52 protein-coding genes (1 of these 52 only partly in view) are annotated in these 57261 nt (G+C 61.6%); 22 read left to right on the forward strand and 30 right to left on the reverse strand.

The window, feature by feature from the left end:
- Window positions 1-111: 111 nt before the first annotated feature.
- From N430_RS21465 to N430_RS21495, 7 genes are all read right to left on the reverse strand, one after another.
- Window positions 112-1011, reverse strand: a complete 900-nt coding sequence (locus N430_RS21465; protein WP_110638855.1) for a response regulator — start codon at window positions 1009-1011, stop codon at window positions 112-114.
- 164 nt (window positions 1012-1175) lie between these two features.
- A complete protein-coding gene (gene phoU / locus N430_RS21470) occupies window positions 1176-1943 on the reverse strand; it encodes a phosphate signaling complex protein PhoU (protein ID WP_110638856.1) in 768 nt (255 codons plus the stop codon).
- A gap of 154 nt (window positions 1944-2097) precedes the next feature.
- Complete coding sequence (gene pstB, locus N430_RS21475; protein WP_110638940.1) at window positions 2098-2931, reverse strand: phosphate ABC transporter ATP-binding protein PstB; 834 nt, start codon at window positions 2929-2931, stop codon at window positions 2098-2100.
- Between the two features lie 73 nt (window positions 2932-3004).
- A complete protein-coding gene (gene pstA / locus N430_RS21480; protein WP_110638857.1) occupies window positions 3005-4675 on the reverse strand; it encodes a phosphate ABC transporter permease PstA in 1671 nt (556 codons plus the stop codon).
- Window positions 4676-4692: 17 nt separating this feature from the next.
- Entirely contained in the window at window positions 4693-6981 is a 2289-nt protein-coding gene (locus tag N430_RS21485) for an ABC transporter permease subunit (protein ID WP_110638858.1), read from the reverse strand.
- Window positions 6982-7120: 139 nt separating this feature from the next.
- A complete protein-coding gene (locus N430_RS21490; protein ID WP_110638859.1) occupies window positions 7121-8119 on the reverse strand; it encodes a phosphate ABC transporter substrate-binding protein PstS in 999 nt (332 codons plus the stop codon).
- Between the two features lie 235 nt (window positions 8120-8354).
- The gene (locus N430_RS21495; protein WP_110638860.1) at window positions 8355-9644 is read right to left on the reverse strand and encodes an MFS transporter; all 1290 of its coding nucleotides are present in this window, start codon (window positions 9642-9644) and stop codon (window positions 8355-8357) included.
- Window positions 9645-10002: 358 nt separating this feature from the next.
- On the opposite strand from N430_RS21495, the gene N430_RS21500 reads away from it, so the two are divergent.
- Both N430_RS21500 and N430_RS21505 read left to right on the forward strand, forming a co-directional pair.
- A complete protein-coding gene (locus N430_RS21500; RefSeq protein WP_027917060.1) occupies window positions 10003-10401 on the forward strand; it encodes an acyl-CoA thioesterase in 399 nt (132 codons plus the stop codon).
- A gap of 72 nt (window positions 10402-10473) precedes the next feature.
- Complete coding sequence (locus N430_RS21505; protein ID WP_110638861.1) at window positions 10474-11370, forward strand: D-hexose-6-phosphate mutarotase; 897 nt, start codon at window positions 10474-10476, stop codon at window positions 11368-11370.
- A gap of 120 nt (window positions 11371-11490) precedes the next feature.
- Here the strand turns inward: N430_RS21505 and N430_RS21510 are convergent, their stop codons facing one another.
- From N430_RS21510 to purE, 4 genes are all read right to left on the reverse strand, one after another.
- Entirely contained in the window at window positions 11491-12024 is a 534-nt protein-coding gene (locus N430_RS21510; protein WP_165837374.1) for a DUF3299 domain-containing protein, read from the reverse strand.
- A gap of 49 nt (window positions 12025-12073) precedes the next feature.
- Complete coding sequence (locus N430_RS21515; protein ID WP_060507722.1) at window positions 12074-12319, reverse strand: GlsB/YeaQ/YmgE family stress response membrane protein; 246 nt, start codon at window positions 12317-12319, stop codon at window positions 12074-12076.
- Window positions 12320-12416: 97 nt separating this feature from the next.
- On the reverse strand, window positions 12417-13499 hold the full coding sequence (locus N430_RS21520) for a 5-(carboxyamino)imidazole ribonucleotide synthase (protein ID WP_110638863.1): 1083 nt from the start codon (window positions 13497-13499) through the stop codon (window positions 12417-12419).
- Between the two features lie 10 nt (window positions 13500-13509).
- Complete coding sequence (gene purE / locus N430_RS21525; protein WP_003253304.1) at window positions 13510-14001, reverse strand: 5-(carboxyamino)imidazole ribonucleotide mutase; 492 nt, start codon at window positions 13999-14001, stop codon at window positions 13510-13512.
- Between the two features lie 292 nt (window positions 14002-14293).
- Here purE and N430_RS21530 point away from each other — a divergent pair, with 292 nt between their 5' ends.
- Entirely contained in the window at window positions 14294-14935 is a 642-nt protein-coding gene (locus N430_RS21530; protein WP_110638864.1) for a hypothetical protein, read from the forward strand.
- A gap of 3 nt (window positions 14936-14938) precedes the next feature.
- Here the strand turns inward: N430_RS21530 and N430_RS21535 are convergent, their stop codons facing one another.
- Window positions 14939-15850 (reverse strand): LysR substrate-binding domain-containing protein, encoded by a 912-nt coding sequence (locus tag N430_RS21535; RefSeq protein ID WP_110638865.1) that lies wholly within the window; start codon window positions 15848-15850, stop codon window positions 14939-14941.
- 182 nt (window positions 15851-16032) lie between these two features.
- Between N430_RS21535 and aspA the strand changes: the two genes are divergently transcribed.
- From aspA to N430_RS21555, 4 genes are all read left to right on the forward strand, one after another.
- Window positions 16033-17457: an aspartate ammonia-lyase gene (gene aspA, locus N430_RS21540; protein WP_027917067.1), complete on the forward strand. Its 1425-nt coding sequence runs from the start codon at window positions 16033-16035 to the stop codon at window positions 17455-17457.
- A 182-nt stretch (window positions 17458-17639) separates the two neighbouring features.
- Window positions 17640-18632: an AraC family transcriptional regulator gene (locus N430_RS21545; protein WP_110638866.1), complete on the forward strand. Its 993-nt coding sequence runs from the start codon at window positions 17640-17642 to the stop codon at window positions 18630-18632.
- Window positions 18633-18748: 116 nt separating this feature from the next.
- Entirely contained in the window at window positions 18749-19789 is a 1041-nt protein-coding gene (locus tag N430_RS21550; RefSeq protein WP_110638867.1) for a histone deacetylase family protein, read from the forward strand.
- 2 nt (window positions 19790-19791) lie between these two features.
- Window positions 19792-20895 (forward strand): polyamine ABC transporter substrate-binding protein, encoded by a 1104-nt coding sequence (locus tag N430_RS21555; RefSeq protein WP_110638868.1) that lies wholly within the window; start codon window positions 19792-19794, stop codon window positions 20893-20895.
- Between the two features lie 31 nt (window positions 20896-20926).
- Here N430_RS21555 and N430_RS21560 read toward each other — a convergent pair whose 3' ends face one another.
- Entirely contained in the window at window positions 20927-22456 is a 1530-nt protein-coding gene (locus N430_RS21560; RefSeq protein ID WP_110638869.1) for a PLP-dependent aminotransferase family protein, read from the reverse strand.
- Window positions 22457-22546: 90 nt separating this feature from the next.
- On the opposite strand from N430_RS21560, the gene N430_RS21565 reads away from it, so the two are divergent.
- Genes N430_RS21565 through N430_RS21575 form a run of 3 tightly spaced genes read left to right on the forward strand, consistent with a single transcriptional unit; the run spans window position 22547 to window position 24312 of the window.
- Entirely contained in the window at window positions 22547-23176 is a 630-nt protein-coding gene (locus tag N430_RS21565) for an FMN-binding negative transcriptional regulator (protein ID WP_110638870.1), read from the forward strand.
- 12 nt (window positions 23177-23188) lie between these two features.
- Window positions 23189-23635, forward strand: coding sequence for a GNAT family N-acetyltransferase (locus N430_RS21570; protein WP_103448433.1), 447 nt, complete (start codon window positions 23189-23191; stop codon window positions 23633-23635).
- A 5-nt stretch (window positions 23636-23640) separates the two neighbouring features.
- Complete coding sequence (locus N430_RS21575; protein ID WP_110638871.1) at window positions 23641-24312, forward strand: GNAT family N-acetyltransferase; 672 nt, start codon at window positions 23641-23643, stop codon at window positions 24310-24312.
- A 50-nt stretch (window positions 24313-24362) separates the two neighbouring features.
- On the opposite strand, the gene N430_RS21580 is transcribed toward N430_RS21575, so the two are convergent.
- From N430_RS21580 to N430_RS21590, 3 genes are all read right to left on the reverse strand, one after another.
- Window positions 24363-24641 (reverse strand): helix-turn-helix domain-containing protein, encoded by a 279-nt coding sequence (locus tag N430_RS21580; protein WP_110638872.1) that lies wholly within the window; start codon window positions 24639-24641, stop codon window positions 24363-24365.
- Window positions 24642-24975: 334 nt separating this feature from the next.
- Window positions 24976-26784, reverse strand: a complete 1809-nt coding sequence (gene oadA, locus N430_RS21585) for a sodium-extruding oxaloacetate decarboxylase subunit alpha (protein ID WP_110638873.1) — start codon at window positions 26782-26784, stop codon at window positions 24976-24978.
- Window positions 26785-26795: 11 nt separating this feature from the next.
- Window positions 26796-28211, reverse strand: a complete 1416-nt coding sequence (locus N430_RS21590) for an acetyl-CoA carboxylase biotin carboxylase subunit (RefSeq protein ID WP_054884776.1) — start codon at window positions 28209-28211, stop codon at window positions 26796-26798.
- Window positions 28212-28416: 205 nt separating this feature from the next.
- Here N430_RS21590 and N430_RS21595 point away from each other — a divergent pair, with 205 nt between their 5' ends.
- Complete coding sequence (locus N430_RS21595) at window positions 28417-29364, forward strand: LysR family transcriptional regulator (RefSeq protein WP_165837375.1); 948 nt, start codon at window positions 28417-28419, stop codon at window positions 29362-29364.
- Here the strand turns inward: N430_RS21595 and N430_RS21600 are convergent.
- Window positions 29306-29524: a PA3496 family putative envelope integrity protein gene (locus N430_RS21600; RefSeq protein ID WP_110638875.1), complete on the reverse strand. Its 219-nt coding sequence runs from the start codon at window positions 29522-29524 to the stop codon at window positions 29306-29308. The genes N430_RS21595 and N430_RS21600 overlap by 59 nt on opposite strands.
- Before the next feature lie 150 nt (window positions 29525-29674).
- Entirely contained in the window at window positions 29675-30541 is an 867-nt protein-coding gene (gene hexR, locus N430_RS21605; RefSeq protein ID WP_027917078.1) for a transcriptional regulator HexR, read from the reverse strand.
- Window positions 30542-30644: 103 nt separating this feature from the next.
- On the opposite strand from hexR, the gene zwf reads away from it, so the two are divergent.
- Entirely contained in the window at window positions 30645-32087 is a 1443-nt protein-coding gene (zwf, locus tag N430_RS21610; RefSeq protein WP_110638876.1) for a glucose-6-phosphate dehydrogenase, read from the forward strand.
- Between the two features lie 12 nt (window positions 32088-32099).
- Here zwf and N430_RS21615 read toward each other — a convergent pair whose 3' ends face one another.
- Window positions 32100-34328, reverse strand: a complete 2229-nt coding sequence (locus N430_RS21615; protein ID WP_371922789.1) for a putative bifunctional diguanylate cyclase/phosphodiesterase — start codon at window positions 34326-34328, stop codon at window positions 32100-32102.
- A 368-nt stretch (window positions 34329-34696) separates the two neighbouring features.
- On the opposite strand from N430_RS21615, the gene uvrD reads away from it, so the two are divergent.
- From uvrD to N430_RS21630, 3 genes are all read left to right on the forward strand, one after another.
- Window positions 34697-36883 (forward strand): DNA helicase II, encoded by a 2187-nt coding sequence (gene uvrD / locus N430_RS21620; RefSeq protein ID WP_110638878.1) that lies wholly within the window; start codon window positions 34697-34699, stop codon window positions 36881-36883.
- A 111-nt stretch (window positions 36884-36994) separates the two neighbouring features.
- Window positions 36995-37852, forward strand: coding sequence for a Tim44 domain-containing protein (locus tag N430_RS21625; RefSeq protein ID WP_110638879.1), 858 nt, complete (start codon window positions 36995-36997; stop codon window positions 37850-37852).
- Between the two features lie 114 nt (window positions 37853-37966).
- Entirely contained in the window at window positions 37967-38374 is a 408-nt protein-coding gene (locus N430_RS21630) for an SMI1/KNR4 family protein (protein ID WP_103448421.1), read from the forward strand.
- Between the two features lie 130 nt (window positions 38375-38504).
- Here N430_RS21630 and N430_RS21635 read toward each other — a convergent pair whose 3' ends face one another.
- Complete coding sequence (locus N430_RS21635) at window positions 38505-40265, reverse strand: cation:proton antiporter (RefSeq protein WP_110638880.1); 1761 nt, start codon at window positions 40263-40265, stop codon at window positions 38505-38507.
- A 333-nt stretch (window positions 40266-40598) separates the two neighbouring features.
- Here N430_RS21635 and N430_RS21645 point away from each other — a divergent pair, with 333 nt between their 5' ends.
- Complete coding sequence (locus N430_RS21645) at window positions 40599-41084, forward strand: acyl-CoA thioesterase (RefSeq protein WP_110638882.1); 486 nt, start codon at window positions 40599-40601, stop codon at window positions 41082-41084.
- Here the strand turns inward: N430_RS21645 and pdxY are convergent.
- Window positions 41081-41953 (reverse strand): pyridoxal kinase PdxY, encoded by an 873-nt coding sequence (gene pdxY, locus N430_RS21650; RefSeq protein WP_110638883.1) that lies wholly within the window; start codon window positions 41951-41953, stop codon window positions 41081-41083. The two genes, N430_RS21645 and pdxY, sit on opposite strands and share 4 nt — an antisense overlap.
- Window positions 41954-42073: 120 nt before the next feature.
- Between pdxY and N430_RS21655 the strand changes: the two genes are divergently transcribed.
- On the forward strand, window positions 42074-42466 hold the full coding sequence (locus tag N430_RS21655; RefSeq protein ID WP_110638884.1) for a DUF3301 domain-containing protein: 393 nt from the start codon (window positions 42074-42076) through the stop codon (window positions 42464-42466).
- 110 nt (window positions 42467-42576) lie between these two features.
- Here N430_RS21655 and N430_RS21660 read toward each other — a convergent pair whose 3' ends face one another.
- The 3 genes from N430_RS21660 to zigA are packed head-to-tail and all read right to left on the reverse strand — an operon-like array spanning window position 42577 to window position 45419.
- Window positions 42577-43548, reverse strand: coding sequence for a GTP-binding protein (locus tag N430_RS21660; RefSeq protein ID WP_110638885.1), 972 nt, complete (start codon window positions 43546-43548; stop codon window positions 42577-42579).
- A 39-nt stretch (window positions 43549-43587) separates the two neighbouring features.
- Window positions 43588-44214 (reverse strand): DUF1826 domain-containing protein, encoded by a 627-nt coding sequence (locus tag N430_RS21665; RefSeq protein WP_110638886.1) that lies wholly within the window; start codon window positions 44212-44214, stop codon window positions 43588-43590.
- A complete protein-coding gene (zigA, locus tag N430_RS21670) occupies window positions 44211-45419 on the reverse strand; it encodes a zinc metallochaperone GTPase ZigA (protein WP_110638887.1) in 1209 nt (402 codons plus the stop codon). The genes N430_RS21665 and zigA overlap by 4 nt, the downstream gene beginning before the upstream one ends.
- A gap of 112 nt (window positions 45420-45531) precedes the next feature.
- On the opposite strand from zigA, the gene N430_RS21675 reads away from it, so the two are divergent.
- Together N430_RS21675 and folE2 are read left to right on the forward strand one after the other, a co-directional pair.
- On the forward strand, window positions 45532-45912 hold the full coding sequence (locus N430_RS21675) for a glutamine synthetase (protein ID WP_110638888.1): 381 nt from the start codon (window positions 45532-45534) through the stop codon (window positions 45910-45912).
- 20 nt (window positions 45913-45932) lie between these two features.
- Window positions 45933-46820, forward strand: coding sequence for a GTP cyclohydrolase FolE2 (gene folE2, locus N430_RS21680; protein ID WP_110638889.1), 888 nt, complete (start codon window positions 45933-45935; stop codon window positions 46818-46820).
- Window positions 46821-46823: 3 nt separating this feature from the next.
- On the opposite strand, the gene N430_RS21685 is transcribed toward folE2, so the two are convergent.
- Window positions 46824-47351 (reverse strand): DUF3617 domain-containing protein, encoded by a 528-nt coding sequence (locus N430_RS21685; protein WP_060483822.1) that lies wholly within the window; start codon window positions 47349-47351, stop codon window positions 46824-46826.
- Between the two features lie 130 nt (window positions 47352-47481).
- Here N430_RS21685 and cls point away from each other — a divergent pair, with 130 nt between their 5' ends.
- The gene (cls, locus tag N430_RS21690; RefSeq protein ID WP_110638890.1) at window positions 47482-48921 is read left to right on the forward strand and encodes a cardiolipin synthase; all 1440 of its coding nucleotides are present in this window, start codon (window positions 47482-47484) and stop codon (window positions 48919-48921) included.
- Window positions 48922-48968: 47 nt separating this feature from the next.
- Here the strand turns inward: cls and cfaB are convergent, their stop codons facing one another.
- On the reverse strand, window positions 48969-50153 hold the full coding sequence (gene cfaB / locus N430_RS21695) for a C17 cyclopropane fatty acid synthase CfaB (protein ID WP_110638891.1): 1185 nt from the start codon (window positions 50151-50153) through the stop codon (window positions 48969-48971).
- A 208-nt stretch (window positions 50154-50361) separates the two neighbouring features.
- On the opposite strand from cfaB, the gene lpdA reads away from it, so the two are divergent.
- Window positions 50362-51762 (forward strand): dihydrolipoyl dehydrogenase, encoded by a 1401-nt coding sequence (lpdA, locus tag N430_RS21700; RefSeq protein ID WP_110638892.1) that lies wholly within the window; start codon window positions 50362-50364, stop codon window positions 51760-51762.
- A gap of 73 nt (window positions 51763-51835) precedes the next feature.
- On the forward strand, window positions 51836-52744 hold the full coding sequence (locus tag N430_RS21705) for a LysR family transcriptional regulator (protein ID WP_110638941.1): 909 nt from the start codon (window positions 51836-51838) through the stop codon (window positions 52742-52744).
- Here the strand turns inward: N430_RS21705 and N430_RS21710 are convergent.
- The 4 genes from N430_RS21710 to glmS all read right to left on the reverse strand — a co-directional run.
- A complete protein-coding gene (locus N430_RS21710; protein WP_110638893.1) occupies window positions 52730-53500 on the reverse strand; it encodes a substrate-binding domain-containing protein in 771 nt (256 codons plus the stop codon). The two genes, N430_RS21705 and N430_RS21710, sit on opposite strands and share 15 nt — an antisense overlap.
- A complete protein-coding gene (locus tag N430_RS21715; protein WP_110638894.1) occupies window positions 53497-54795 on the reverse strand; it encodes an MFS transporter in 1299 nt (432 codons plus the stop codon). Before N430_RS21715 ends, N430_RS21710 begins: the two co-directional genes overlap by 4 nt.
- 233 nt (window positions 54796-55028) lie before the next feature.
- Window positions 55029-56600 (reverse strand): glycosyltransferase family 39 protein, encoded by a 1572-nt coding sequence (locus N430_RS21720; RefSeq protein ID WP_110638895.1) that lies wholly within the window; start codon window positions 56598-56600, stop codon window positions 55029-55031.
- A gap of 348 nt (window positions 56601-56948) precedes the next feature.
- Window positions 56949-57261, reverse strand: partial view of a glutamine--fructose-6-phosphate transaminase (isomerizing) gene (glmS, locus tag N430_RS21725; RefSeq protein WP_110638896.1) — the final stretch only. Its footprint extends 1523 nt past the window's final position; the window shows 313 of its 1836 coding nt (coding positions 1524-1836); its start codon lies off the right edge, out of view; the stop codon is at window positions 56949-56951.

The raw sequence follows: 57261 nt of genomic DNA on the forward strand, positions 1-57261 counted from the left end.
TGCTTTTTCATGGTCTCGCCCTCGCTGCCGTTGGCTTCTTCGAACGCCACCGTGGCACTGTGATGCCTCGGCGGGGGCGAGTCCATCGATTACAGAAAAGCGAAGGCCTCGTCAGGCGCCGGGGGTGAAGTGCTTCTGCTGGGTACCACGGGCAATCAGGCGCGACAGGTAGTCGAGCTTCTGCGCATCCTGGTCGACGAACTTGAAGGTCAGCTGCAGCCAGTCACTTTCAGGCTTGGGCTCCAGCGCTGCGATGGCGTGCAGGTAGCCGTTCAAGCGCGCCACTTCGGCGTTCTCACCCTGCTCCAGGTCGAGCACTGCACCTTCCAGCACCTGTGGCAGCGCCGCACTGCGGCGCACCACCAGCAACGCTTCCTTGAGGCTCAGCGCCTTGATCACGCAGGGCTGGGTACCGCTGGCCAGGCGCAACTGGCCCTGCCCTCGCCCGGTCTGGGCCGCAGCCGCCGCTGTCTGTGGCTTCGGTGCATTGAGCAAAGGCTTGGCCGGCGCGGCAGCAGGCGCCGCCACTTTGGCCGCTTCAGGCTTGCCACCGGTCAGTGCACTCAGCGAGTCATTGGCGAACGCGGAATTTACCCGCGCCGGTGCACCGGCCATCAGGCTTTCCAGCTTGCCGATCTTGCTCAGGGCTTTTTTCACCTTGGTCAGCAGCTGTTCATTGGTGAACGGCTTGCCGACGAAGTCGGAGACGCCGGCCTGGATGGCCTGAATCACGTTCTCCTTGTCACCACGGCTGGTCACCATGATGAACTGCAAGTCCTTCATTTCGGGCTGTTGACGGCACCAGGTGAGCAGTTCGAGGCCGGACATCTCCGGCATCTCCCAGTCGCACAGCACCAGGTCGAACGGTTCCTTGGCCAGCATGGCCATGGCCTTGCGACCGTTGACCGCGTCTTCGATGACCATGCCCGGGAAGGCATTGCGCAGGCACTTCCTCACCAGATCACGAATGAACGGCGCGTCATCCACGACCAGCACATTGACTTTACTCATCGATACTCCTCTTGAACCCGACTAGCCTACCGCGCAATGGTGGCCACTTGCCAACTCTAGGGTCACGCCGGGACTTCTTCGCATCGTTCGCGGGTGCCTGCTGATTGCTCTGCCACACACGAAAACGCCCGGCACGGGCCGGGCGTCGATGCTCGGGAGCAATCTTATTTATCGTCAGCTTTGCCCGGAACATTAGCGCTTTCGGCGTCGCCCGCAGTGCCTTCGACTTCTGCCTTCATGCGCTTGAGGCCCATGTGACGCACGTCGGTACCGCGCACCAGGTAGATCACCAGCTCCGAGATATTGCGCGCGTGGTCGCCGATGCGCTCCAGCGAACGCAGCACCCAGATCACGCTGAGCACCCGCGAGATCGAACGCGGGTCTTCCATCATGTAGGTGACCAGTTCGCGCAGGGCGGTCTTGTATTCGCGGTCGATGGTCTTGTCGTACTGGGCCACTGCCAGCGCCAGGTCGGCGTCGAAGCGGGCGAAGGCATCGAGGGCGTCGCGCACCATGTTGCGCACCTGGTCGCCGATGTGGCGCACCTCGACGTAGCCACGCGGCGATTCGCCTTCCTCGCACAACTGGATGGCGCGGCGGGCGATCTTGGTTGATTCGTCACCGATACGCTCAAGGTCGATCACCGACTTGGAGATGCTGATGATCAGGCGCAGGTCGGAGGCCGCCGGTTGGCGGCGGGCGAGGATGCGCAGGCACTCCTCGTCGATGTTGCGCTCCATCTGATTGATCTGCTCGTCGACTTCACGCACCTGCTGGGCCAGACCCGAGTCAGCCTCGATCAGCGCGGTAACGGCATCGTTCACCTGCTTCTCGACCAGGCCACCCATGGCCAGCAAGTGGCTGCGCACCTCTTCGAGTTCGGCGTTGAACTGCTGGGAAATATGGTGCGTCAGGCTTTCTTTGTTGATCATGTGTTCGCTCCGCGAAGCTGCAAGCGCAAGCTTCTAGTGGTTCGTGTCATTCCCTGTGGGAGCGGGCGTGCCCGCGAACACCGGCAAAGCCGGTGCCATACACCGCGGCGCCTGCTTCGCGGGCACGCCCGCTCCCACAGGGGCCGCAGGGCTGCTAGCCGTAACGACCGGTGATGTAGTCTTCGGTCTGCTTCTTCGCCGGGTTGGTGAACAGGGTGTCGGTATCCCCGAATTCGACCAGTTTGCCCATGTACATGAACGCGGTGTAGTCCGAAACACGGGCCGCCTGTTGCATGTTGTGGGTCACGATGACGATGGTGTACTTGGATTTCAATTCGTAGATCAGCTCTTCGACCTTCAGCGTCGAGATCGGGTCCAGTGCCGAGCACGGTTCGTCGAGCAACAGTACCTCCGGCTCTACGGCGATGGTCCGGGCAATTACCAGACGCTGCTGCTGGCCGCCAGACAGGCCCAGGGCGGACTCGTGCAGGCGGTCCTTGACCTCATCCCACAGGGCGGCGCCCTTCAGTGCCCACTCCACGGCTTCATCGAGCACGCGCTTCTTGTTGATGCCCTGGATACGCAGGCCGTAGACCACGTTCTCGTAGATGGTCTTGGGGAACGGGTTGGGCTTCTGGAACACCATGCCTACCCGGCGACGCAGCTCGGCCACGTCTTCGCCCTTGCGGTAGATGTTGTTGCCGTACAGGTTGATGGCGCCTTCCACGCGGCAGCCGTCGACCAGGTCGTTCATGCGGTTGAAAGTGCGCAGCAGGGTCGACTTGCCGCAGCCGGACGGGCCGATGAAGGCGGTCACGCGCTGCTTGGGGATGTTCATCTGCACGTCGAACAGGGCTTGCTTGTCGCCGTAGAACAGGCTCAGGCCCGGCACTTCGATGGCCACGGTTTCTTCGGCCAGGCGCAGGCCCTGCTTGTCGCGACCCAGGGCAGACATGTCGATGCCGTGGGTGTGGGATTCGTTCTGCATGGTCAACTCCATACGCTTTCAATTCGTTTCAAAGGGCCGCCCGGCTGGCAGGCGGCGCGCTTGCAATTCAGGCTCAGCTGTCGAGCGCCTTGTACTTCTCGCGCAGGTGGTTCCGGATCCACACCGCCGACAGGTTGAGGGTGGCGATCACCAGCACCAGCAGCAGCGCGGTGGCGTATACCAGCGGTCGCGCCGCTTCGACGTTCGGGCTCTGGAAGCCGACGTCGTAGATGTGGAAGCCCAGGTGCATGATCTTCTGGTCCAGGTGCAGGTACGGGTAGTTGCCGTCCAGCGGCAGCGATGGCGCCAGCTTCACCACACCCACCAGCATCAGTGGCGCTACTTCGCCGGCGGCGCGGGCCACGGCGAGGATCATGCCGGTCATCATGGCCGGGCTGGCCATCGGCAGGACGATCTTCCACAAGGTTTCGGCCTTGGTCGCGCCCAGGGCCAGGGAGCCTTCACGCACGGTCCGCGGGATTCGCGCCAGGCCTTCCTCGGTGGCCACGATCACCACCGGCACGGCCAGCAGCGCCAAGGTCAGCGAAGCCCACAACAGGCCTGGGGTGCCCAGGGTCGGCGCCGGCAGCGCCTCGGGGAAGAACAGGCGGTCGATCGAGCCGCCCAGTACGTAGACGAAGAAGCCCAGGCCGAATACGCCGTAGACGATCGCCGGTACGCCGGCCAGGTTGTTCACCGCGATGCGGATCAGGCGAGTCACCGGACCTTGCCTGGCGTATTCGCGCAGGTAGACCGCTGCCAGCACGCCAAACGGCGTGACGATCACGGCCATGATCAGGGTCATCATCACGGTGCCGAAGATGGCCGGGAAGATACCGCCCTCGGTGTTGGCTTCACGCGGGTCGTCGCTGAGGAATTCCCAGACCTTGGCAAAGTAGGTGCCCATCTTGCTGAAGCCGGACATGCCGTTCGGCTGGATGGCGTGCACCACCTTGCTCAGGTTGATTTCCACTTCACGGCCGTTGCCGTCGCGGGCCACCAGGCTGTCGCGGGCGAAGGCCTGGTGCAGGCCCAGCAGGCGGTCCTCGATGGCCTTGTAGCGGCTGTTCAGTTCGGCGCGTTCGGCGTCCATGTCGGCCTGGGCGGCGGCGTCCAGCTTGCCGTCCAGCTCCAGCTTGCGGCCGTGCAGGCGCAGGCGCTCGAGGCCATGGTTGATGGCACCGATGTCTTTCTTTTCGAGGGTTTGCAGTTCGCTGTTGAGCTGGTTGGCGCGCTTCAGGCGGGTTTGCAGCTCGTTCCAGGCTGCCGGGCCTTGGGCAACCACGCGGCCTTCTTCCTTGACGCTGACCAGGTAGCCGTAGAAGTTGCCCCACTCGCGGCGCTCCAGGGCCATCAGGTCGGCCGGGCGCTGCTCGTCTACCAGCCAGTCGCCGACTACCCAGGTGAAGTCGCTGCCGTTGAGGTCGCGGTTACCCACCTTGATCAGCTCACGGGTCATGAACTCCGGGCCGTCGTCCGGCACCGGCAGGCCGGCGCCCTTGAGCCGAGCGCGCGGGACTTCTTCCTTCTGCACCACTTCGCCGATGACAACGTGATCGGCCTGGCCCGGCACCTTGTAGGTGGCCTGGATCAGGTCGGCTGGCCAGAAGTGGCCCAGGCCGCGCACGGCGATCACCGCCAGCAGGCCAATGGTCATGATCACTGCCATGGCCACCGCGCCACCGCTGATCCAGACGCCTGGGGCGCCGCTCTTGAACCAGCCTTTGAGGGAATCCTTTTTCACGGATCGCTACCTTTCTATCAAAGCGACGAGTATTTCTTGCGCAGACGCTGGCGAATCAGCTCGGCCAAGGTGTTCATGATGAAGGTGAACATCAACAGCACGAGGGCGGCGAGGAACAGCACACGATAATGGCTGCCGCCGACTTCCGATTCAGGCATTTCCACCGCCACGTTGGCGGCCAGGGTGCGCATGCCTTCGAACAGGTTCAGTTCCATCACCGGGGTGTTGCCGGTGGCCATCAGCACGATCATGGTCTCGCCCACCGCACGGCCCATGCCGATCATCAGCGCCGAGAAGATGCCCGGGCTGGCGGTGAGGATGACCACGCGGGTCAGGGTCTGCCACGGCGTCGCCCCCAGGGCCAGGGAGCCCAGGGTCAGGCTGCGCGGCACGCTGAACACGGCGTCTTCGGCGATCGAGTAGATGTTCGGGATAACCGCAAAGCCCATGGCGATACCCACCACCATGGCGTTGCGCTGGTCATAGCGCAGGCCGAGGCTGTGCTCGATCCACAGGCGCATGTCTCCACCAAAGAACCAGCTCTCGAGGTACGGGCTGACAGCCAGGGCAAACCAGCCGATCGCCAGGATCACCGGAATCAGGATCGCCGCTTCCCAGCCATCCGGGATGCGCAGGCGGATCGACTCCGGCAGGCGGCTCCAGGTGTAACCCGTCAGCAGAATACCCAGCGGCATGATCAGGAACAGGCTGAACACGCCCGGCAGGTGGCCTTCCAGGTACGGCGCGAGGAACAGGCCGGCGAAGAAGCCGAGGATCACCGTCGGCATCGCTTCCATCAGCTCGATCACCGGCTTGACCTTACGGCGCATGCCCGGGGCCATGAAATAGGCGGTGTAGATGGCGGCGGCAATGGCCAGCGGAGCGGCCAGGATCATCGCGTAGAACGCGGCCTTGAGGGTACCGAAGGTCAGCGGTGACAGGCTCAGCTTGGGTTCGAAGTCGGTGTTCGAAGCAGTCGATTGCCAGACGTACTTGGGTTCGTCGTAGTTCTCGTACCAGACCTTGCCCCACAACGCGCTGAAGGAGATTTCCGGGTGCGGGTTGCGCAGGCTCAGCGGCAGCAGCTTGCTGCCTTCTTCAATGATGATGCGGTTGGCGCGCGGCGACAGGGCCAGGATGCCTGGGCCCTCGGCAGCCTGTTCGACCAGCAGGGTGCGGTGCGCGGTGCTGTGGAACACGCCGAGCTTGCCGTCGGTATCCAGGGCGATGAAGCCCTTGCGGCGCTCTTCGGTATCGATCTGGGCGATCGGCGCCTTGCCCATCTGGAAGGTACGGATCTGCTTGAAGCGCTGCTCGCCATCCGGGTCACGGGCCATGAACCACTGGGCCAGGCCGCCCTTGGAGTCACCGATGATCAGCGAGATGCCGCCCACCAGCTGGGCGGTGGCGGTGATTTCGGTGTCGGCGCTTTCGGCCAGCTTGTAACGGCCATTGAGGCTCTTGTCGCGCAGGCTGAAGACATCGGCGGTGGCGCGACCGTTGATCACGTACAACCACTGCTGACGCGGGTCGATGAAGATGTTCTTCACCGCTTCGGTCATCTGTGGCAATTCGATGCGGTTCTGTTCGGTGCTGGTCTCGCCGGTCAGCATGTTCTCGCTGCGCGACAGCTCGACCACCTGCAGGTGCGCACCCGTGGAGCCGGCCAGCACCAGGGTGTCGCCATTGACGTTGACGCTCACGTGCTCCAATGCACGACCCTGCTCGTCGAGCACGAACGGCTCCTGGCCGTACGGGTAGTCAATGCCTGGGGTGATGGTCTTCTTGTTGTCCGGATAGGTGACCTTGTAGGTGTGGTGGAACACCAGTGCCTGACCGTTGGACAGGCCGAGCACCACCAGCGGGCTGCCCGGCTGGTCGGCGCTGATCGAAGCGACCTGGGTGCCTGCCGGCAATGGCAGGTCGACGCGGCTGAGCTGGTTACCGCTCTTGGTGTCGAAGAAGATGGCCTGACCCTTGTCCGAAACACGCATGCCGACCAGGTTCTGCTCTTCAAGGGCAATCATCAGTGGCTTGCCGGCATCCTGTTGCAGCCAGGTTGGCTCCAGGGCCTTCTTGCTGGTCAGCTCGGCGCCCTGGAACAGCGGCAGCACCACATAGGCCAGATAGAAGAAGATCAGCGTGATGGCTGCCAATACGGCAAGCCCGCCCACCAGTACATACCAGCGGGTCAGGCGATCCTTGAGGGCGCGCATGCGGCGCTTGCGTTGCAGCTCGGGCGTATTGAAGTCAATCCGCACGGGCGGGGAGTTTGGGGTCATTGTGGAATTGGCCAGATCATTCATGCGCACACCCTAGCGGTCCCGTATGACAAAAACATGACAGTGAGTTGACGCAAAAAAGCCCGCCGCACAGGAACCCTGGCACCGGACTGGAAAGTCGTGGAAGAGGCCGGGCATCAGCACCGGCCTCATCCTCAGTCAGTTACTTCTTTGCAACGTTGTCCGAGTGGGACAGGCCCAGGTCAGCCAGGGTCTTGTCGACCACTTTGGCCGGCAGCGGGATGTAACCATCCTTCACCACGACCTGCTGGCCAGCTTGCGACAGCACCAGCTTGACGAACTCGGCTTCCAGCGGGGCCAGAGGCTTGTTCGGCGCCTTGTTGACGTAGACGTACAGGAAGCGCGACAGCGGGTAGCTGCCGTTCAGGGCGTTGGTTTCGTTGTCTTCAACGAACTCGCCGCCTTCTTTCTTGGCCAAGGCCACGGTCTTGACGCTGGCCGTCTTGTAGCCGATGCCCGAGTAGCCGATGCCGTTCAGCGAGGAGCTGATCGACTGCACGACCGAAGCCGAGCCAGGCTGTTCGTTGACGCTAGGCTTGAAGTCGCCTTTGCACAGGGCTTCTTCCTTGAAGTAGCCGTAGGTGCCCGACACCGAGTTGCGGCCGAACAGCTGAATTGGCTTGTTGGCCAGGTCGCCGGTCACGCCCAGGTCGCCCCAGGTCTTGACTTCGGCTTTGGCGCCGCACAGGCGGGTGGACGAGAAGATCGCATCAACCTGGGCCATGGTCAGGCCTTTGATCGGGTTGTCCTTGTGCACGAACACGGCCAGGGCGTCGACGGCAACCGGGATGGCGGTTGGCTTGTAGCCGTACTTCTGCTCGAAGGCTTGCAGCTCGACGTCCTTCATCTTGCGGCTCATCGGGCCGAGGTTGGCGGTGCCTTCGGTCAGCGCGGGTGGCGCGGTGGAGGAGCCGGCAGCCTGAATCTGGATGTTTACGTTCGGATATTCCTTCTTGTAGGCCTCGGCCCACAGAGTCATCAGGTTCGCGAGGGTGTCGGAACCGACGCTGGAGAGGTTGCCCGAAACACCGGTGGTCTTGGTGTAGGTCGGGATCGCAGGGTCGACAGCGGCTACCGCGTTGGCGGTGGCAACGCCAGCGGCGGCAAAAGTGAGGGCCGCCATCAAACGCTTCAGTTTCATGCCTTGCTCCTAGCAGGAATATTGGGGTGTTGGATGGAACGGGGCCAAGTATCTGCAGGCCGCATGAATACGATATGACTCAATTGTGACAAATGGATGAAAGGCCATCACTAAAACAGGTCTGGCCTCTTCGCGGCTGAAGCCGCTCCCACAGGGTTTTGCAAAGGCCTCAGGGCCTACACCGTACCTGTGGGAGCGGCTTTAGCCGCGAAGAGGCCAGTAGCCTTGGCGCAGATCAGCGCTTGTTGGCGAGCAGGTACAGGCCAACGGCCAGACCGACAGCGCACAGGCCAGCCACATAGTAGGCAGGCGCCATCGGGCTGACCTTGAGCAGCGCCGTCACCACCATCGGCGTCAGGCCGCCGAAGATGGCGTAGGCGACGTTGTAGGAGAACGACAGCCCGCTAAAGCGCACCACCGCCGGGAACGCCTTGACCATCACGTACGGCACCGCGCCGATCACACCCACGCACAAGCCGGTCACTGCATACAGCGGGAACAGCAGCTCAGGATGGGTCGGCAGGCTGTGGTAGAAGGTCCAGGAGCTGGCCAGCAGCAGCAGGCTGCCGATCACGAACACCCGGCCCGCACCAAAGCGGTCGGCCAGGCTGCCGGCACCGATGCAACCGAAGCTGAGCAGCACGATTGCCAGGCTGTTGGCCTTGAGCGAGTCGGTGGGGCTGACGTGGTAAATGCTCTGCAACAACGCCGGGGTCATCAGGATCACCACGACGATGCCGGCAGACAGCATCCAGGTCAGCAGCATCGACAGGATGATCGGGCCACGGTGGTCACGCAGCACCGCACGCAGCGGCAACTCTTCGGCCAGGGCTTTGCGCTGCTGCATCTCGGCGAACACCGGGGTCTCGTGCAGCCAGCGGCGCAGGTACACCGAGAACAGGCCAAACACACCGCCGAGCAGGAACGGGATCCGCCAGGCGTAGTCGGCCACTTCTTCGGCGCTGTAGAGGGTGTTGATCAGGGTCGCTACCAGCGAGCCGAGCAGGATGCCCGCCGTCAGGCCGGCAGTCAGGGTGCCACAGGCGTAGCCGGTGTTGCGCGCCGGCACATGCTCGGAGACGAACACCCAGGCGCCCGGCACCTCGCCACCGATGGCCGCGCCCTGGATCACGCGCATCAGTAGCAGCAGGACCGGCGCCCACAGGCCGATCTGTGCATACGTCGGCAGCAAACCCATGATCAGGGTCGGCAAGGCCATCATGAAGATGCTCAGGGTGAACATCTTCTTACGCCCGAGCAGGTCGCCGAAGTGAGCCATGACGATGCCACCCAGTGGCCGTGCCAGATAACCGGCGGCGAAGATGCCGAAGGTCTGCATCAGGCGTAGCCATTCGGGCATGTCAGGCGGGAAGAACAGCTTGCCGACCACCGTGGCGAAGAACACGAAGATGATGAAGTCGTAGAACTCCAGGGCTCCGCCCAAGGCGGACAGTGAGAGGGTCTTGTAGTCACTGCGGGTCAGCGGCCGCGAGGGCTGCTCGATACTGCTCGGCACGGAGGTCATCGCTCGTCGTTCTCTTGTAGGTCATGCAGGCCGCTTGGCACGCGGCTTCTGGGTTAGGGCGAGGAGCGAAGATAGCAAATTGCCGAGCTGCGCTGAAAGCGATACAAAATCCATACAGATATTCGTGAATGCGCAGTCGTCGCCTGGCGATTGGCTATATATACTGGCCGTTCGTAGGAAAAGGTTGCTTTAACCGTGGGAAGTTGTGCGAAAACGCCGGACGTGATGTCAGACGGTTTCGCAGAGTTTCCCTATGGCCGTCCAGCGAAACGCAATCGGCGTAGTATGTTGTCAGCTGAATCGTTTTCCCGGCCTTGCGCCCCCCAACGAAAGCGTCACGGGTCAGAGGCCCCATCGCATGATTGAGCTCGAACAAGAAGATCCTATCCCGCAAGGCGACCTGGCCTTGCAGATCACCGCGCTGCCGCGCGAAACCAATGGTTTCGGCGACATCTTCGGCGGCTGGCTGGTCGCGCAGATGGACCTGGCCGGCACCGCCATGGCCAGCCGCGTCGCTGGCGGCCGGGTCGCCACGGTATCCATTGACCGCATGGCATTCCTGGTGCCGGTGGCCGTGGGCGCACAACTGTCGTTCTATACCCAGACCCTGGAAATCGGCCGCAGCTCGATCCGCATGATGGTCGAGGTGTGGAGTGACGACCCGCTGTCCAGCGAATGGCGCAAGGTTACCGAAGCGACATTCGTGTTCGTCGCCATCGATGGCAGTGGCCGAACCCGCTCGGTGCCTCGTCGCTGAGCCTTGCGAGCGGTAAACTCATTGCACGTCACCGAGTCCAAGGGCTCACAGGCAATCAATGAGACGAGCGCAATGGCTACCTTCAAGGTCGAATCCGAGCAACACGGCGAACTCAACTGCTGGCGCATCAGCAGCGACCGCGCCGAACTACTGATCGCCCAGCAGGGCGCGCAGATCCTCAGCTACCAGCGTGTTGGCGAGCCACCGCTGCTATGGCTGAGCGACCAGGCCATCTTCCGCCAGGGCAAATCGGTGCGCGCCGGTGTGCCGGTGTGCTGGCCGTGGTTTGGCAACCTGCAGCGCAACCCCGCATCCGTGCAGGCCATGTACCGTGGCGAGCAGGCTCCCGCCCATGGCTTGGCGCGTACGCGTGACTGGCAGTTGCTGGGCGTCGAAGAAAAAGGTGATGACCTGCACATCGAGTTCGAGCTGCCAGAGGCCAAGGGCGATCTGCCGGACTGGCCGCATGACGTCGAGCTGAAACTGCAGATCGTACTGGGTGATGAGCTCAGCGTGTCCCTGAACAGCCGCAACATGGGCAACAGCCCCGTGACCATCAGCCAGGCCTTGCACAGCTACTTTGCCGTCAGCGACGTGCGCCAAGCGCGGGTCGAAGGGGTCGAGGGGCTGCAGTACATCGAGACCCTGGCTGACTGGGAACAGCGCCAGCAGCAGGGTGCGCTGGGCTTTGCCGGGGAAACTGACCGGATCTACCTGGATACGCCGCAGAAGCTGAGCATTGTCGATCCGCACTGGGAGCGGCGGATCACCCTGACCTGCACCGGGTCGCGCTCGGCGGTGATCTGGAACCCGTGGACCGAGCGGGCCAAGGAGCTGGCAGACATGGCCGATGACGGCTGGCAGCGGATGCTGTGCATCGAGACGGCGAATGTTTGGGATGATGTGGTGGAGCTAAAACCCGGTGCCAGCCGATCGCTGCAGGTCAGGGTTGGCAGCGCCAAGATCTGATGACTGCGTCAGCCTCTTCGCGGGCTCGCCCGCTCCCACAAGGTTCTCCACTGTGTTCAAAACCTGTGGAGATCCCCTGTGGGAGCGGGCTTGCCCGCTAAGAGGCCGGCACAGGAGAGATCAGAGGTCAGCGTCTTCCACCACCCTCACCTTCCCCGCATCCAGCGCATAAGCCGCATCGGCCAGGTCATTGCTGACCTTCTCCACCTTCAACTTGCCGCTGACCCAAAGCGGCGTGTAGATATCATCGATCTTCAGGCCCTTCGGATACCGCACCAGCACCAACTGGTTTGGCGGTGGCGGCGGCACGTGGATGCAGGCGCCTGGGTAAGGCACGAGGAAGAACAAGGTGCTGTTGCCCTTGGCATCGCTTTCCAGCGGCACCGGGTAGCCGCCCAGGCGGATGTCCTTGCCGTTCATGGCGGCCACGGTCTTGGTCGAATACATCACCGCCGGCAGGCCCTTGCTCTGCTTGAGGCCGCCCTTGGCGGTGAAGGTGCCATTGGCTTCCGGCGAGTTGTGATCGATCTCGGGCATTTCTTCGAGGGCCTTCTGGTCCGACTTGGGCATCAGCTCCAGCCAGTCGGTTTCAGGCAACTCGGCATGGGCCAGGGTACTGATCAGAAGCAACGGAATGAGAAAAAAGGCACGCATGAAAATGCTCGGCAACTCGAGATGAATTGCCGGGCATTCTAACCAGTATTCAGCGTTTCTTGATGAATCCGTAGATCACCAGAAGGATGATCGCACCCACCAGCGCACCGATGAATCCTGCAGCTTGGCCAGCCTGGTAGATCCCCAGTGCCTGGCCGCCATAGGTGGCGAGCAGGGAGCCGGCGATACCCAGCAAAATGGTCATGATCCAGCCCATGCTGTCGTCGCCCGGCTTGAGGAAGCGGGCCAGCAGGCCAACGATGAGGCCGATGAAGATGGTTCCAATGATGCCCATGGCAATCCCTCTGAAGTGAAGATGGAACAAGCCAAAGCCTAGACAGCGCTTTGGCTTGTTGCCATTTTCAGAGGGCAGACCCCGAGCAGAAGTTCGATCAGTTGCTGATCAGCGCTTCTACTTCGGCAATCTTGGCCCTCAGGCTGGCCATGTCCTGGCAGCGCAGGGTGGCGTGGCCGACCTTGCGTCCGACCTTGAAGGCCTTGCCGTAGTGGTGCAGGTGGCAGCCGTCGATGGCCACGACCTTGTCTACCGCCGGCACTTCACCGATGAAGTTGAGCATGGCGCTCTCACCGACCTTGGCAGTCGAGCCCAGCGGCAGGCCGGCCACGGCGCGCAGGTGGTTTTCGAACTGGCTGCACTCGGCACCTTCGATGGTCCAGTGCCCGGAGTTGTGCACACGTGGGGCGATTTCGTTGGCCTTCAGGCCACCGTCGACTTCGAAGAACTCGAAAGCCATCACACCGACATAGTCCAGCTGCTTGAGCACACGACCAACGTAGTCTTCGGCCAGGCCCTGCAGCGGATGCGCTTCGCTGGCCACCGACAGTTTCAGAATGCCGCTCTCGTGGGTGTTGTGCACCAACGGGTAGAAGCGGGTTTCGCCATCGCGGGCACGCACGGCCACCAGCGATACTTCACCGGTGAAAGGTACGAAGCCTTCCAGCAGGCAAGGCACGCTGCCCAGCTCGGCGAAGGTACCCACCACGTCTTCAGGCGTGCGCAGAACCTTCTGGCCCTTGCCGTCGTAGCCCAGGGTGCGGGTCTTCAGCACTGCCGGCAGGCCGATGCTGGCGACCGCCGCGTCGAGGTCTGCCTGGGAGAGGATGTCGGCGAAGGCCGGAGTCGGGATCCCCAGGTCGCGGAACATGCTCTTCTCGAACAGGCGGTCGCGAGCGATGCGCAGGGCTTCGGCGCTCGGGTAGACCGGGACGAACTGCGACAGGAAAGCCACGGTCTCGGCCGGGACGCTTTCGAACTCGAAGGTCACCAGGTCGACTTCGTCGGCCAGTTGGCGCAGGTGGTCCTGGTCGCCATAGTCGGCACGCAGGTGCTCGCCCAGCGGGGCGGCACAGGCGTCCGGCGCCGGGTCGAGGAAGGCGAAGTTCATGCCCAGCGGGGTGCCCGCCAGGGCCAGCATGCGGCCCAGTTGGCCGCCACCGATTACACCGATCTTCATGGGTTCAGCCTCAAGCCTGGCGCGGGTCTGGATTGTCCAGCACGGTGTCGGTCTGCTCGGTGCGGAACTGCTTCAGCGCCGCGTGGTACTGCGGGTACTTGGCGCCGAGGATGCTCGCCGACAGCAGCGCGGCGTTGACGGCGCCAGCACGGCCGATGGCCAGGGTGGCAACCGGCACGCCGGCAGGCATCTGCACGATCGACAGCAGCGAGTCGACGCCCGAGAGCATCGACGACTGGACGGGCACGCCCAGCACCGGCAGGTGGGTCTTGGCGGCACACATGCCTGGCAGGTGGGCAGCGCCACCGGCACCGGCAATGATCACCTCGATGCCACGCCCTTCGGCCTCTTCGGCGTACTGGAACAGCAAGTCCGGGGTGCGGTGGGCGGAAACCACCTTCACTTCGTAGGGAATGCCGAGTTTTTCCAGCATATCGGCGGTGTGGCTAAGGGTGGACCAATCGGACTTGGAGCCCATGATCACGCCAACCAGTGCACTCATCGTCGAGCCTCTCCTGCAAGCGCCTTCTGGCGCGCTAAAAGCAACAAGCCACGCAGGTGGACCGGCGTGGCTTGTCATACGGATTCTGAATCGACCGGGTCGGCCGAAGGCGCGGGATTGTAGCGTATTTCTGCGCGGGCCGCCCACCCCCATAAGCACATGTCGGATCAAAGGGCAAGCTGTCTCGCGGGACAACTTTTCAGTGGTCCACCGGCCAAGCGCCAGGCCTTCCAGGTGCCTCTCGCGTCGGCGATACCGGAACCTCAACGCTCCACACAATGGAGGTTCCACCATGCACTGCATCAAACGACTTGCCACGGTAATGTTACTGGCGTGCGCACTGCGCTTGCCCGCAGCCATCGCCAGCGAAACCCTGATCATCCACGTATACCTGCACGATGAACTCGCATCGGTCACTGAAGAAGCGCTGTACTACGACTACCTGAAACACTGGGAAGACGAGATGCACGCATTCACCTCGCAGTCGATCGAGGTGATCTACCATCGCGATATTCCGGGCATCACCGACATCGAATACGCCGCAAGGAACAATGCCAGCTCGACACTTCAGGCATTTCACAACGCCATGGCTGAACTCAGGTTCCAGCACTATCCAAAAGCCATCAACAAGTCGATCCTGGTGACCCAGAACGGCTACGAGCTACTCGACAACGGCAAGACGGTGGAAGGCCTGGCACAGTTCGAAGGCATCAGCGCCATCGCCTCTCGCAGCAGTTTCGCCAACCTGGGGCACGAAATCGGCCACATGCTCGGGGCCACCCACGAGCATGCAGAAACCGTCAGGACGCCGTTGCTGGTCAAATGCGAAACGTATGTCTACCCGGAACGCGCCTGGGACCGCTCGAACTGCTACCGCTACAGTGATGATAATCGTCAGAATATCGTCGCACACCTGCGCAACCATCAACCGTGACGGTCAAGCCTCGCCCTGACTGCCCGCCGACTCGAGCTTGCGCCATAGCAGCCTGACGTTGGCCTTGCGCACCAAGGCGCAGCGATACAGGCGGATTTCCAGCGGCACATGCCACTGAGTGCCGCCACAGATCGCCAGTTCACCCCGCTCCAGTTCGCCGCGCATCGACAAGCGAGGCACCCAGGCAATGCCCATCCCTTCGAGCGCCATGCTCTTCAGGCTGTCGGCCATCGCGGTTTCATAAACGGTGGTATAGCGCAGGTTGCGCTGGCGCAAGAGCAGATTCACCGAACGGCCAAGGAAGGCACCGGCACTGTAGGCCAACAACGGCACGCTGCTGTCGGCTTCAAGGTCGAACAGCGGCTTGCCGTCGGCATCCACTGCGCACACCGGAAGCATTTCGGTGTTGCCCATGTGCAGCGACGGGAAGATTTCTGCATCCATCTGCAAGGCCGCGTCGGGATCATAGAACGCCAGCATCAGGTCGCAGCCACCCTCCCTTAATGCATGCACCGCATCTCCGACGTTAGTCGCAACCAGGCGTGTGGCGATGTTCAAACCATCATTGCGCAACTGGGCTACCCAGCGTGGGAAAAAGCCCGATGCCAGGGAGTGCGCCGCAGACACCTGGATCACCTCACCCTGGCCACCTTCGAGGTGATGCAAATGGCGAAGAACTTCGCTTAATTGGTCGACAACGGTACGGGCAGTGACGAGAAACAGCTGCCCTGCCTCGGTCAGCTCGATCGGTGTGCGGGAACGATTCACCAGGGTCAGCCCCAGCGCTGCTTCCAGGCTGCGTATACGCCGGCTGAAGGCGGGCTGGGTGACGAAACGTCGTTCGGCCGCCTGGGAAAAACTGCGGGTGGAGGCCAGGGCACTGAAGTCCTCCAGCCACTTGCTTTCGAGGTTCATGAAGCAGATCTCCCGGCGTGCACCAAAATGGAACACGCTCGAATGTCAATTGGCGTCACACGAAACACTATGCCGTTTGTGCATAGGTTAGCGTGCAACAGCATTGGCCGCAAAATCCCCTTCAGGCCTAGGATTGGCGCCATTCCGGCATGTGCCGGGTCAAAATCGAGATGATATCCATCATGTCCTCCGCTGCATCGTTCCGCGTCGAAAAAGATCTGCTTGGTACCCTTGAAGTCCCTGCCGATGCCTACTACGGCATCCAGACCCTGCGCGCTGCCAACAACTTCCATCTCTCCGGTGTTCCGCTGTCGCACTACCCGAAGCTGGTCGTGGCCCTGGCCATGGTCAAGCAGGCTGCTGCCGACGCCAACCGTGAGCTGGGTCACCTGAGCGATGCCAAGCACGCTGCCATCAGTGCAGCCTGCGCCCGCCTGATCAAAGGCGATTACCACGACCAGTTCGTGGTGGACATGATCCAGGGTGGTGCCGGTACTTCCACCAACATGAACGCGAACGAAGTCATCGCCAACGTCGCGCTGGAGGCCATGGGCCACCAGAAGGGTGAGTACCAGTACCTGCACCCGAACAACGACGTGAACATGGCGCAGTCGACCAACGACGCCTACCCGACTGCCATCCGCCTGGGCCTGTTGCTGGGCCACGACGCCCTGCTGGCCAGCCTCGACAGCCTGATCCAGGCCTTCGCTGCCAAAGGCAAGGAATTCGACCACGTACTGAAGATGGGCCGCACCCAGCTGCAGGACGCCGTACCGATGACCCTGGGCCAGGAGTTCCGCGCCTTCGCCACCACCATGACCGAAGACCTGCAGCGCCTGCGCTCGCTGGCCCCGGAACTGCTGACTGAAATCAACCTGGGCGGTACCGCCATCGGTACCGGCATCAACGCCGACCCGGGCTACCAGGCCCTGGCCGTGCAGCGCCTGGCTACCATCAGCGGCCAGCCGCTGGTACCGGCTGCCGACCTGATCGAAGCCACTTCCGACATGGGTGCCTTCGTGCTGTTCTCCGGCATGCTCAAGCGTACCGCGGTCAAGCTGTCGAAGATCTGTAACGACCTGCGCCTGCTGTCCAGCGGCCCGCGCACCGGCATTAATGAGATCAACCTGCCAGCGCGTCAGCCAGGCAGCTCGATCATGCCAGGCAAGGTCAACCCGGTTATCCCGGAAGCGGTCAACCAAGTGGCCTTCGCCATCATGGGCAACGACCTGGCCCTGACCGTCGCCGCCGAAGGTGGCCAGCTGCAGCTGAACGTGATGGAGCCGCTGATCGCCTACAAGATCTTCGACTCGATCCGCCTGCTCCAGCGTGCCATGGACATGCTGCGCGAGCACTGCATCGTCGGCATCACTGCCAACGAACAGCGCTGCCGTGAACTGGTCGAGCACTCGATCGGCCTGGTCACCGCCCTGAACCCGTACATCGGCTACGAAAACGCCACCCGTATCGCCCGCGTTGCCCTGGAAACCGGCCGCGGCGTACTGGAACTGGTGCGTGAAGAGAAGCTGCTGGACGACGCGATGCTCGACGACATCCTGCGTCCGGAAAACATGATCGCTCCACGTCTGGTTCCGCTGAAGGCGTAACTCAGACCGCTGCAAACAGTCTCACCAGGTCGAGGGACTAGACACCTCTCAACCTTTCAAAGGCCCGAGCGCACGCTCCGGGCCTTTTTTTTGGTCTCATGAATGTCGCGCCCGCGATGCCATGCCGGTATCGGCACACAACTTGCTCCATAATACCTCCCAGGCCCACGGGATGACCGAGCATGCTGCACAGCCACCTGACCACCCTCAACGCGGTTTCGCTGATCCTCAACCTGTTTCAGGAAGAAGGCTGCGAGGCGACGACGTTGCTCGCCGGCAGCGGCATAGGCCCGGCCGACCTGGGCCATAGCGACGCACGCATCACCACCCAGCAAGAGTTGCAGGTGTGCGCCAATGCCGTTGCCCGGCGCGAGGAAATCGGCCTGGAACTGGGCCGTCGCATGCATGTGTCGTGCTACGGCATGCTCGGTTACGCCCTGCTCTCCAGTGCCACTTTGGGTGACGCCCTGCGCCTGGCGCTGCATTATCCGGCACTGCTGGGAACAGTCTTCAAGCTGCGCCTGGTCGACGATGGCCAGCGCGTCTGGTTCAGCGCCAGCGAATACCATGACAGCCCGGCACTCGCCGCCTTCAATGCCGAGTTCTGCCTGGTGTCGTTGAAAGTGATCTGCGATGACCTGCTCGGCCGCACCCTGCCGCTGCTCGGCGCCCGCTTCGAGCACCCACGGCCCGGCTACCACGGCCTCTACACTGGCGCCTTCCAGTGCCCGCTGGCCTTCGACGCCGAGGACAACGCCTTTGCCTTCGAACGGCGCTGGCTGGACATGCCATTGCCGCTGGCCGACCCGATTACCCACAAGGCCATGAGTGAGCGCTGCCGGCGCCTGAACCTGGAATTCACCGGGCGCCAGGCCTGGCTTGGGCGCATCCGCCAGTTGTTGCTGCAACAACTGGATGCGGCGCCGGGCCTGGAGGGGCTGGCGCGGCAAATGAACTGTTCCTCGCGGACCTTGCGCCGCCACCTGCAGGCGCTGGGCTGCAGTTATCAACAACTGCTCGATGAGCTGCGCTTCGATCGGGCCAAGCAATTGCTGGCCGACGAGCAGATGCCGATCTACCGGATCGCCGAGACCCTGGGGTTCAGCGAGACCGCAAGTTTCCGCCATGCATTCCAGCGTTGGAGCGGGGTCGCCCCCAGCCACTTCCGTGGCTGACCTGCAGTGGCCAACGAGCTTGGCCACATCGATCCCCTTTTGGCCGTTTGCGACGTTCTCCGCCACCGGGCCGCCCGTGAAAATGGGCCCACGCCAGTCCCCCCGGAGAACAACAAATGCTGACGATCTATTCCGATGATCACCGCCTGCACCATGGCCGCTGCGAGCTGATCGACGGCAAGCTGATGCCTTGCTTCGAAATGCCCTCGCGCGCCGACCACGTCCTCGATCAAGTGAAAAAGCGCAACCTCGGCGACGTCCAAGGCCCGACTGACTTCGGCCGTGCACCGCTGCAGCGCATTCACAGCGCCGACTACCTCGACTTCTTCCAAGGCGCCTGGGCACGCTGGGCCGCGCTCGGCCACGACGGCGACCTGCTGCCCTTCACCTGGCCGGCGCGCACGCTGCGCCAGGTCAAGCCAACCGGCCTGCATGGCGAACTCGGCTACTACAGCTTCGACGCCGGCGCACCGATCACCGCTGGCACCTGGCAGGCCGCCTACAGCGCCGCGCAGGTCGCCCTGACCGCCCAGGCTGCCATCCAGCAGGGCGCTCACTCGGCCTTCGCCCTGTGCCGGCCACCAGGGCACCACGCCGCCGCTGAAGTCATGGGTGGCTATTGCTACCTGAACAATGCCGCGATCGCTGCCCAGGCCTTCCTCGACCAGGGCCGCGCCAAGGTGGCCATCCTTGACGTCGACTACCACCACGGCAACGGCACCCAGGACATCTTCTACCAGCGCAACGACGTGTTCTTCGCCTCGATCCACGGCGACCCAACGGATGAATTCCCGTTCTTCCTCGGCTATGCCGATGAAACCGGTGAAGGCGCAGGCGAAGGCTGCAACATCAACTACCCGCTGCCCGCCGGCAGTGACTGGGCGGCCTGGAGCGCCGCACTGGAAGACGCCTGCCAACGCATCGCCGCCTATGACGCCGACGTGCTGGTGGTCTCCCTCGGCGTGGACACCTTCAAGGACGATCCGATCTCCCAGTTCAAGCTGGACAGCCCGGATTACCTGGAAATGGGCAAGCGCATCGCCCAGCTCGGCAAGCCCACCCTGTTCGTGATGGAAGGTGGCTACGCTGTGGAAGAAATCGGTATCAACGCAGTCAATGTGCTGGAAGGCTTCCAGCGCGCCCAGCCAGGAGCCTGATCATGGTCCGACTCAAGCGTCTGCTCGCCCCGTTCATCGCTGCCACCCTGTTCACCGGTGCCCTGCAAGCTCAAGCCGAGCAGCGCACCCTGCGTGTGTATAACTGGTTCGATTACATCACCCCGCAGACCTTGAGCGACTTCCAGAAGGAAAGTGGCACCAAGCTGATCTACGACATTTTCGACACCAATGAAGCGCTCGAGGCCAAGCTGCTCACCGGCAACTCCGGCTACGACGTGGTCGTACCGTCCAACGTGTTCCTCGCCAAGCAGATCGAAGCCGGGGTATTCCAGCCTCTGGACCGCAGCAAGCTGCCGAACTGGCAACACCTGGACCCGGCGCTGATGAAGCTGATCGAGGCCAACGACCCGGGCAACAAGTTCGCCGTGCCGTACATGTACGGCACCATCCTGATCGGGTTCAACCCGGACAAGGTCAAGGCTGTGCTCGGTGACCAGGCTCCGGTCGACAGCTGGGACCTGATCTTCAAGGAGGAGAACATCTCCAAGCTGAAACAGTGCGGTGTCGCGCTACTCGACTCGCCGTCGGAGATCCTGCCGCTGGCCTTGCAGCACCTGGGTTTGCCGCCCAACAGCGACAAGCCAGACGACTACAAGAAGGCCGAAGCGCTGTTGCTGAAGATCCGCCCGTACATCACCTACTTCCACTCCTCGAAGTACATGGCCGACATCGCCAACGGTGATATCTGCGTGGCGGTGGGCTACAGCGGCAGCTTCTCGCAGGCCGCCAACCGGGCGAAGGATGCGAAGAATGGCGTGGTGGTGGACATGCGCCTGCCCAAGGAAGGTGCACCGATCTGGTTCGACATGCTGGCGATCCCGAAGAATGCAGCCAACCCGGAGGATGCCCATGCATTCATCAACTACCTGCTGCGGCCTGAGGTAATCGCGCCGATCAGCGATTTCGTCGGCTACCCGAACCCGAACAAGGATGCCACCGACAAGGTCAGCCCGGCGATTCGCAACAACCCGAACCTGTACCCGACGGCGGAGGCGATGGCCAAGCTGTATACCCTCAAGCCATTGACGCGTGAGGCTGAGCGGGCGCGGACCAGGGCCTGGACGCGGATCAAGTCTGGAACCTGATTCAGAACCGGGGGCTGCTTTGCAGCCCCATTCACACTTTCCAGACCCTGCGCAATTTCAACAAGGACTCGGCAATCTCCCCTTCCGGCACCGCCGCAAACCCCAGCACCAGCCCTGCCCGCTTATCCACAGGCAGCTCGCTATCCTCCAGCCAGTAACTGCTCAGCGGGTTCACCTCGACCCCCACCGCTTCAGCCCTGGCCACCAACTCCTGCTCCCGCGCAAAGTTATCCACATCCACCTTCACATGCAGCCCCGCCGCCACCTCAGGCATTGCACCCAGCCCAGGCACATCCACGGGCCATCCGGCCTTGAGCACATTGCGCCGGCTCAGCGCCGCCTTGCGCATGCGCCGGATGTGCCGCTGGAAGTGCCCTTGGGCCATGAATTCGGCCATCACGCACTGGGTGCCCACTTCCGAATGCCGAACCGCCAGCGCCCGCCCCTGGCTGAACGCCTGCACCAGCCGTGGCGGCAGCACCAGATAGCCCAAGCGCAATGCCGGAAAGGCAATCTTGCCGAAGGTGCCGACGTACAACACCCGCCCCTGGCGGTCGAGCGCTGCCAGCGGGGTCAAGGGCGCGCCGCTGTAGCGGTACTCGCCGTCGTAGTCATCTTCGATGATCCAGCCATCGTTGCGCTCGGCCCAGGCCAGCAAGGCCAGGCGCCGCGGCAGGCTCATGGTCACGCCGGTCGGGTACTGGTGCGCCGGGGTGACATAGGCCAGCCGGCAGTCCGTCAACTGCTCCAGGTGCTGGCAATCCATGCCCTCCTCGTCCACCGGCACGCCGGTCACCTTGCCACCGGCGACGGCGAAGGTATGCCCGGCGGCCCGATAACCCGGGTTTTCCACAGCCACGCCGTCGCCCGGTTGCAACAGCAACTGTGCACAAAGGCTGATGGCCTGTTGAGCACCACTGGTGATCACAATTTGTTCAGCCGTGCAGGAAAGGCCACGCGAACGGCGCAAGTAGGCGGCTATCAGCTCGCGTAGTACAGGCTCACCCGCTGGGTCGCCATAACCCAGCTGCGCAGGCGAAGGATTTCGCCAGAAACCCGCCTGCAGCTTGGCCCATACGTCGAAAGGGAACAGATCGAACGCCGGAATTCCGACTCGAAATGCCTTCGGCGCACCGCTTTTTGGCGGCGGCAGATGGTTACTTTTCAACCGTTCCAACGGCTCACTGGAAAGCGTGTTGCTGGATAAATCCTCAGTGTTTCCCGAAGAAAATGTGGATAAGTCTGTTGATAAACCCCGGGATAACCCTGTGGACAGTTGTGTGGATAGTTTTGGTAGACGGCTCACATAAGTGCCATCCCCTACCCGGCTTTCGATGTAGCCCTCCGCATACAACTGGTCATAAGCACGCACCACGCTGTTGCGCGACAGCGCCAGCACGTTTGCCAGGTCACGCGTGGCCGGCAACCGCGTGCCGCTGCTCAAGCGGCCATCCAGAACCCGAGCACGCAGGGCCTGGTACAGCTGCTGACTGAGCCCACGACGACTATCGAGAACGATGCCGGCAGGATCGAAAGGCAATACAAGGGGGCGCTCGCTCATGAGATTGGACCTATCAAAACAGTCATAAATGGCTCTTACCCAGATCCAATAGCCTGCCTAGGATGGAACCATTCGACAAGGACCCTGCGCATGTACAACAGCAAACCCCATCAGGAACATGACCTTGAGCGCTTGCACCAGCACATGCGCGAAACCCGTCTGGCCGTGCTGGTCAGCCACGGTGAACAGGGCTTGCTGGCCACACACCTGCCGGTGTTGCTCGACAGCCAAGAGGGCGAGTTCGGCACCGTTTATGCCCACCTGGCGCGGGCAAACCGCCAATGGCAGGACCTGGAGCAAGGCGCCGAAGCACTGCTGGTGTTCCCGGGTGCCAACGCCTACGTCAGCCCCAGCTACTACCCGAGCAAGGCCGAAAACCCCAAGGTGGTGCCGACCTGGAACTACCTTGCCGTGCACGCCTATGGCACGGCCGAAGTGATCCACGACGCCGCGCCGCTGCTGCAGATCGTCAGCCGCCTGACCGACCGCCACGAACAGGGCCGCAGCGCGCCCTGGAAAGTCGCCGACGCCCCTGCCGACTACCTCGACGGCATGCTCCGCGCCATCGTCGGCATCCGGCTGCCCATCGCCCGTCTGCAAGGCGCGCGCAAACTCAGCCAGAACCGTTCGGCCGAAGATATCGCTGGCGTGCGTGATGGCCTGGGCGCCAGCCCGGATTACCTGGACAACCAACTTGCGGCGCACATGCGCCAACTCTGAAGGAAAAGCCCCATGCCCAGCGTTACCCTGCGCCCTGTCAGCGCCCAAGACCACGCCGCCTGGCTCGCCCTGTGGCAAGCCTACCTGCGCTTCTACCAGACTGAGCTGGCAGAGGAAGTAAGCCTCAGCACCTGGCAACGCCTGCTCGACCCCAACGAGCCAACCCATTCGACCCTGGCCTGGGTCGATGGCAAGGCGGTTGGCATGGTCAACTTCATCTACCATCGTTCCAACTGGAGCATCGAGAACTCCTGCTACCTGCAGGATCTCTACGTCGACAGCAGCCAGCGCGGCCTGGGCATCGGCCGCCAGCTGATCGAACACGTGTACGCCACGGCCAAGGCCGCCGGCTGCATCAAGGTGCACTGGCTGACCCACGAAACCAACGCCACCGCCATCAGCCTGTACGAACAGGTTGCCGAGCGCCCGGGCTTCATCCAATTCCGCAAAGGGTTGTAGGCCACATGACTGACGCACTGAACTGGAAACCTGCTGTAGCGCCAAAGGCCGAGCCCATCGACGGCCGCTTCATCCGCCTGGAGAAACTCGACCCGGCGCGCCACGGCGACGACCTCTGGGCCGCCCTGCAAGGCCCGGACTCCGACCCGGTGCTGTGGGACTACCTGCCCTATGGCCCGTTCACCGAGCGTGCGGCTTTCGACCGCTGGCTGCAAGGTAACGCCGCCAGCCACGATCCGCTGTACTACACCGTGGTCGATCGCACCAATGGCCAGGCTCAGGGCGTGCTCACCCTGATGTCGATCGTGCCCGAGCACGGCCGTATCGAGATCGGTCACATCGCCTTCGGCGCCCCCATGCAGCGCACGCCCAAGAGCACCGAGGCCGTCTACCTGCTGGGCAAGCTCAGCTTCGCGCTGGGCAACCGCCGCCTGGAGTGGAAATGCAACAACGCCAACGCCCGCTCCAAGCGTGCAGCCGAGCGGTTCGGATTCACTTATGAAGGCGTGTTCCGCAAGCACCTGGTGGTGAAAGACCACAACCGCGATACGGCGTGGTACTCAATTACCGATGATGAGTGGCCACAGGTGGCGGCAGGGTTCGAGCGGTGGTTGAGCGCAGAGAATCAGAAGCCAGAAGGCCAGGCACGAACACTTGAGAACTGCCGCAGAGGCTGATTCGTCGAGATCGATCACGGGCCAGCAGACCTGTGATCGGCCTGAGAGGATTACCTGATCTGGCTCACGCGCCTGACGACGCCCATCTGCAAACCAAATGGCTTGAATACGGCATTTAACGACTTGAGTGTGGGATTACCATCCCCCTGCTCAATCTGAATGAGCGTACGCACGGAAATCTTGCACATCCGCGCAAACTGAGTCTGCTGCATCTTCGCCACCTCCACACGGAGCCGTCGCACGGCAGCCCCCAGTTCAAGGCTGCCGTCGGCAATGCCTTCGCGCACGCCATCGATCATCAGCCCGCGGGCATCGATGGAAACTGTCATGCCAACCCCCACTCCGCCATCCGGCGCTCAAGCTTGCCCAGCGCCATTGCCGGTTGTAGCTCTATTCTAATTCTGCACTTTATTGCAGAAAAGGGCAGCTTACACCTGCTTTCTCTGCATTAAAATGCATTCTCTCCATGCAATGTTGGAGTTGCTGCGATTTGCTTGTCGGGAGATTAGGGAGGGCCTTCAGGTGCTTGCCTCGGGATCTGAGGTGGTGCGCCGCGCGGGCGGCGCTCGATCTCATCGACGCAAAAAATGCTGTGGCGAACCATAAAAAAAGGGGAGCATCCGCCCCCCAGAGGTTAACCGCTTGCAGATGAGGGCTTTCGAATCAGCCCTCGATCTCGATCAGGATCTCACCCGGTGTCACGCGATCGCCCTTGGCCACGTGGATGGCCACGACTTTACCGGCGATGGCCGCCTGCACTTCGGTCTCCATCTTCATCGCTTCGGTGATCAGCACGGCCTGGCCGGCCTTGACCACATCGCCTTCCTTGACCAGCACATCGACGATGTTGCCTGGCATGGTGGTGCTGACATGGCCCGGTGCGCTGGCCTGCTTGCGCTTGCTGCCACCGCCGCCGACGAATTCGTTGAGCGGCTCGAACACCACTTCTTCCGGCATGCCGTCGATCGACAGGTAGAAGTGACGCTTGCCTTCGGCCTTGACGCCCACACCGGTGATGTCGACGCGGTAGGTTTCACCGTGCACGTCGATGACGAACTCGGTCGGTACACCTTCACCGCCATGGGATGCCACTGCACCGGCCTCGGGAATCGGCAGCAGGGCTTCTGGAGTCAGGGTGCCGGCTTCGCGCTCTTCGAGGAACTTGCGGCCAATGTCCGGGAACATGGCGAAGGTCAGCACGTCTTCTTCGCAACGGGCCAGGGCACCGATGTCACCACGCAGCTTGGCCATCTCTGGCTTGAGCAGGTCGGCCGGGCGCACGTCGATGACTTCTTCGTTACCAATGGCCTGGCGGCGCAGCTGCTCGTTGATCACGCCCGGCGCCTTGCCGTAACCACCCTGCAGGTACAGCTTCACCTCGTTGGTGATGGTCTTGTAGCGCTCACCGGCCAGCACGTTGAAGAACGCCTGGGTACCGACGATCTGCGAGGTCGGGGTCACCAGCGGCGGGAAGCCGAGGTCTTCACGCACCCGTGGGATTTCTGCCAGCACTTCGTTCATGCGGCTCAGCGCACCCTGCTCCTTGAGCTGGTTGGCCAGGTTGGAAATCATCCCGCCCGGTACCTGGTTGACCTGCACGCGGGTATCCACGGCGGTGAACTCGCTCTCGAACTGGTGGTACTTCTTGCGCACGGCGTAGAAGTACAGGCCGATTTCCTGCAGCAGCTCCAGGTCCAGGCCGGTGTCGAACTCGCTGCCCTTGAGCGCGGCGACCATCGACTCGGTACCTGGGTGGCTGGTGCCCCAGGCGAAGCTGGAGATCGCGGTGTCGATGTGGTCGGCACCGTTTTCCACGGCCTTGAGCTGGCACATGGCGGCCAGGCCGGCGGTGTCGTGGGAGTGGATGAACACCGGCAGCGACTGCTCGGCCTTCAGCGCCCGGACCAGCTCGCCAGTGGCGAACGGCGTCAGCAGGCCGGCCATATCCTTGATCGCAATCGAGTCGCAACCCATGGCTTCCATCTGCTTGGCCTGGGCGACGAAGGCGTCGATGGTGTGCACGGGGCTGACGGTGTAGGCGATGGCGCCCTGGGCGTGTTTGCCGGCAGCTTTCACGGCTTCGATGGCGACACGCAGGTTACGCACGTCGTTCATGGCGTCGAAGATGCGGAACACGTCGATGCCGTTGACCGCGGCCTTGGCGACGAAGGCCTTGACCACGTCGTCGCTGTAGTGGCGGTAGCCCAGCAGGTTCTGGCCGCGCAGCAGCATTTGCAGGCGAGTGTTGGGCAGTGCCGCACGCAGTTTGCGCAGGCGCTCCCACGGGTCTTCCTTGAGGAAGCGCACGCAGGCGTCGAAGGTGGCGCCACCCCAGACTTCCAGCGACCAGTAGCCGACCTTGTCGAGCTTTTCGCAGATCGGCAGCATGTCTTCGGTACGCATGCGGGTAGCCAGCAGGGACTGGTGGGCGTCGCGCAGGATCGTGTCGGTTACGTGAATTTTCTTGGACATTATGGGGTTCCTCACAGGCCTGCGTGGGCGGCGATGGCGGCGGCGATGGCCAGGGCCAGCTCTTCGGGTTTGCGCTTGATCGAGTAGTTGGTCAGTTCCGGGTGGCTTTCGACGAAGCTGGTATTGAACTGGCCGCTACGGAATTCCGGATTGCGCAGGATTTCCTGGTAGTACGCGGCAGTGGTCTTCACCCCTTGCACGCGCATGTCATCCAGGGCCCGCAGGCCGCGGTCCATGGCTTCTTCCCAGGTCAACGCCCAGACCACCAGTTTCAGACACATGGAGTCGTAGAACGGCGGAATGGTGTAGCCGGTGTAGATCGCCGTGTCGGTGCGCACGCCCGGGCCGCCGGGGGCGTAGTAACGGGTGATCTTGCCGAAGCTCGGCAGGAAGTTGTTCTTCGGGTCTTCGGCGTTGATGCGGAACTGCAACGCGTAGCCACGGTGCTGGATGTCTTCCTGTTTCACCGACAGCGGCAAGCCCGATGCGATGCGGATCTGCTCGCGGACGATGTCGATACCGGTGATTTCCTCGGTGATGGTGTGTTCCACCTGCACCCGGGTGTTCATCTCCATGAAGTACACCTCGCCATCGGCGAGCAGGAACTCCACGGTACCGGCGTTCTCGTAGTTCACCGCCTTGGCCGCACGCACCGCCAGGTCGCCGATGTAAGCGCGCTGCTCGGGGGTGAGCTGTGGGCTCGGGGCAATTTCGATGAGCTTCTGGTTGCGGCGCTGGATCGAGCAGTCGCGTTCGAACAGGTGCACGACATTGCCGAAGCTGTCACCGAGGATCTGCGCCTCGATGTGCTTGGGGTTGACGATGCACTTTTCCAGGAACACTTCGGCCGAACCAAAGGCCTTGGTGGCCTCGGAAATGACCCGTGGGAAGTTCTGTTCCAGCTCTTCACGGCTGTTGCAGCGGCGGATACCACGGCCGCCACCACCGGAGGTGGCTTTGAGCATCACCGGGTAACCGATACGGTCACCTTCGCTCAGGGCTTCATGAATATCGGCGACGTTGCCTTCGGTACCGGGGGTCACCGGTACACCGGCCTGGATCATGGTGCGACGCGCTTCGGTCTTGTCACCCATGCGGCGAATGACGTCGGCGGCCGGGCCGATGAACTTGATCCCACGCTCGGCGCAGATCTCTGCCAGTTCGGCGTTTTCCGACAAGAAACCGTAACCCGGGTGCAGGGCGTCACAGCCGGTTTCCACAGCAAGGTTGACCAGCTTGCGCGGGTTCAGGTAGCCGGCCAGTGGCTCGGCACCGATGCTGTAGGCCTCGTCGGCGCGCTTGACGTGCAAGGCGTGACGGTCGGCGTCGGAATAGATCGCGACAGAGCGAATGCCCATCTCGGCGCAGGCACGGACGATCCGAACTGCGATTTCACCCCGGTTGGCGATCAGGATTTTTTTTATCACTGGATTCTTCCCAAAGCCCGTAGGAACAGACGATCCGGTTGTACCGGTCGGCGCGTGACCAGAGGTTGCTGGCCAGTCGCACATTCACCCTAGCGCTGAAGGTCGATAAACAAAAATCAATATTTGTTAGGGACTGTATTAGCAAAAGCTTATAGTTCGGTAACAAGGTATTGCCGAAGAGCCGATAAAAATGCGTAAGTCCTTGATGCGTATGACATTGCGTCAATTGCAGATCTTCAACGAGGTGTGCGATTTGCGTTCGTACAGCCGGGCTGCGGAGGAGATGGCACTGACGCAACCCGCCGTTAGTCTACAGATCCGTCAGCTCGAAGAGCTGATCGGCCAGCCACTGTTCGAGTACGTCGGCAAGAAGCTCTACCTGACCGAAGCGGCCGAAGCCCTGCAACGAGCTAGCCGCGACATCTTCGGGCGCCTGGAAAGCCTCGACATGCAGCTTTCAGACATGCAGGGCTCACTGCAGGGGCAGCTGAAACTGGCGATCGAGTCCAGCGCCAAGTACTTCGTGCCACACCTGTTCGCCGCCTTCAAGCAGCGTCACCCGGAGGTCAACCTGACCCTCACGGTGGTCAACCGCGCCCAGGCGATCCGCCGCCTTTCCGACAACCGCGACGACCTGATCATCATGTCGATGGTGCCGCAGGACATGGGCTTGGAGTTTCTGCCGTTTCTCAACAACCCGATCGTGGCGGTGGCCCCGCCGGAACACCCGCTGTGCAAGCTCGAACACCTGCGCCTGCAGGACCTGGAGCCTCATACCCTGCTGGTCCGCGAGCAGGGTTCGGGCACGCGCAAGGCCTGCGAGGAGTACTTCAAGGACAAGCGCGTGCACTTCACCCAGACACTGGAGGTCGCGTCTGCCGATGCCCAGCGTGAATGCGTGATCGCCGGCCTGGGCATCGCCCTGCTGACCCGCCATGCCGTGAACCTGGAACTGGCCACGGGGGCACTCAGGGAGCTGCCGGTGGAGGAGTTGCCGCTATACCGCAGCTGGTGCGTCGTGCAGGCCAAGGCCAAGCGACAGTCGCCGGTGGCCTTGGCCTTTCTGGCGTTCATCCGCAGCGAACGTGCGCTGATCAGCGCACTGGTTGAGCGTTTTTCGGGGAGGTTGCCGCCGACGCCTGCCACACCGTGAGTGCTTGCAGTTCGGGGTAGTCGGCCAGATCGCGGAGCAGTTGACGCTGGTCGCAATAGCTCTCGATCGCGCGGCGGTATTCCATGCGGCGCTGATCCTTTTCCTGCTGCTTGCGAGCCTTGGCGCTGGGTTGGTACGTACCGTCGAAGTCACGAGCCATTGCCTGTCTCCCAGATAGGATGCGGGAGTTTCAGACTGGCCTTGAGGGTTTACGGTTTAGCTGTGGAATGGTGACAAAACCGTGAAATCTGCTTTGTCTGTACCGGCCTCTTCCCAGGCAAGCCCGCGAAGAGGCCAGGACAGGCTTACCTCAGTCGTCGGTAGCCTTGATCGACTTGGGCGACAAACGCAGGCTGCGCAAGCTGCGCTTCACGCTCTTGAGGTGATTGACCAGGCTCGGCCCACGGGCCATGGCCACGCCCATCGCCAGCACATCGATCACCACCAGGTGAGCGATACGCGAGGTCAGCGGGGTGTAGATCTCGGTGTCTTCATGCACGTCGATCGCCAGGTTGACCGTCGACAACTCCGCCAGCGGCGTCGCGCTCGGGCACAGGGTGATCAGGTTGGCACCGCTTTCACGCACCAGGTTGGCGGTGATCAGCAGGTCCTTGGAGCGCCCCGACTGGGAAATGCACACCGCCACGTCACCCGGCTTCAACGTCACCGCCGACATGGCCTGCATGTGCGGGTCGGAATAGGCCGCGGCGCTGAGCAGCAGGCGGAAGAACTTGTGCTGGGCATCGGCCGCTACCGCGCCGGATGCGCCAAAGCCATAGAACTCCACGCGTTGCGCCTGAGCCATGGCGCTCACGGCCTGTTGCAGGGCCTGCGGGTCCAGGTGCTCACGCACTTCCATCAGGGTGTGCAGGGTGGTATCGAAAATCTTCAGGCTGTAGTCGGCAACCGAGTCGTCTTCATGAATCGCGAACTGGCCGAAACTGGCACCGGCCGCCAGGCTCTGCGCCAGCTTGAGCTTGAGATCCTGAAAACCCGAACAACCGATCGCCCGGCAGAAACGCACGATGGTCGGCTCGCTGATGCCCACGCTGTGCGCCAGGTCGGCCATGGAGCTGTGCATCACGGCAGCCGGGTCGAGCAGCACGTGGTCGGCCACTTTGAGTTCCGATTTGCGCAGCAGGTGGCGCGATTGGGCGATATGTTGCAACAGATTCACGGGCTGGACTCGGTTATGATCGGCTGGCCGGGATGTAGCTTTCTTGTAGTTATACTACATGGACGCCAACCCGCCCAGTTAAACGAACGTGGAGAGTGGTGGTTTGACTATTCCTTGCGACATTCTGGTGTTCGGTGGCACCGGTGACCTGGCCCTGCACAAACTGCTGCCGGCGCTCTATCACCTGTATCGCGAGGCACGCCTGAACAACGCGGTGCGCATCATTGCCCTCGCCCGCCGCCACATAAGCCGTGACGAATACCTCAAGCTCGCTGAACGCCATTGCCGGGCGCAGATCGCCCGCCACGATTTCGAAGAGGATGTGTGGCAGCGTTTTTCCGCCCGCCTCGATTACTTCCCCATGGATGCCGCGCAAAGCGCCGATTTTGGCCGCCTGGCGCGCTACCTAGGCGAACCTGGAGGGCTGACCCGCATCTACTACCTGGCCACTGCGCCCAACCTCTTCGTCCCGATCGCCAATCATTTGCGGATTGCCGGGCTGGCCGACAGCGAAGCGCGCATCGTGCTGGAGAAGCCGATCGGCCACTCGCTGGCATCCGCTACCGCCATCAACGAAGCGATCGGCGCGGTGTTCGACGAATCGCAGGTGTTTCGCATCGACCACTACCTCGGCAAGGAAACCGTGCAGAACCTGATGGCCCTGCGCTTTGCCAATGCCCTGCTGGAACCGGTGTGGCGCAACGGCCAGGTCGACCATGTGCAGATCAGCGTCTGTGAAACCCTCGGCGTGGAAAACCGCGGCGCTTACTACGACCGCGCCGGGGCGACCCGCGACATGCTGCAGAATCACCTGTTGCAGCTGCTGTGCCTGGTGGCCATGGAGCCGCCCGCACAGTTCGAGGCCGAAGCCGTACGCGACGAGAAAGTGAAGATCCTGCGCGCCCTCAAGCCCATTACTGGCCAGGACGTGCAGGACAAGACCGTGCGCGGCCAGTACGGTGCTGGCCACATCGGCGGCCAGGAAGTGCCGGCCTACTACTTCGAGAAGGACGTCGACAACGACACCGACACCGAAACCTTTGTTGCCGTGCACGCCCACATCGACAACTGGCGCTGGGCCGGCGTGCCCTTCTACCTGCGGACCGGCAAGCGCATGGCGCGGCGCTCTTCGCAGATCGTCATCCAGTTCAAACCGGTGCCCCACGAGCTGTTCAGCGGTGGCCAGGTCAACCAGCTGCTGATCCAGTTGCAGCCAGAGGAACGCATCAGCCTGCGCATGATGACCAAGAGCCCCGGCAAGGGCATGCGCCTGGAGCCGGTCGACCTGGACCTGAACCTTGCTCAGGTATTCGGCCAGACCCGCCGTTGGGACGCCTACGAACGCCTGCTGCTGGACATCCTGGAAGGCGATTCGACCCTGTTCATGCGCCGCGACGAAGTGGAGGCCGCTTGGGCCTGGATCGACCCGATCATCAAGGGTTGGGAAGAGCACTTCCAGGCGCCCCGCCACTATGCCGCTGGCAATAACGGCCCGGAACAGGCCAACAGCCTGCTGGCCCGACATGGCAGGCACTGGCATAGCTGAATGAGGATGCGCTCAATGCGTCCACGGACGGGCGAGCATCTGCCTGAACTCAGACTCCGGGATCGGCCTGCTGATCAGGTAGCCCTGAGCCTCGTCACACGCCTGCTCACGCAAGAGCGCCAGTTGTTCCGCCGTTTCCACCCCTTCTGCCACCACCTTCAGGCCCAAGCTCCTGGCCATGGTGATGATCGCCCGGGTAATGGCCGCATCCTGGCTGCCCTCGTGCAGGCCACGGATGAATGCCTGGTCAATCTTCACGTAGTCCACCGGCAGGCGCTTGAGGTAGCTCAATGACGAATAGCCGGTGCCAAAATCGTCGATGGCCAGCTTCACCCCCAGCGCATGCAATTGCTCGAAGGTCGAGATGATGTGCTCGACACTTTCCAGCAGCTGGCTTTCGGTCAGTTCGAGCTCCAGCAGGTGCGGTGCCAACCCGGTTTCCTCGAGCACCTGACGCACCAGGCTGACCAGCTTGCCCTGACGCAACTGGTAGACCGACAGGTTGACCGAAACCCGCACCTCCAGCCCTTGCCGCAGCCATTCGCGCGCTTGCCTGCAGGCCTGGCGGAGCACGAATTCACCGATAGGAGCGATCAGCCCGGTTTCTTCTGCCAGGCCGATGAACTCCCCTGGCGGCACCATGCCCCACTCTGGATGCTGCCAGCGCACCAGTGCCTCGGCGGCATGCAGGTGCCCACTGAGCAGGCACAGTTTGGGCTGGTAATAGACCATCAGTTGCTCTTCTTCGATGGCCTTGCGCAACTGGTTCTCCAGCTGCAGGCGTTCGAGCGTGCTGGCGCGCAGGCTCTCGGTATAGAACTGGAAGTTGTCGCCGCCCAGATGCTTGGCGTGCTGCTTGGCCATGTCGGCCTGGCTGATCAGGGCATCGGCATCGAGCGTGGCATCGGACAGCACACTGATGCCCACCGAGGCGCTGACCACCACCTCATGCCCATCGAGCCGCTGCGGCTTGCGCAACTTGTTCAACAACCGGGTGGTGACTCGCACCAGGCTCGACAGGTTGCTGTAACCATCGAACAGCACGGCAAACTCGTCGCCGGCAAGCCGCGCCACCGTATCCGCCTCGGGAACGGTGCTGACAATGCGCCGGGCAATCTTGTGAATCAGCTGATCGGCCACTTCATGGCCCAGGCTTTCATTGAGCAGCTTGAAACGGTCCAAGTCGACATGCAGCAAGGCAAGGCTGCGCCCGTTGCTGCGTACGCGCTGCGCGGCTTCCTGCAGACGCAGCCGGAACAGTGTACGGTTGGCCAGCCCGCTCAGTTCGTCGTAGTGCGCCAGATAGCGCAGGCGCTCCTCGGATGCCCGCCGGGCCGACAGGTCGGTGAAGAAGCCGACTACCTGGCTCAAGTGGCCTTGAGGGTCGCGCACAGCCGTCAGCTGCAACCTTTGCGGGTGCAACTCGCCGTGCTTGCGGGCCTCTACCAGCTCACCCTGCCAGCCGCCTTGTTGCGCCAGCGCCGACTCGATGGCCAGGCTGTGCCGGCGCGCATCGCTGTGGCATGGCAGGTCGAACAGCTCGCGTGCCAGCAGCTCGGAGCGGTTGTAGCCGGTCATCTGGCAGTAAGCCTGGTTCACTGCCAGCACCACGAACTCGGCACTGAGAATTGCCACGCCTTCATTGCAGGCCTCGAACACCGTGGCAGCCAGGCGCTGCTGCTCTTCGAGCACCTTCTGCGCCGAAACCCGTTGCAGGTCCTGGTTCAACGCCTGATTCTGGAAACGCCGCAGCAGGCTGCGGTCGAGCAGCCGGTTGACCTGCCAGGCCACCACCAGCAGCGCCGCCAGCAGGATCAGGCCGAGCCAGCCCCAACCCCGCTGCTGCCCCGCTTCGAAGTGGAACAGGAACAGGATGGGTGGCAACAGGCAGGGCAAGGCAAAGCTCAGGAAAGCCGGCAGGCTGACTGCATAGGCAATGCTCGCGCTCAAGGTGGCCATCCCCAGCAGCCCGAACACCCAGGCCTGCTGCAGGAAATTGTCCTCCGGCACCAGCGCGATCGCGGCACAGGCCAAGGTCAAGCCGCTGAATGCCGAACCGAACAGGAACATGCGGCGCCAGCCGGGGTTGGCCTGACGTTGCGCCGTGGCTGCGTCGAACGCCGCCACCTGGATCACCCGAAGGGCCACCAGCGCGAGCACCCACACCAGCCACACGCCCACCAGCAGATAACGCCCAGGGCTCCACAACAGCCAGGCGCACAGCAGGCCGTTGAGCAGCATGAACAATGTGGGTAATAGTGAGCCTTGATACAGCAGTCGAGTTCGCTCGACGGAGAGCTGAGTGGCGAACTGCCTGCGCACGTTCCTTGTCATCTCCAGCGATACTCCGATCGCCGTGCAGTCCTGGGTCATAGCGCTGGTTCTTGTAGTGTTCTTGTTATGGTTGGCACTAAATGAGCTGCGATCTTACACAAACCGCAGACTTGGCCAAACTGCTGTGGAGCATCTTTCACCCCGTCATGCGGGTGCAGACATTTGGTATAGCTGAAATGTTGCGGCTACCAGAACCCGATGAGCGACCGCTCAAGAGGTGAATATTTATACAGTAGACGTTTGCCCGTTGACCGGCCTGCCCCTAGAATGGCCGGATGCACACAGATGACCTCTCCCTCCTGCTGAACTCCCTCAACGATGCCCAACGCCAGGCTGTCGCGGCCACGCTTGGGCGTCAGCTGGTGCTTGCTGGCGCCGGTTCCGGTAAAACCCGCGTGCTGGTGCACCGCATCGCCTGGCTGATCCAGGTCGAGCAGGCCTCGCCGCACTCGATCCTGTCGGTCACCTTCACCAACAAGGCTGCCGCCGAGATGCGCCAGCGGATCGAGCAGTTGCTGGGTATCAACCCGGCCGGCATGTGGGTGGGCACCTTCCACGGCCTGGCGCACCGCCTGCTGCGGGCGCACTGGCAGGAAGCACGCCTGGTGCAGAACTTCCAGATCCTCGACAGTGATGACCAGCAGCGGCTGATCAAGCGCGTCATGCGCGAACTCGGCCTGGACGAGCAGAAGTGGCCGGCGCGTCAGGCGCAGTGGTTCATCAACGGGCAAAAGGACGAGGGCCTGCGCCCGCAACATATCCAGGCCAGCGGTGACCTGTTCCTGCAGACCATGCGTGATGTCTACAGCGCCTATGAACAGGCCTGCGAGCGTGCCGGGGTCATCGACTTCTCCGAACTGCTGCTGCGCGCCCTCGACCTGTGGCGCGACCACCCTGGCCTGCTGGAACACTACCAGCGGCGCTTCCGCCACCTGCTGGTGGACGAATTCCAGGACACCAACGCCGTACAGTACGCCTGGTTGCGCCTGCTGGCCGGCAAGAACGGTGGCAGCCTGATGGCGGTGGGTGACGACGACCAGTCGATCTATGGCTGGCGCGGCGCCAAGATCGAGAACATTCACCAGTACACCGCCGACTTCCCTGACGCCGAGATGATCCGCCTGGAGCAGAACTACCGCTCCACCGGTGGCATCCTCAAGGCTGCGAACGCGCTGATCGCCAACAACAGCGGGCGCCTGGGCAAGGAACTGTGGACCGACATGGGCGAAGGCGAGCCGCTGACGCTGTACGCCGCCTACAACGAACACGATGAAGCGCGCTATGTGGTCGAGACCATCGAAAGCCTGATCAAGCAAGGCAACGCGCGCAGCGAGATCGCCATCCTGTATCGCTCCAACGCCCAGTCGCGGGTGCTGGAAGAAGCCCTGCTGCGCGAACGCATCCCGTACCGTATCTACGGTGGCCAGCGCTTCTTCGAACGCGCCGAAATCAAGAATGCCATGGCCTACCTGCGGCTGATCGAAGGCCGCGGCAACGATGCGGCACTGGAACGGGTGATCAACGTGCCACCCCGTGGTATCGGCGAGAAGACCGTCGAAGCCATTCGCGAGCATGCCCGCCACAGCCAGCTGTCGATGTGGGAAGCCATGTGCCAGCTGCTGGCCGCCAAGGCGCTGAAAGGTCGCGCGGCCTCTGCCTTGGGCGCCTTCATCGAGTTGATCGAGGGCCTGGCCAGCAAGGTCGCGGACATGCCGTTGCACACCATGACCCAAACCGCCATCGAGCAGTCCGGCCTGATCATCTATCACCAGGAAGAAAAGGGTGAAAAGGGCCAGGCACGGGTAGAGAACCTTGAGGAACTGGTCAGCGCCGCACGCAACTTCGAAACCAGCGAAGACGACGCCGACCTGTCGCCGCTGTCGGCCTTCCTTGGCCATGCCTCGCTGGAGGCTGGCGATGCCCAGGCGGACGAGCACGAAGACAGCATCCAGCTGATGACCTTGCACAGCGCAAAAGGCCTGGAATTCCCCTACGTGTTCCTGGTGGGCATGGAAGAAGGCCTGTTCCCGCACAAGATGAGCCTGGAAGAACCTGGCCGTCTGGAAGAAGAACGCCGCCTGGCCTACGTGGGCATTACCCGTGCCATGCGCCAGCTGATCATGACCTATGCCGAGACTCGCCGCCTTTATGGCAGCGAGACCTACAACAAGGTGTCTCGATTCGTACGCGAGATTCCGAGTGGCCTGGTTCAGGAAGTACGCCTTTCCAACAGTGTCAGCCGACCGTTCGGCGGTTCGACGAGCACGAGCAGCAACCTGTTTGCCAATGCCAATATTCCACAGACCGCTTTCAACCTTGGCCAGCGCGTGCAACACGCCGTGTTTGGCGAAGGGGTGATCCTCAACTTCGAGGGCTCCGGTGCCCAGGCGCGGGTGCAGGTGAACTTTGCCGAAGGCAGCAAATGGCTCATGCTGGGGTACGCCAAGCTCGAGGCCATCTAAAAGCCTCGAAACATTCCAGGCAAAAGCTGGAAACATCTTGTCGCTGGTCATGTGCACAGGAACCTGTGCACCATGGCGCGCGTGCAATCCACAACAGGGGAAATCCCATTTATGCAACGTTTTCTTAGCATCGCACTGGCGCTCTGCGTCGGCCTGACGCTGAGCCTGGACGCCAACGCCAAGCGTTTCGGCGGCGGCAAGAGCTCGGGCGCCGCGCCTATCCACCAGACCCGCCAGGCTACGCCAACCACGCCTGCTGCCGCGCCGACCGCTCCTGGCCGCGCCCCGGCCGCCGCCAGCGGTGCTTCGCGCTGGCTGGGCCCACTGGCCGGCCTCGCCGCCGGTGGCCTGCTGGCGTCCATGTTCATGGGTGACGGCTTCCAGGGCATGCAGATCATGGACTTCCTGATCATGGGCCTGATCGCCTTCCTGGTGTTCCGCTTCATTGCCGCACGCCGTCGCCAGCAGCAGCCGCAAATGGCCGCTCCAGGCCACGCACCGTTCCAGCGTGAAGCCCACGGCCAGCAGCCTGCCCAACCGTCGATCTTCGGTGGTTCGGCTGCCCCTGCCGCCGCAGCCGCTCCGGTGATCAACGCCCCGGCCTGGTTCAACGAGCAGAGCTTCCTGGCCGCAGCCCGCAGCCACTTCCAGTCGCTGCAGCAGCACTGGGATGCCAACGAAATGGACAAGATCGCCGAGTTCGTCACCCCGCAGATGCTCGAGTTCCTCAAGCGCGAGCGTGCCGACCTGGGTGATGGCTTCCAGTCCACCTACATCGATGACCTCGATGTGCAACTGGACGGTGTCGACGATCGCGCCGACCGCACCGACGCCACCCTGACCTTCCGTGGCGTGTCGAAGACCTCGCGCTTCGACCAGGGTGAGGCCTTCAGCGAAAGCTGGCACATGGTTCGCGCCCAGGGCGAGAACCAGCCTTGGCTGGTCGCCGGTATCCGTCAAAACGGTTAACCGTCGCACGTTGCACAAAAAACCCCGGGCCTGTCCCGGGGTTTTTGCTTTTGCCAGAGCAGGCTACTAGGGTATAACGCGCAGCGTTGTCATCAAGGTCAGAGGATGTAAGCCGTGGAAGAAGTGATCGAACAACTCCGTGAAGCCAATGAACCCGTGCCGGTGCCCTTGGAGCTTCCCGACGAGGACCAGCTGGTAGAGATCGAGGAAGAGCTGTTCATCAACATTCCGTTCGTGTTCAAAGAGTTTCTGCTGACCGTCAGCGATGTGGTGTACGGTTCGCTGGAGCCGGTAACCGTTACTGATCCCCAGTCGCACACCTACCTGCCCGATGTCGCGGCCAATGCCTGGGATGCCGGCGTGCCACGCGACCTGATTCCACTGTGCCAAGACGGCGACGACTACTACTGCGTCGAAGAAGACGGCACCGTGGTGCTGTGGGTTGCAGAAGAAGAAGCTACTGCCGAGGACAATTGGGAATCGGTGTGGCACTGGGCGCGAGACGTGTGGCTGGAAAGCTGACACACAGGAAAAACAATGGCTTAGTGCCATCAATGTAGTTAAAATCGCCAGGCTTTCTGCGCCTGGCGACATCGCTACCGCTCCATCCCCTCGGACGACGGTGAAATCTTGCGCAGAGGGCAATGCTCTCTCAGTGCGAATGATCGCGACTGTTCTCCAGCGTCTCCAGCAAGGCGATCTGCATCCGCGAATGCACGCGGATGAACCAGCGCCACAGCAACGCCACCACCGCCGCCGCTACCACCGCGATCACCAGCAGCAGCTCGCTGGTCGGCAGGATGCTCGCCGACAACGCCGACAGCAGCAGGAAGATCACCAGCAGCGACAGCAGCGGAATCACCTCGGCAACCACGCGACGCACGCGCTGGGTATGGCGCCCGGCCATTTCCGGTTTCACCCCCATCTCCGCCAGCAACATCGACAGTGCCTTGAGCTTGCGATAAGCGGCAATCAGGAACGGCAGCGACAACAGCAACGCCGCGCCCCAGATCAGCGCTTTCTGCTGGCTGACATCCGTCACCCACTCATTGAGCCAATCGCCGATGCGCCCGGCGAAATAACCGCCGCTGAAGAAAATCGCGATCACCAGTGCCAGGTTGACGCCCACCTGCAGCAGGATGCGCCGGATCATCGCCGCCAGCATGGCGCTCTCGCCCTGCGGCTGGATGTTGCGCAACCACTCCCCATAAAGCGACAGCACCCGCGCCAGCCGACGGGGTACGACGTTGCCAAGCTTCCGCGACAGAGGGTCGGCAGCGCGGATCAGGTATGGCGTGAGCAAGGTAGTAATGGCTGAGACCGCCACAGCCACCGGGTAGAGGAAGTCGCTGGTGACCTGCAATGTCATCCCCAGTGCGGCGATGATGAAGGAGAATTCGCCAATCTGCGAAAGCCCCATGCCAACCCGCAGCGAGGTACGCCCGTCGTTACCGGCGATGAATGCGCCCATACCGCACGACAACATCTTGCCCAGCACCACCGCCAGGGTGATGACCACGATTGGCCATGCGTAATCGACCAGCACCTGTGGGTCGATCATCAGGCCGATGGCGACGAAGAAGATCGCGCTGAACAGGTCGCGCACCGGCTCGATCAGGCGTTCGATCTTCAGCAACTGGCGCGACTCGGCCATGATCGCACCGATCAGGAAGGCCCCCAGCACCATGCTGTATTCCAGCTTGACCACCAACAGGCAGAAACCGAAGCACAGTCCCAGGACCGTAATCAGCAGCATCTCGTTGCTTTCGAATTTAGCCACGTAGGCCAGCAGCCGCGGCACCAGCAGGATGCCGATGACCAGCGCGACGATCATGAACAACGACAACTTGCCGACCGTCGAGAAAACCTCGCCGGAGCTGACCGTGCCACTGACGGCAATGCCGGACAGCAAGGCGATGATGCCGATACCAAGAATGTCCTCGACGATCAGCACGCCAAAGATCAGCTGAGCGAAACGCTCGTTCTTCATCTTCAGGTCATTCAGCGCCTTGACGATGATGGTGGTCGAGGAAATCGCCAGGATCGCGCCGAGGAACAGCGAATCCATGGTGCTCCAGCCGAACCAGCGGCCGATCTCGAAGCCGATCCAGATCATCAGGATGATTTCCAGGAACGCCGCGATGAATGCCGTGGCGCCAACCTTGAACAGCTTGCGCAAGCTGAACTCCAGGCCCAGGCAGAACATCAGGAAAATGACCCCCAGCTCGGCCAGGGTCTTGATCGTGTCTTCATCGTGGATGAGGCCGAACGGTGGCGTATGCGGGCCGATGATGAAGCCGGCGACGATGTAGCCCAGTACCACGGGCTGCTTGAGGCGATGAAAGAGGATCGTCACCACACCGGCGACCAGCATGATCACTGCCAGGTCCTGGATGAAGCTGATGGCATGCATGGCGCGATACTCCTTTTCGACTTTGCTGGATGCCCGGGCAGACCGCTCCTCTGCCAAGGCAAAGCTGAGCGAGCAGCAAGTACATACTGTATTGAATGCAGAAACGCCCACGTTGCATGGGCGTACTCAGGTTAACATCGCACCCCGCCGCAAAAAGCCGGTGCAATATGCAGAAACAGATCGGCTGATCAGCCGTCTCTGATGACGTAATTGGCGTGACGACGGAACGTCCGGCAACGTCCCGTAATGCAGGAAGGCAAACCTTCAAGAGGGGAAACAGAAGTGTCAGCAGATACCCGCCCCGATTCAGCGCAATCTCACCGTGAGCACACTATGGAACCTGGAAACGCCGAGCTGAGCATGACCGTCCTGATGACACCGGACATGGCCAACTTTTCTGGCAACGTACACGGCGGCACCCTGCTCAAGTACCTCGACGAAGTGGCTTATGCCTGTGCCAGCCGCTATGCCGGTAGCTATGTGGTGACCTTGTCGGTCGACCAGGTGATCTTCCGCGAGCCGGTTCACGTCGGCGAGCTGGTAACGTTCCTTGCCTCGGTCAACTACACCGGCAACACCTCGATGGAAGTAGGTATCAAGGTGGTCACCGAGAACATCCGCGAGCGCTCGGTACGCCATTCCAACAGCTGCTTCTTCACCATGGTCGCAGTCGATGACAACCGCCGCCCGGTGCCGGTGCCGCCTCGCCAGCCGCAATCCAGCGAAGAGAAGCGCCGCTTCCTGCAGGGCCAGCAGCGCCGCCAGATCCGCCAGGAACTGGAAAAGCGCTACCAGGACCTTAAAACCGACGCGATCTAGTAAGCCAGGCGCTGCGCTTCGAAGCGCACGCGCGGGTGGGCGATGCGATCCTGGGCCCGCACCAGCTGCAGTTCGTAGCTGGCGCAGGCCTGGGTTTCCAGCAGCACCTCATGCACGGCCGCCGCCGTGAATTCAAAGGCCTGCAGCCAGCTGTCGCCCAGCAGCACCCGGGCCAGGAACATCCCTGACGTCAGGTCACCTACTCCAACCGGTTGCCGCGGGAAGGCCAACAGGGGGCGACGCAAGTGCCAGCTCTCTTCGCGGGTCACCAGCAACATCTCGAACATATCCTCAGCACGACCCGGATACGACAGGTGCTTGACCAGCACCACTTGCGGGCCGCGCTCGAGCAGGCTGCGCGCCATGCTGACGCAGTCCTCGAGCGATTGCGCACGGCGGCCGCAGAAGCTGTCCAGTTCCAGCTGATTAGGGCACAGGATATCCGCCTTGGTCGCGGCTTCATCGAGCAGGAATTCGCTGACCTCCTGCGGCACGATACAGCCCTTCTCCGCATGGCCCATGACCGGGTCACACAGATAGAGCGCTTTCGGGTTCACCGCCTTGATGCGTTCGACGCCAGCCAGAATCGCCCGGCCCTGCTCGGCGCTGCCCAGGTAGCCCGATAGCACGGCGTCGCAGTGGCCCAGTTCGCCAATGTTGGAAATACCTTCCACCAACGCAGGAATTTGCGCTGGAGCGAGCACTTCGCCCGCCCACTGGCCATACTGAGTGTGATTGGAAAACTGTACGGTATTGAGGGGCCAGACGTTGACCCCGATACGCTGCATGGGAAACACCGCAGCGCTGTTGCCGGCGTGGCCGAACACCACGTGGGACTGTATGGCGAGCAGATGCGGGGTACGTTTCATGCGGGAAGATTCCAAAGCTGTTTCAAGGATTGTGCAGCGCGCAGTATGGACTCGATTGCCACCTGTACGACAGGCCAGGGACGCAGTTAAGCTGGTTCGACCTGTTTGGAGCATACGTAAATGTTGACCCTGGAGAATCTCTTCGTCCTGATGTTGTTGGCCACGGCAGGCGCTTGGTTATGGCACAACCATGGGCTGCGCGAGAAGGCCCTGGAGCGGGTCAAACAGCATTGCGCAAAGCTCGACCTGGAGCTGCTGGATGACGCCGTTGCGCTCAAGCGCATCGCGTTCATCCGCGATGCCAATGGCAAGAAGCGCCTGGCCCGGGTCTATGCCTTCGAGTTCACCGTGACCGGCGAACAACGCCACCCTGGTACCGCGACCCAGTTCGGCGCCCACAGTGTGCAGATCGAACTGGCACCCTACCCGTTCGAGATCAAGACGCCGCCACGGGCTGACAATGTGATCGAGATGCAGCAGTGGCGCCAGGAGCACAACCGCTGGCGCAACTGAAGTTGGGGCCGCCTTGCGGCCCTTCGCGGGCACGCCCGCTCCCACATGAGCAGTGCAATACCTGTGGGAGCGGGCATGCCCGCGAAGGGCTGCAAAGCAGCCCAAATCAGTTATCCGATCAGGCAACGGGTGAGCGCATGCGCCAACACTGATTGAGATTGCACTTGATCAAATATCAGCTCGATACGCGAGTCCTTGCGCCATTCGCTTGGCTGCCACTGCGGCAAGTCACCTTCCAGCCCATTGAATGACTGCCATCCATCGACACTGTGGATAACTCCCTTGGCGCGCCGCCATGGCCAGGCCGCGAGAAACGCCTGCAAGCGCTGTGGATCAAATCGCTGACTGGGGTGCCAGCGCCAGCCGATGCTCCAACCCCCCTCTCCCTCCTGGGCAGAACAAATTGGCAAAGCAGGATCTATCCACAGGGCTGAAGAGGCTGTGGACAGACTTGCTTCAGGCAAATTATTCACAGAATTGTCACTAAACTGACTTGTGGATGAAACGGGCAGCATTTTGAGTTCGACCAAGCCCTGCCAGGTCCAAATCTTGTGGATATTTAAAAATTCTTTATTTATCAACAGCTTAAAATCTTCATCCACAGCGTCTGTCTTGTTCAGTACAACCAGCGCTGCTGCCTGCAAGGCCTGTTGCTGAGCCTCTGGTAGCGGCTCACCTCGGGCCAGTGCATGAGCATCCAGCACCATCACCAACGGCTGCACCGCCAGCACTCCTACCCAGGGTGCCTGCTGCAACTGATCAAGCAATTGCACAGGATGACCAAGCCCGGAAGGCTCGATGAACAACCGGTCGGGCCGTGCCTTGCGCAGTAGGCGACCGAGCCCGACCTGGAACGGTGTGCCGTTCACGCAGCACAGGCAGCCACCGGCCACTTCGCCGATGGCAATACCGTCCTCGTCACGGCTGAGCAAGGCCGCATCGAGCCCGACCTGGCCAAACTCGTTGACCAGCACGGTCCAGCGTTCGTTTGCCGGGCGCTGGGCCATCAACTGGCGGATCAGGCTGGTCTTGCCGGCCCCCAAGGGGCCGGCAATGACGTGGGTGGGGATGTTCTGCAGCATGCCAGGGCTTCTATGGGGAATTCACCCCACTATGCCCCGTCACGCCAGCCAGTCAAGGCTGAGCAACAGCCGCCGCTGCTCACTGGCGGGCGAGCGGTGGATAAGTCCCGCGCCTTCATTGCCCAACCATTTTTCCCCTTTGAGGACAGCCACCTCGCCCGCCTGCAAGGTGCGAATGTTATCCACAGGTGCCGGCGACAAGTGCAGGCCAATCCGCTCTACTGCGCCTTCTTCCAGCCATTCGCTACCAGGGCCGACATAGGTGGTCAGCAAGCGCAAGGGCACGTTATCCACATGGAAGCGCGGGCACATTGCACCTTGCAGCACTCGCAGCCTCAGCCCTACCCGCCGTGCACCGAGCAGGCAGGTGTAGGCTGATACCAGCCACTTCACGTCGGCAACAAACCCCTCGTAACCATGCAAGTCGGCAGCCTCCTGCAACAAGCCAGGCAATAACGGCGGCTCGTGCTCGTTCACATCGAGCACACGCTGGTCAGCCAGGGACTGGCCGAGGCTGACCGCCAAGGCGGCAAAGTCTTCCACCTGCGCGGGCAAGCGGCGCTGCCAGACAGCCAGGTTCACGCCATCCTGGAAGATCTCGGTAAGCACCTTTGGCGCTTCACCAAAGGCCTGGCGAATATCCACAGGGCGCAATGCCGGGTTCATGCTGCTTCCTCGGCATGCCAGGGGCCGAACGGATCCGGCAAGCGAAGCCAGGCCATCGGCCCCAAATCCATTTCCTCATCGGTCAGCAGGCAAGCATTCAGCTCTGTGGATAACCTGGCGAAGTCGATGTTCTGCCCGATGAATACCAACTCCTGGCGGCAGTCACCGGTTTCAGCCTGCCAATGCTTGAGAATGTCCGCTGTGCTCTGCTCATCCTGTGGCCAATGCTCGCGCGGCACAAAACGCCACCAGCGCCCGGCCAGGCCGTGACGCATCATGCCTCCGGCCTGCGACCAGCTGCCGGCTTCCTGGAATTTGCTGGCCAGCCAGAAAAAGCCCTTGGAACGCAGCAACCGACCGTTGCTCCAGCTGTTGTGGATAAAGTCGAAGAAGCGTTGCGGGTGCAGTGGCCGGCGGGCTTCCCAGGTGGTCGCCGCGATGCCGTACTCCTCGGTTTCCGGAATGTGCGCGCCGCGCAACTCCTGCAGCCAGCCGGGTGCCTGCGCGGCCTGGTCGAAGTCGAACAGCCCAGTGTCAAGAATACGCGCCAGCGGCACCTGGCCCATGACCATCGGCACGATCTGCGCACGGGCATTGAGGCTGCGCAAAATGGCGGTGAGTTCTTCGCGCTCGTGCTGGCTGATCAAGTCGATCTTGCTGAGCAACAGCACATCGGCGAACTCGACCTGTTCGATCAACAGGTCGCTGATGGAACGTTCATCGTCTTCACCCAGCGTCTCGCCACGGCTGGCCAGGCTGTCGGCTTGCTGATAATCGCGCAGGAAGTTCAGGCCATCGACCACGGTGACCATGGTGTCCAGGCGCGCCATGTCGGACAGGCTACGGCCTTGCTCATCGCGGAAGGTGAACGTCTCGGCGACCGGCAGCGGCTCCGAGATACCGGTGGACTCGATCAGCAGATAGTCAAAACGGCCTTCCTCGGCCAACCGCGCGACTTCCTCCAACAGGTCTTCACGCAGGGTGCAGCAGATGCAGCCGTTGCTCATCTCAACCAGTTTTTCTTCAGCACGGTTGAGGCTGACGTTGCGCTGCACCTCGCTGGCGTCGATGTTGATTTCACTCATGTCGTTGACGATCACCGCGACCCGAAGGTTGTCGCGGTTGCGCAGTACATGGTTGAGCAAGGTGCTCTTGCCGGCGCCGAGAAAGCCGGAAAGCACGGTGACAGGAAGGCGATTGGACATGGTGAAACCTCTTCAGGCGGACGCACTCGAAACGATGCATTGCATAATGTTATAAAGTAACAATACAATTTCGCCAAGCCGTACTCGTCGGAAGCGTACTTCGGAGATGCAAATGCGCTTGTCACCTGCAGCCCTGTTGCTGCTGTTACTCACACCGCTACCAGCGCTGGCGTTGGCGCAGAGCAATTCGCTGCCGCTGTGTACCCGTAGCGCAACGCTGCTCGCCTGCCAGGACGGCAACGGCAATTACTACAGCGTGCGCACCGAAGGCAGCCATTTCTACTTACGCGGCTTCGACACGCAGACGCGCCGGCTTTGGTCGCAGACCAACAGCCGCTACGGCACGCTGACGTTCTTCACCGGGCTGGCCAGCGATGGTGAAGCCTGGTTCGGCTACAGCCGGCGTGTTGGATGGACGACGTTGAATCGCGTGTCCAGTTCCAGTGGCCAACGTTTCAACGTGCATTGCAGCCTGGTTGGCGGCTGTCGCTGACCCTTTTGCCTGGTACTCCCATGACTAGCCTCACGCTTCCTGACATTGCCACACAGTCCCAAGCGCACGCTGTCCCGCTTGATTGGGTCGGCATGTGTGGTATCGCCTTACCCATCCAGTTCGACGGCCGTCAGGTGTCGGCCATGGCTGATGCAGGTGTCAGCCTGGTCGATGGCACTTCGCGGGGCATTCACATGTCTCGCCTCTATCTAGCACTGGCATCGCTTGAACAGCAGCCACTGACGCCCTTGGCCATTCGCCGTCTTCTGGCAGACTTTCTCGCCAGTCATGACGGGCTTTCCAACGCGGCTTATCTCAACCTGGCTTTCGAGCACCTGCTGAAACGACCCGCGTTGGTCAGCCCACTCGCAGGTTGGAAGCGCTACCCGATCACCCTGGAAGCGAAGATAGAAAATGAAATGTTCCACGTGGAACTATCAGTTCGTGTGCCTTACTCCTCAACCTGCCCCTGTTCGGCAGCGCTGGCAAGGCAACTGATTCAACAGCAGTTCGAGGCTGATTTTTCTGGGCAGCACCTGGAGCGCTCTGCAGTACTGGAATGGTTGGGCAGCAGCCAGGGCATCGTTGCAACGCCGCATAGTCAGCGCAGCCACGCGCTGATCAGCGTGCGACTGCAAGACAACCTGGCGTCGTTACCCATAACCGAATTGATCGACCAGATTGAGGCCAGCCTGGGTACGGCTGTTCAGACCGCCGTAAAGCGTGCAGACGAACAGGCGTTCGCCTTGGCCAATGGGCAGAACCTGATGTTCTGTGAGGACGCCGCGCGGCGACTGCATCAGTCGCTGCGGCAGTTGCAGTGGGCGACCGCTTTCAAGCTGCGCGTGGAACATGCAGAGAGCCTGCATGCCCACGATGCGGTAGCCAGCAACCAATGGCAGTGGTGAAACTCAGGTACGCGGTTTGACTGTTCCACAGTCGTTGCCGAGCCATACGGCCCGGGTGTTCATGCTGCCCTGCTGCTGAACGCCCGAAGCATTGAAGGTGCCGTTGACCTGCGTGGTGAATTCCTTGTCGCTGAGGAACGTCGCCTGACCAGTCCCCTGGGCTTTCGGGCAGCTGAACTGAAACTTCCAGACGTTGCCTGTGCGGTCGGTGATTTTCTGCGTGCAGCCAGACTTCGGATCCTGCAACGGAATATCGTTGGTCTGCACCTGTTCAGGCGTCAGGCACGAACGCACGCCATTGCCGCCAATCGTGACGCCCTGCTTGGCCAGTACCCCTTCCATCATGGCCCGCTGTTCCGGAGGCAGGTTCTTCAACTGCCCGAGCATGAACTGCATATCGGGTAACGGCTTGCCATCGACCTGCATGTTGCTGGTAGTCAGCTCCCACAAACCAGGCTGCAACATCTGCGCATGCACCAGGGGGCTGCTCAGGCCCAGGGCCAGAGCCAACAGTGGCAGACGAATCTTCATGTACGAACGCTCCTCGAAAAACCGGCCAACGGGCCGGGCTCAGCCTTAGACGCCAAATCCGCTTTCAGGTTGCAAGCCGGACGTGGAACGTGTTCTGTTATCCGCTGTGTATTCGGCAAGCAGGATGCGTATGGATTACCACAGCCCCTACTTTTTCGGCTACGTGCTCGGCCTGATTCATTTGCTCGGCATGATCGCCGCGTTGCATGCAGTGTTCACCGTGCGTACCGCCCAAGGCGCAATCGCCTGGGCCATGTCGCTGTTCTTCATTCCTTACTTCACGCTGATTCCCTACCTGATCTTTGGTGCGCGATCCTTCTACGCCTACATCCAGGCCCGGCGCCAGGCCAACCAGGAAATGCACGTGGCGATGGCCAACCTCAACTGGCGACCGTGGGTTGAAGAAGCCCTCACCGCCAGAGAGTCGGAAAGCTACGCGGCCTTGCGTGCCATGCCGAAACTCGGGCGAATGCCTTGCCTGGCCAATAACCAAGTGAAGCTGCTGATCAATGGCAAAGCCACTTTTGATGCCATCTTCGCTGCCATCGAGCAGGCACGCGAAGCGGTACTCGTGCAGTTCTTCATCATCCACGACGACGCTCTTGGCAAAGATCTGCAGCAGTTGTTACTGCGCAAGGCGGCCGAAGGCGTGAAGGTATTCGTGCTGTATGACCGTGTCGGCAGCCATGCCCTACCCGCCAGCTACAGCCAGGTACTGCGTGATGGCGGTGTACAGATCCATGCCTTCGCGACCCGCCGCGGATGGTTCAACCGCTTCCAGATCAACTTCCGCAACCACCGCAAGATCGTGGTGGTCGATGGCCTGCTGGGCTTCATCGGTGGGCATAACGTAGGGGACGAGTACCTCGGCAAGAACCCTCATCTATCACCTTGGCGCGATACCCATGTGCAGATCAGCGGCCCTGTGCTGGCCTGCCTGCAAGAGTCGTTTGCCGAGGATTGGTACTGGGCCACGCGCCAGCTACCACCCTTGATCCTGCCGGATACCTACCCCGACAACGGCGTGCTATGCCAAGCCCTGGCCAGTGGCCCGGCAGACCCACAGGAAACCTGTTCGCTGTTCTTCATCGAAGCCATCCATTCGGCGATCAAACGGGTATGGATCACCAGCCCCTACTTCATTCCGGACGAAGCCGTGTTCGCCGCGTTGCGCCTGGCAGTGCTGCGAGGGGTGGATGTGCGCGTGCTGATTCCGTCTCGGCCCGATCACAAGATCGTCTATGCAGCCTCCAGCTTGTTCGCATTTGAAGCGGTACGCGCAGGGGTGAGGATGTTCCGTTATCAGCCTGGCTTCCTGCACCAGAAGGTGGTGCTGGTGGATGACGAGGTCAGCGCGATCGGCAGCGCCAACCTGGACAACCGCTCGTTCCGGCTCAACTTCGAGATCACCTTGCTGACGGTGGACCGCCCGTTTGCCGACCAGGTGGAGGCGATGTTGCTGGAAGACTTCGAACAGGCACGCGAAATCACCGCGGAGGACAGCCGCGATACCCATCGTGTCCAGCAGCTGGGAATGCGCATTGCGCGATTGATTTCACCCATCCTCTGAATGAAGAAAGGGCCGCTTATGCGGCCCTTTCTTCATCCGGTGCATGATCAGCGATACAGGTCTTCCCGCGTCCAAGGCAGATCATGGTGCCCATCGGCATACGGCTTCACAGCCAGAATCTGATGCAGGTTGATCCAGCCCTTCTGGAATGCGTAGGCACAACCGGCGAGGTACAGGCGCCAGATGCGCAAGGTCTTCTCCGGCACCAGCGCCGCTGCTTTGTGCAGCTGGTTCTCCAGGTTCTCGCTCCAGTGATGAAGGGTCTTGGCGTAGTGCAGGCGCAGGCTCTCGACGTCCACCACCTCCAGCCCGGCTTCACAGATGCTGGCAGTGATCATCGACAAGTGCGGCAGCTCACCATTGGGGAATACGTAACGGTCGATGAAGTCACCAGCCCCTCGCCCGACCGGTCGCCCATCAATGTGCTTGGCAGTGATGCCATGGTTCATCACCACGCCACCCTCCCTGACCGCACCGAACAGTTTCTGGCAATACATCGCCAGGTTGGCATGCCCGACGTGCTCGAACATGCCAACGCTGACGACCTTGTCGAAGCGGCCATCCTGAGGCAAGTCACGGTAGTCGAGAATCTGCAGGTCGACCTTGTCGGCCAGGCCCTCTGCCTTTACCCGCGCGCGCCCAAGCTTGAGCTGCTCTTTGCTCAGGGTGATACCGAATACCTTGGCGCCATATTCACGCGCGGCGAAACGCGACAGCCCTCCCCAGCCACAGCCCACATCGAGCAGGTAATCACCGGCATCCAGGCGCAGCTTGCGGCACAGGTGGTCGAACTTGTCCTGCTGGGCTTGATCCAGGGTGTTGTCCGGCTCACGGAAATAGGCGCAGGAATAGGCCATGTCCTGGTCGAGCCAGAGTTGATAGAAGGCATTGGAGACATCGTAGTGGTAGGAAATAGACTTGGCGTCTGTGCGCTTGTCGTGGGAGAAGCGCTCTGGAGGGGTGTCATCGTCGTCGAGCAGCAGTGCTTCGCTGAGTTCGTCGCAGACGCGAATGGCTTCACCGATATCACCTTCCAGCTCCAGCTTGCCCTCCACGAACGCAGTACCCAGCTGGTCCAGGCTTGGATGGGTCAGCTGGCTGATTAGCTGTGGCTCCTTGACCAGGATGGTGACCTGAGGACTTGGGCCCAGATCGAACTGGTTGCCGTCCCACAGTTTCAGCCGCAGCGGCAGATGCAGGCTCTGCAGTGCCGGTGGAAGTTGAGCAAGCATGAACACTCCTCCTTTCCCTAAAAGGCCACGACGCCTGATATTTCGAACGTCGCCGGATCAGAGTAGTTCATTCGTAGGAGCTTTCCTCTAAACAAGACCAAGGTCTAGAACCAACTGATCTGATGAAGGCAACAGATTGTATACAATCTGCGCTTCTCAGCTTAACCTTATGCCCCTCTCGCGCTTCCTCATCTGGAGTACAAAACCCATGAAATCCTATGACGTGGTGATCATCGGCGGCGGCCCTGGCGGCTACAACGCAGCGATCCGCGCTGGCCAACTGGGCCTCAGCGTCGCCTGCGTGGAAGGCCGCTCGACCCTCGGTGGCACCTGCCTGAACGTCGGTTGCATGCCATCCAAAGCGTTGCTGCACGCCTCCGAGCTTTACGAAGCGGCCAGCGGCGACGAGTTCGCCCACCTCGGCATCGAAGTGAAGCCGACTCTCAACCTCGCCCAGATGATGAAACAGAAGGACGAGAGCGTGACCGGCCTGACCAAGGGCATCGAGTACCTGTTCCGCAAGAACAAGGTCGACTGGGTCAAAGGCTGGGGCCGCCTGGATGGCGTAGGCAAGGTCATCGTCAAGGCAGAAGATGGCAGCGAGACCGCACTGCAGGCCAAGGACATCGTTATTGCCACCGGCTCCGAGCCCACTCCCCTGCCCGGCGTGACCATCGACAACCAGCGCATCATCGACTCCACCGGTGCCCTGGCCCTGCCGCAGGTCCCCAAGCACCTGGTGGTGATCGGCGCCGGCGTCATCGGCCTGGAGCTGGGTTCGGTATGGCGCCGCTTGGGTGCACAGGTCACCGTCATCGAGTACCTCGACCGCATCTGCCCGGGCACTGATGAAGAAACCGCCAAGACCCTGCAGAAAGCCCTGGCCAAGCAAGGCATGGCCTTCAAGCTCGGCAGCAAAGTTACCCAGGCGAAGACTGAAGCCGACGGTGTCAGCCTGACCCTGGAGCCGGCTGCTGGTGGTGCCGCTGAAACCCTGCAGGCCGACTATGTACTGGTCGCAATCGGCCGTCGTCCTTATACCAAGGGCCTGAACCTTGAGAGCGTAGGGCTGGAAACCGACAAGCGCGGCATGCTGAGCAACGAGCACCACCGCACCTCGGTTCCGGGCGTGTGGGTGATCGGCGACGTCACCTCCGGCCCGATGCTGGCGCACAAGGCTGAAGACGAAGCGGTCGCCTGCATCGAGCGCATCGCCGGCAAGCCCCATGAAGTGAACTACAACCTGATCCCGGGCGTGATCTACACCCGTCCGGAACTGGCCACCGTCGGCAAGACCGAAGAGCAACTGAAGGCCGAAGGCCGCGCCTACAAGGTCGGCAAGTTCCCCTTCACCGCCAACAGCCGCGCCAAGATCAACCACGAGACCGAAGGCTTCGCCAAGGTCATCGCCGATGCCAACACTGATGAGGTACTCGGTGTGCACCTGGTTGGCCCGAGCGTCAGCGAGATGATTGGCGAGTTCTGCGTGGCCATGGAGTTCGCCGCTTCGGCTGAAGACATCGCCCTGATCTGCCACCCGCACCCGACCCGCTCCGAAGCCCTGCGCCAGGCCGCGATGAACGTGCACGGCATGGCCATGCAGATCTGACCCAGCTGGCTCCGCCGGTTTTTTCGAAATACCATTGATGCACGCTTTCGATCAAACCAGCGGGGCCCACCGGTTGAGCATCAACTTCGATCTGAATGACCTGCAAGCTTTCCGCGCTGTCGTTGAGCAAGGCAGCTTCCGCCGCGCCGCCGATACCATTCGCATCACCCAGTCGGCGCTGAGCCGGCGCATCGAGAAACTCGAGTCGGCACTGGGCGTGAAGCTGCTTGAACGCACCACGCGCAAGGTGTCGCTGACCAATGTCGGGCGCGCTTTCCTGCCTCAGGTCGAACGCCTGCTGGACGACCTGGACCTGGCGCTGCTCAGCGTCGGTGATGGTGGCTCGCTGCGCACCGGCACCCTGACCATCGCCTGCGTGCCGTCAGCGGCCTACTACTTCATGCCCCACGCGATCCGCGCCTTCCATTCGCAGTATCCGAAAGTTCGGATCAACCTGTACGACGCCTCCGCCAATGAAGTCAGCGCCGCCGTGGCCTCCGGTGAAGCAGACTTCGGCCTGAGCTTCACGGGCAACCTCGCCCCGGAGATCGAGTTCAGCGTTCTGCTCGAGGAGCGCTATGTCATCGCCTGCCGCCAGGATCATCCGCTGGCCAAGCTGGACAAGGTGACCTGGGCACAAGCCTACGAGCATGACTACATCACCCTGGGCAAATCTTCAGGTAACCGCCTGGTACTGGATCGGGCGTTGGCCGGGATGCAAATCAGCAAAGAGAGTGTGTGTGAAGCCAGGCACGTGACCACCTTGCTCGGCCTGATCGAAGCGGGCCTGGGTATCGCGGCGGTGCCATCGATCGCGCTGCCGATGACCCCGCATCCGATCCTTGCCAGCATTGCACTGGTCGAGCCGGAGGTCAGCCGCAAGATGGGCCTGCTCACGCGCCGCGGCCGCACGCTGACGCCTGCGGCACTTGAGATGGTCAGGTTGATCCGCGAACTGCCAGGCGTATTACCGGGCGACTGAATCCAGCCCGGTAGCGCGCACGGCAGGCTGCACGTCGGGCGACGCGAGGTAGTTCAGCAGCTGCTTCGCCTCGGCCGGGTGCTCGGCGGTTTTCGGGATGCCAGCGGCAAAGCGGGTCACCGACTGCAGGCTTTCCGGAATCTTGCCAACGTAAGTGACACCCGGCACTGGCAGCAGCTCGGCAACCTGCTGGAAGCCAAGCTGATAGGTGCCCTTGGCCACCTGCGAGGCCACCGGAATGCGCTCCACCATGGTGCTCTTGCCGACCAGCTGGTCCTGGATACCCAGCTTCTTGTAAAGCTCCTTCTCGATATACACGCCGCTGGCGCTGTCCGAGTAGGCCACCGACTGAGCCGCCAGCAAGGTCTGCTTCAATTCGTCAGCCGTGCCGATGGCAGGCTTGGCCTGCCCTTCCCTGACCACCAGGCCAATGCGCGAGTCCGCCAGCTCCACCCGCGACGCCGGGTCGACCTTGCCCTGACGAATCAGCTCGTCCAGTGCATAGCCGACCATGATCACCACATCGGCGTGCTCGCCACGCGCGAGACGATTGGGGATCGCCTCGGGGGCCTTGCCCATGGACGGGCCCAGCACGGTGACCAGGGTATCGCCGCTCTGCGCCGCATACTGCGGCCCCAGCTGCTTGTAGGCGGCGGTGAAGCCGCCCGAGGTCATCACGGTCAGTTCGGCAGCCTGGGCAAGGCTGCAACCAGCGAGCAAAGTAGCGGCCAGCAACGCTTTCAACGAAGCCCTCATGCGGCCACCGCTGCGCGGTTGGCCAGGCGACGGTAGAGCATCCAGGTAGCGACGAATGCACAGAGCGCAGCGAACATCATCCAGTAGGCCGGTGCGGCCCTGTCGTTGGTGACGTGGATCATCCAGGTCGAGATCGCCGGGGTGAAGCCACCGAACAGTGCAGTCGCCAGGCTATAGGCCAGCGAGAAACCTGCCACCCGCACTTCCACCGGCATGATTTCGGTCAGCGCCGGGATCATTGCACCGTTGTACATGCCGTACAGGAACGAGAACCACAGCAGCACTTCGAGCATATGGCCAAAGGTCGGCGACTGCGCAAGATAAGTCAGCGCCGGGTAGGCGGTGATCACGGTCATCAGCGACATGGCCAGCAGCAGCGGCTTGCGCCCGACGCGGTCGCTGAGTGTGCCGCCGATGGGCAGCCAGATGAAGTTGGACACTGCCGTCAGCAAGGTCACCAGCAACGCATCGCCGGTGCTCAGTTGCAGCACGGTCTTGCCGAAGGTCGGCGCGTACACGGTGATCATGTAGAAGGCCGTGGTGGTCATGGCCACCATCAGCATGCCGAACAGCACCACACCAGAGTTGGCAGCCAGCGTCGCCAGTACCTGCTTCATGGTAGGACGATGCTCGCGGGCGGCGAACTCCTCGGTTTCCTGCAGGTTGCGACGCAGCAGGAAGATCACCGGGATGATCATGCAACCCACACCGAACGGCACACGCCAGCCCCACTGGGCTATCTCGGCGGCAGACAGCCATTCGTTGAGGGCAAAGCCCAGCGCCGCGGCGACGACGATCGCCACCTGCTGGCTGGCGGACTGCCAGCTGGCGTAGAAGCCCTTGTGCCCAGGCGTGGCCATTTCGGCCAGGTACACCGAAACACCGCCCAGTTCAGCACCCGCCGAGAACCCTTGCAGCAAGCGCCCGATCAGCACCAGCGCCGGGGCCAATAGCCCGATGCTGGCGTAGCCGGGCACCAGCACGATCAGCAAGGTCCCACTGGCCATGATCGCCAGGGTGACGATCAGCCCTTTGCGTCGGCCTACGTCATCAATGTACGCCCCAAGAATCACCGCACCCAGCGGGCGCATGAGGAAGCCTGCGCCGAACACAGCGAAGGTCATCATCAAAGAGGCGAATTCATTGGACGCGGGGAAGAAGGCCCCGGCGATGTGCGTGGCGTAGAAGCCGAACAGGAAGAAGTCGAACTGTTCGAGGAAGTTTCCGGACGTTACCCGGAAGACCATACCGGCCTTGGACTTGCCCTCGGGCACCGAGCGTGACGGCAGACTCATGGTGGATCTCCAGCGTTTCTTAATAATTGTAAGTGCTTATTTCCGGAATGATCGTCGAAAGCGGCGCTGGAGATAATCGTTCATTTTTCATTAATTGATGCGCGGATGACATCAATGAGACGCGTGGGCCCTTGAAGATACCGCCTCGATCCTCACCTCGCGTGGCTTGCTTCGCGGCTAAAGCCGTTCCTACAGGAGTATGTGGCACGCTCGCGACGGCGGACCTTCGATTGCTAGTCTGCTTTTGCGTTATAGGCCATGCCAATAGTATAAAGGCGCACTTGGGTATCGCCGACTTTTAGCGTACTGACCTTATTCCAATTATCCGGTATGGGTGAGAAATCATCGGGCGGTTCGCTATTGCTTATCAACCAGACTCTGGTTTGGCCAACGGGTAGATTTTCAAGGCTGTCGAAATAGATTTTATCGGCATCATGGTTCACCAGTGTGCCAAATCCGTAGTTACCTGGCCGACCCGAAGCGCCGTTGGCCTGTGGCGGCGTATAGAGCAGTGGCACTGACCCGGTCTTGTTATAGTAGACGTAGCTGAAATACCAGAAAAGATCGCTGACGATGATACGGTCGTTGGCACGATAGTTTTCATTGACGAAGTTGACCAGCTTGTTGAACTGATCTTCATCCTTTTGGTAGTAACTACTCAGGCCGCCCAGCTCTACCGCCAGAAAGGTCACCAGGGTGGCTATTGCTGCGTATCGAAAACGACGCCTCATTCGATCAATGGCGACTGCCAGTATTAACGGAAAGCCCAGGGCGGAAAACATCAGATAACGCTCGACCATAAGTGGCGTTATCCACGAGACAGAAAAGACGACGATCAACGGGAGAAACGTATAGATCGCCATTAGCGTATGGAATCTATGCGGGCTTCGATCATGTCGGCAGACAGCGCCCGTTACCAGCGCCAATGCCAGTGGCAGTGCAAAGTAGACTGGCCATTTCAGATTCAGACCATCGGTAAGGGCCAGATCCTGCCAGAGGGTCGATGGCAGTGAATACAGTGTAACGGGCAGTATCCAGCCAATGTCGCCACCCGCCTTGAGTTGGTCAAGGTGCTGCAGCAGGTCTACCAAGTTGGGAATCCAGGGGATATACAACAAGACGATCAAGCTGTTGGCGACCCACCATGACGGCCGAGTGATGAGGCGGTGTCTGTCGCCGCGTACAACCGATAGATAGGCCCAGTGAGACAGTACGCAAAGGCCCGTGAAATAATGAGTATAGAAACTTGCCGTTATTAACAGCACATACACGCAAAGGTAGCGGTAGCGCTCAGGGTTTTTTACCCAATATACAAGCGCGATGGTTGCGCCCAGCAGAAAAAACCCCATTAGGGAGTACATGCGCACTTCTTGACTGTAACGTACTGCAATTGGCAGCAAGGCCAACAAAACACCAGCCAATATGGCTGCATGGCGTGTTGCAATCTGATAAACCAGCCACATGCCCAGGGCTACAGTACCGACACCTGTCAGCACGCTGATGAACCTCACCGAAAAGATACTGTCCCCGAACACACCTATCCAGGCGTGTAGAAGGAGAAAGTAAAGCGGTGGGTGTACGTCATGGGCGCTGTGGACCCAGATGAGCGAGGGTGAATACTGGCTCATTAACAAGCTGGAGCCCTCGTCGCACCAAATGGCGGAGGCCGTTGAGCCGTACACCCGAGCCAGCGTGGCGAGCAACAGGATTGGTAGCGGCCAGAGTTTCCTGGCCCATACAGCGAATTTCTTCGCATTGCCGGGAGCTGGGCTTTTCCCACTGACGTTGTGCGAGTGAGACTTCATGTTTCCTCCAGCCCAATGTATCCCTTGTGATCGAATTTTACACGACGTGGGGCAAGCATTGATGCCGCTGAGCGAACATTGACCCACTGGGTAAATTTTCAATCAGCGCCGGCATCCTGATAGAAGTCGCCGATAAATCAGCATCACTCTCAATACTCAACATGCCTGCCTGGAAAGCAAAGGTGCGAAGAGGCTAAACATTCATACTGCAAGCTTTAGCACAATCAGCTTGAGGCTGAAATGTCGAAGAAGGGAGCCAGAGTGGCTCCCTCCTTCTGCGACAGTTTTTATTTTTAAGCGACAGATTTAATTCTCTAAAACCATTTCGCTTTTCCGAAGAACCAGCGCTTATTCAACAGTCACCGACTTCGCCAGGTTACGCGGCTGGTCGACGTCAGTGCCCTTGAGCACTGCCACGTAATACGACAGCAGTTGCAGCGGGATGGTGTAGAGGATAGGCGCCAGCTCGTCAGCGATGTGCGGCACCTTGATCACGTGGGTGCCTTCGCCGTTGCTCATGCCGGCATTCTCATCAGCGAACACCACCAGCTCGCCACCACGGGCACGCACTTCCTGCAGGTTGGACTTGAGCTTCTCCAGCAGTTCGTTGTTCGGCGCAACGGTCACCACTGGCATGTCGTTGTCCACAAGCGCCAGCGGG

Source organism: Pseudomonas sp. CC120222-01a (assembly GCF_003097235.1).
Lineage (GTDB): Bacteria > Pseudomonadota > Gammaproteobacteria > Pseudomonadales > Pseudomonadaceae > Aquipseudomonas.

What these genes read in the sequence shown, in the direction of transcription:
- N430_RS21665 (WP_110638886.1), bottom strand. Translation starts at nt 44,214, where the DNA reads ATGAACCCGGCATTGCGCCCTGTGGATATTCGCCAGGCCTTTGGTGAA.
- N430_RS21545 (WP_110638866.1), top strand. Translation starts at nt 17,640, where the DNA reads ATGCTGCACAGCCACCTGACCACCCTCAACGCGGTTTCGCTGATCCTC.
- uvrD (WP_110638878.1), top strand. Translation starts at nt 34,697, where the DNA reads ATGCACACAGATGACCTCTCCCTCCTGCTGAACTCCCTCAACGATGCC.
- N430_RS21530 (WP_110638864.1), top strand. Translation starts at nt 14,294, where the DNA reads ATGCACTGCATCAAACGACTTGCCACGGTAATGTTACTGGCGTGCGCA.
- N430_RS21535 (WP_110638865.1), bottom strand. Translation starts at nt 15,850, where the DNA reads ATGAACCTCGAAAGCAAGTGGCTGGAGGACTTCAGTGCCCTGGCCTCC.
- N430_RS21555 (WP_110638868.1), top strand. Translation starts at nt 19,792, where the DNA reads ATGGTCCGACTCAAGCGTCTGCTCGCCCCGTTCATCGCTGCCACCCTG.
- cls (WP_110638890.1), top strand. Translation starts at nt 47,482, where the DNA reads ATGGATTACCACAGCCCCTACTTTTTCGGCTACGTGCTCGGCCTGATT.
- N430_RS21685 (WP_060483822.1), bottom strand. Translation starts at nt 47,351, where the DNA reads ATGAAGATTCGTCTGCCACTGTTGGCTCTGGCCCTGGGCCTGAGCAGC.
- N430_RS21595 (WP_165837375.1), top strand. Translation starts at nt 28,417, where the DNA reads ATGCGTATGACATTGCGTCAATTGCAGATCTTCAACGAGGTGTGCGAT.
- pdxY (WP_110638883.1), bottom strand. Translation starts at nt 41,953, where the DNA reads ATGAAACGTACCCCGCATCTGCTCGCCATACAGTCCCACGTGGTGTTC.
- N430_RS21625 (WP_110638879.1), top strand. Translation starts at nt 36,995, where the DNA reads ATGCAACGTTTTCTTAGCATCGCACTGGCGCTCTGCGTCGGCCTGACG.
- N430_RS21635 (WP_110638880.1), bottom strand. Translation starts at nt 40,265, where the DNA reads ATGCATGCCATCAGCTTCATCCAGGACCTGGCAGTGATCATGCTGGTC.
- N430_RS21710 (WP_110638893.1), bottom strand. Translation starts at nt 53,500, where the DNA reads ATGAGGGCTTCGTTGAAAGCGTTGCTGGCCGCTACTTTGCTCGCTGGT.
- pstB (WP_110638940.1), bottom strand. Translation starts at nt 2,931, where the DNA reads ATGCAGAACGAATCCCACACCCACGGCATCGACATGTCTGCCCTGGGT.
- N430_RS21600 (WP_110638875.1), bottom strand. Translation starts at nt 29,524, where the DNA reads ATGGCTCGTGACTTCGACGGTACGTACCAACCCAGCGCCAAGGCTCGC.
- N430_RS21510 (WP_165837374.1), bottom strand. Translation starts at nt 12,024, where the DNA reads ATGCGTGCCTTTTTTCTCATTCCGTTGCTTCTGATCAGTACCCTGGCC.
- N430_RS21655 (WP_110638884.1), top strand. Translation starts at nt 42,074, where the DNA reads ATGTTGACCCTGGAGAATCTCTTCGTCCTGATGTTGTTGGCCACGGCA.
- purE (WP_003253304.1), bottom strand. Translation starts at nt 14,001, where the DNA reads ATGAGTGCACTGGTTGGCGTGATCATGGGCTCCAAGTCCGATTGGTCC.
- N430_RS21520 (WP_110638863.1), bottom strand. Translation starts at nt 13,499, where the DNA reads ATGAAGATCGGTGTAATCGGTGGCGGCCAACTGGGCCGCATGCTGGCC.
- folE2 (WP_110638889.1), top strand. Translation starts at nt 45,933, where the DNA reads ATGACTAGCCTCACGCTTCCTGACATTGCCACACAGTCCCAAGCGCAC.
- oadA (WP_110638873.1), bottom strand. Translation starts at nt 26,784, where the DNA reads ATGTCCAAGAAAATTCACGTAACCGACACGATCCTGCGCGACGCCCAC.
- N430_RS21615 (WP_371922789.1), bottom strand. Translation starts at nt 34,328, where the DNA reads ATGCTGCTCAACGGCCTGCTGTGCGCCTGGCTGTTGTGGAGCCCTGGG.
- cfaB (WP_110638891.1), bottom strand. Translation starts at nt 50,153, where the DNA reads ATGCTTGCTCAACTTCCACCGGCACTGCAGAGCCTGCATCTGCCGCTG.
- N430_RS21645 (WP_110638882.1), top strand. Translation starts at nt 40,599, where the DNA reads ATGGAACCTGGAAACGCCGAGCTGAGCATGACCGTCCTGATGACACCG.
- aspA (WP_027917067.1), top strand. Translation starts at nt 16,033, where the DNA reads ATGTCCTCCGCTGCATCGTTCCGCGTCGAAAAAGATCTGCTTGGTACC.
- N430_RS21500 (WP_027917060.1), top strand. Translation starts at nt 10,003, where the DNA reads ATGATTGAGCTCGAACAAGAAGATCCTATCCCGCAAGGCGACCTGGCC.
- N430_RS21715 (WP_110638894.1), bottom strand. Translation starts at nt 54,795, where the DNA reads ATGAGTCTGCCGTCACGCTCGGTGCCCGAGGGCAAGTCCAAGGCCGGT.
- N430_RS21495 (WP_110638860.1), bottom strand. Translation starts at nt 9,644, where the DNA reads ATGACCTCCGTGCCGAGCAGTATCGAGCAGCCCTCGCGGCCGCTGACC.
- N430_RS21720 (WP_110638895.1), bottom strand. Translation starts at nt 56,600, where the DNA reads ATGAAGTCTCACTCGCACAACGTCAGTGGGAAAAGCCCAGCTCCCGGC.
- N430_RS21675 (WP_110638888.1), top strand. Translation starts at nt 45,532, where the DNA reads ATGCGCTTGTCACCTGCAGCCCTGTTGCTGCTGTTACTCACACCGCTA.
- N430_RS21485 (WP_110638858.1), bottom strand. Translation starts at nt 6,981, where the DNA reads ATGAATGATCTGGCCAATTCCACAATGACCCCAAACTCCCCGCCCGTG.
- N430_RS21505 (WP_110638861.1), top strand. Translation starts at nt 10,474, where the DNA reads ATGGCTACCTTCAAGGTCGAATCCGAGCAACACGGCGAACTCAACTGC.
- N430_RS21580 (WP_110638872.1), bottom strand. Translation starts at nt 24,641, where the DNA reads ATGACAGTTTCCATCGATGCCCGCGGGCTGATGATCGATGGCGTGCGC.
- zigA (WP_110638887.1), bottom strand. Translation starts at nt 45,419, where the DNA reads ATGTCCAATCGCCTTCCTGTCACCGTGCTTTCCGGCTTTCTCGGCGCC.
- N430_RS21660 (WP_110638885.1), bottom strand. Translation starts at nt 43,548, where the DNA reads ATGCTGCAGAACATCCCCACCCACGTCATTGCCGGCCCCTTGGGGGCC.
- N430_RS21515 (WP_060507722.1), bottom strand. Translation starts at nt 12,319, where the DNA reads ATGGGCATCATTGGAACCATCTTCATCGGCCTCATCGTTGGCCTGCTG.
- phoU (WP_110638856.1), bottom strand. Translation starts at nt 1,943, where the DNA reads ATGATCAACAAAGAAAGCCTGACGCACCATATTTCCCAGCAGTTCAAC.
- N430_RS21565 (WP_110638870.1), top strand. Translation starts at nt 22,547, where the DNA reads ATGTACAACAGCAAACCCCATCAGGAACATGACCTTGAGCGCTTGCAC.
- N430_RS21575 (WP_110638871.1), top strand. Translation starts at nt 23,641, where the DNA reads ATGACTGACGCACTGAACTGGAAACCTGCTGTAGCGCCAAAGGCCGAG.
- N430_RS21560 (WP_110638869.1), bottom strand. Translation starts at nt 22,456, where the DNA reads ATGAGCGAGCGCCCCCTTGTATTGCCTTTCGATCCTGCCGGCATCGTT.
- lpdA (WP_110638892.1), top strand. Translation starts at nt 50,362, where the DNA reads ATGAAATCCTATGACGTGGTGATCATCGGCGGCGGCCCTGGCGGCTAC.
- N430_RS21570 (WP_103448433.1), top strand. Translation starts at nt 23,189, where the DNA reads ATGCCCAGCGTTACCCTGCGCCCTGTCAGCGCCCAAGACCACGCCGCC.
- N430_RS21465 (WP_110638855.1), bottom strand. Translation starts at nt 1,011, where the DNA reads ATGAGTAAAGTCAATGTGCTGGTCGTGGATGACGCGCCGTTCATTCGT.
- N430_RS21490 (WP_110638859.1), bottom strand. Translation starts at nt 8,119, where the DNA reads ATGAAACTGAAGCGTTTGATGGCGGCCCTCACTTTTGCCGCCGCTGGC.
- N430_RS21550 (WP_110638867.1), top strand. Translation starts at nt 18,749, where the DNA reads ATGCTGACGATCTATTCCGATGATCACCGCCTGCACCATGGCCGCTGC.